This is a genomic window from Pseudomonas sp. BGI-2 (assembly GCF_004310295.1).
GTDB lineage: Bacteria > Pseudomonadota > Gammaproteobacteria > Pseudomonadales > Pseudomonadaceae > Aquipseudomonas.
Map to the genome: position 1 here is coordinate 1 of NZ_SISB01000020.1, position 56,196 is coordinate 56,196.

Genomic DNA, 56,196 nt, shown 5'->3' on the forward strand with positions numbered 1-56,196 from the left:
CTCTACAGACAAGGTCAGGAGCAAATCCTGCCTTCAGGAGCGATCGGCCTCCCCCAGAAACGCACTTGCTGTTGTATGAATCCTTAAGCGTAACCTCTCTCGTTGGAATCAGGGTCAACATACAAGGAGCGAGCGGGCGGCGATCCGACTTGCCCGCGAAGGCGATATGTCAGTTGACGTAAATGTTGAATGTTATATCGCTTTCGCGGGCAAGTCGGATCGCCGCCCGCTCGCTCCTACAGGGGTTTGTGTCGGGACATAAAAAATGCCGCTCATGTGAGCGGCATTTTCATTCAGCTGAGAAGCTTATTCCGAAGCAACGGCATTCTTCGCCAGGATCGCGTTCGCCAGTTCCATATCCGTCGCCTGCAGGCCCGGATTGTCGGCACGGACTTTCTGCATCGCAGCCTCCAGGTATGGACCGCGGATGCCGCCGTCACTGGCGACGAAGCTGCCGGCATCGTCCTGCGCGGCCACGATCAGCTTGTGATCCTTGAAGGTCAGGTAAGTCGAGCCGGTGGTCGCACCGGAAGAAATGACGTTACGCCAAAAGCTATCGGCCATCGCCGAACCAACAGGAAGGGACAACAAGGCGATGGTAGCGACAGCAAGTTTGAGACGCATAATGGGTGACTCCACTGGTTAACTACGGGCTTTGATCGCCGTTTCCCCAATCCAGTTCCGTGATGGCCGCGCCTACTTTTGTTCGCTCTGCGGCGTCACTCGCAATACCTCCTCAATGGTCGTCAAACCGGCCGCCACTTTCTGCGCCCCCGACAGCCGCAAACTGCGCATGCCTTCCTTGAACGCCTGACGCCGCACCGCCAGCAAATCGGTGTCGGGATTGATGAGCGCTTTGACACCGTCAGTCAGCTGCATGATTTCGTACACCCCGGCGCGGCCGCGATAGCCGGTGTCGCGGCATTCCAGACAGCCGATAGCGCGCTGGGCGTTGGTTGGTAGAGGCGCTTGCCAGGGTTTGGTCAGGGTTTGCCAGTCTTCTTCACCCAATGTCAGCGGTGCCTTGCAGTGCGGGCACAACGTGCGCACCAGTCGTTGAGCCATGACGCCTAGCACCGTGGCTTTGATCAGGTAATGCGGCACGCCGAGTTCGAGCAGGCGGCTGATGGCGCTGGGCGCATCGTTGGTGTGCAAGGTCGAAAGTACCAAGTGGCCAGTGAGCGCGGCCTGGATCGCCATTTCCGCGGTTTCGAGGTCGCGGATCTCGCCGATCATGATGATGTCCGGATCCTGTCGCATCAGCGCGCGGACACCGGCGGCGAAGGTCAGGTCGATGTTGTGCTGGACCTGCATCTGGTTGAACGCCGGCTCGACCATTTCTATCGGGTCCTCGATGGTGCAGAGGTTGATCTCAGGTGTCGCCAGTTTCTTGAGCGTGGTGTAAAGCGTGGTGGTTTTCCCCGAACCCGTGGGCCCGGTCACCAGAATGATGCCATTGGGCTGGCTCGTCATGTCCTGCCAGCGGCGCAGGTCTTCGGCGGAGAAACCCAACTGATCGAAATCCTTGAGCAACACCTCCGGGTCGAAAATCCGCATGACCATTTTTTCGCCGAAGGCCGTCGGCAATGTCGACAGCCGCAGCTCGACTTCGCCGCCGTCAGGGGTCTTGGTTTTCACCCGACCGTCCTGGGGTTTGCGCTTTTCCGCAACGTTCATCCGCCCGAGGCTTTTCAGGCGGCTGACGATCGCCATGGTCACCTGCGGCGGGAATTGATAGACGTTGTGCAGCACGCCGTCGATGCGAAAACGCACCGTGCCTTGCTCGCGCCGGGGTTCGATGTGGATATCACTGGCGCGCTGCTGGAAGGCGTACTGGAACAGCCAGTCGACGATGTTGACGATGTGCGCGTCGTTGGCGTCCGGTTCCTGATCGCTGGCGCCGAGGTTGAGCAGCTGTTCGAAGTTGCCCAGGGTATTGGTTTGCTGATCGGCATTGGTCGCACCGCTGACCGATTTGGCCAACCGGAAAAACTCGACGCTGAAGCGCTGGATGTCCACCGGGTTGGCCACGACGCGTTTGATGGGTAGCTTCAACACGTGGGTCAGGTCAGCTTCCCAACCGTTGACGTATGGCTGGGCGCTGGCCACGGTCACTGCGTCGCGGTCGACGGACACCGCCAGAATCTTGTGGCGTTGGGCGAAGGCGTAGGACATCAGCGGCGTAATAGCCGCAACGTTGATTTTCAGTGGATCGATACGCAGGTAAGGCTGACCGGCCTGTTGCGACAGCCACAGGGTCAGGCTTTCCAGATCGAGATGTTTACCGGGACGGCTGAGGTCGTCCAGGTGTTGGCTGGCGATGAATTCCAGTGGATGCATCTGGCCATTGGCGGCATGCCGGCGACGGGCATTGAGCGCGTGTTCGGCCGAGTCCTGGCTGATAAAGCCCTGGGCGACCAGTTCACGCAGCAAATCATTGAGATCCAGCCAGCGGTCCTGAATGGCAAGTTGAACGGACATGCGGGCTCCTCATGAACAACAGTTCGCAAAGGATAGTCGCGGACCCGCCGACCGTTGGGCCACTACCCGACGAAGCCGTGTCGAGGTTTGTCAGCCTGCCGCCTGAGCCGGTGCATCCCGCATGGAATCAGCCGCTTGCAGCTCGACCGAACACACGCTGATCAGGTTACGTAATTTTTCCGCAATCACTTCGGCTCGATGCCAGCTCAGTCCGTCCATGACGATGTCGATCGACATCAAATCGTCCATCCGCTGCGCATTGACCCATTGCGGCGTCAGAAACTGTAAAGCGAAAAAGTTGAGCGCCCGGCACAGCAGGTCTGGCTCGGCTTCGGCCAGCAGTTGGTAATGAACGCGGCAGTGAGCGTTGCCGGCGTTCCAGACATCGGCGCGGATGGGTGAGGTGTTCACAGCTTCCAGGTGCGGCATCGTCGGTCTCCAAATCAATGGAGGAATTTTTACATTCGGCACGGGGCATTTCTTATCTATGATTGGGCTTATTGCCTGGTTTTCGAATGGTTTGATTCGGCTGGCTATCAATCACGGGATTATTTATGCAAAACGAGCTGGATGGCTACGACCGCAAGATTCTGGCGTTGCTGCAAGAGGACGCTTCGCTCTCCAGTGCGCAGATCGCCGAACAGGTGGGGCTTTCGCAGTCGCCGTGCTGGCGGCGTATTCAGCGGATGAAGGAGGAGGGGATCATTCGCGGTCAGGTGACGTTGCTTGACCGGAAGAAGATCGGGCTTAACACGCAGATCTTCGCCGAGATCAAACTCAACGCGCACGGGCGCTCGAACTTCACCGAGTTCACCGAGGCGATTCGCGGCTTTCCCGAAGTGCTGGAGTGTTATGTGTTGATGGGGTCGGTGGATTTCTTGCTGCGGATTGTCACGGCGGACATCGAGGCGTATGAGCGGTTTTTCTTTGAGAAGCTGTCGATGGTGCCGGGGATTCAGGAAGTGAATTCGATTGTGGCGTTGTCGGAAATCAAGTCGACGACGAGTTTGCCGGTCTGAGATTTTGTGGTGAATGTTTGGGCCTCTTCGCGGGCAAGCCTCGCTCCTACAGGGGGTTGCGTAAATCCTGTAGGAGCGAGGCTTGCCCGCGAAGTCGATCTTACATACGCAGCAGCATTTTCCAGGCACGATTCTGATAAACCGCAATCGCCTGCTGCTTGCGCGCATCCAGCGATTCATCGGTGATCGGCTCGTTAGCCAGTTGCGCCAGTTGCTTCAACTCACCGTACAGGCGATCCATTTCCGGGATGTCCAGCACGCCACGGGCATGGTGCAGCCAGGCCTGAATGCGCTCGATGCGCGGCAGTTGCTCGGCCAGATCTTCCGGCTGTTGCTGATAACGCTGCAATTGCAGGGACGTCGCTTCTTCACCCAGCAAACGCGGCAACCAGCTACCCAATTGCGCAGCGCCCTGGCGATTGCCACGCACGTTACGATCAGCCGCCCAGGTGCGAGCCAGCAACCAACGCGAAGTGTTCAGCGAGAAAACGCCCCAACGCGGGTCTTCCAGTTCTTCGAGGAACTGCTCCGGCGCGGCTTTGCGCACGTCTTCGTCGTCGATACCGGCTTGCACCAGTGGACGCCAGTCTTCAAGCAAGGCATCCAGTGCCACGCGCAGATCGTGGGTCGACTGACGCGGCGCGGCTTGACCCAGGCTACTGAGCAATGCGCGCAATTCCGCCAGGTTCTCGACCCAGTCCAGCAACAACCGCCAGTGGCCGTTGAAACGATACTGCTCAGCCAGGCGCTGGCTGCTGCTCAGCAAATGCCAGCTCAGCGCTGCGAACGCATCATCCAGCGGCGTTTCGGCAGTGATTTGCGGCGCCGGCAGGCTCAACGAATAGCTGTTGGCGTCGTACAAACGATAACCACGCTCGGCCTTGCTGATGTCACACGGCATCAGGGCCAGGGTCGCGGCCAGTTCGGCGGCCAGTTCCAGCAGGGCAGCCGGCTCGCCTTCGCGCAGTTCCAGTTCCAGCTCGCAGATTTCTTCTTTCTGCTTGCCGACCACCACGTGGCCCAGGTCCAGCGCAGCCTCGATGACCACCTTGGTCTTGCCGCGGCCCCAAGCGATTTCGGCGCGTTCGCGAACAAAATCGGTAGTGAAGATCGGTTTCAGGGTTTTCTTGTCCAGCTCGGCCAATTCTTCTGGCCAGCATTCGCCGTCGAGTTTTTTCACGTCGAGCTTGGCTTTGGGCACGTTCCAGTCGTATTCGTTACGCTCGGACAGACCGGCGACGCTCTGGCCACGGGTCTTGAGGGTTTGAATCACTTCCTCGCCATCCTTGCGCAGGCGCAGGGCAACCTTGGCGCGGGCCAGGTCGCGCTCAGGCGTGTCGAAGTACTGGTTCATCAACTCACGGCGTTCCCAGCCACTTTTGTTGCGTTTTTTCAGGAGCGGGTGCTCGCGCAGAGCAGCGAGGGTTTCGCGGCTGACGCGGAGTTTGATTTCGGTTTCTTTCTGCATGGCCGGAAAATCCAGGATCGGGAGCGCAGCCGGGGGAATGTGTGGCTGCCAAGGTCGTGCAGTGTACAGGACTCATCAGTCCTACGTGCCGCGGCGGTTTATTCCTGTCACTGGATGGCTCTATGATGGTCTTCAATTCGCGAGTTGGGAGTCAGCGATGCCTTTGCCGTCCATGAAAGATCAGTTCGCTGCGCTGATTGCCGCGCCGTCGGTCAGTTGTACCCAGCCCAGCCTTGATCAATCCAATCGTCCGGTCATTGACTTGTTGGCGACGTGGCTCGGTGACCTGGGTTTCGCCTGCGACATCCAGCAAGTCAGCCCCGGCAAGTTCAACTTGCTGGCCAGTTTCGGTTCCGGCCCCGGTGGCCTGGTGCTGGCCGGTCATAGCGATACGGTGCCGTTCGATGGCGCGTTGTGGCAGACCGACCCGCTGAAGCTGACTGAAGTCGATGGCCGCTGGGTGGGCTTGGGCAGTTGCGACATGAAGGGTTTTTTCGCCCTGGCCATCGAAGCCGTCATTCCTCTGCTCGACCAACCGTTCAAACAACCGCTGCTGATCCTCGCTACCTGTGATGAAGAAAGCTCGATGTCCGGCGCTCGCGCCTTGGCCGAAGCCGGACGTCCGCTGGGGCGCGCGGCGGTGATTGGCGAGCCGACCGGGTTAAAGCCGATCCGCATGCACAAAGGCATCATGATGGAGCGCATCGACATACTCGGTCAGAGCGGCCACTCCTCGGACCCGCGCCTTGGCCACAGTGCCCTCGAAGCCATGCACGATGCCATCGGCGAACTGCGCGGTTTGCGCCTGCAGTGGCAGCGCGAGTTTCGCAATCCGCAGTTCGGCGTACCGACGCCGACCCTGAATTTCGGCTGCATCCATGGTGGCGATAACCCCAACCGCATTTGCGGCCAGTGTTCGCTGGAGTTTGATCTGCGCCCGTTGCCAGGCATGGACCCCAATGTTCTGCGCGCGCAGATTCTGCAGAAGCTCAAACCCATTGCCGAGTGGCATCAGGTGAAGATCGATTACGCGCCGCTGTTCCCCGAAGTGCCGCCGTTTGAGCAAGCCGAGGACGCCGAATTGGTCCGGGTCGCGGAAAAGCTCACTGGTCATCGCGCCGAAGCAGTGGCGTTCGGCACCGAAGCGCCTTATCTTCAGCGTCTTGGCTGTGAAACACTGGTGCTGGGTCCGGGCGATATCGCCTGTGCGCACCAACCGGGGGAATACCTCGAAATGTCACGTTTGCAGCCTACGGTGCATCTATTACGACAACTGATTGAGCATTACTGCCTGACGCCGGCCAAAATGCCAATGTCAGAAAGTTGAGCACAGTCCATGTGGGAGCGGGCTTGCTCGCGAATGCGTTGTATCAGTCACCATCAGCGTCGACTGTCACACCGCCTTCGCGAGCAAGCCCGCTCCCACAGGTTCAGTGGCGTAGCTGAGTAAACCGTATAAATTGCCAGTGTCCCAACCCGTATTCATGAGGAGAGCGCGCGTGTCGCCAAGCCTGTTCCGACGATAACCATCAGCCCGCTGTGCGTTTTCAGTTTCGCCCATTTTTTGGCTGCTATTTATTACAGGCCCAGGTTCATGCCCGAATACGTTAATTGGCTTCGCCACGCTTCGCCTTACATCAACGCCCACCGTGATTGCACCTTTGTCGTCATGCTGCCCGGCGACGGCGTGGAGCATCCGAACTTCGGCAATATCGTCCACGACCTGGTGCTGTTGCACAGCCTCGGTGTGCGACTGGTGCTGGTTCACGGTTCGCGTCCGCAAATCGAGACTCGTCTCGCCGCGCGCGGCCTGACGCCGCATTACCACCACGGGATGCGCATTACCGATGCCGCGACCCTTGAGTGTGTGATCGATGCGGTCGGCCAGTTGCGCATCGCCATCGAAGCGCGGCTGTCCATGGACATGGCCTCATCGCCGATGCAGGGCTCGCGTCTGCGGGTCGCCGGCGGCAATTTGGTAACGGCGCGGCCGATCGGCGTGCTGGAAGGCGTCGACTATCACCACACCGGCGAAGTGCGCCGGGTCGACCGCAAGGGCATCAACCGTCTGCTGGATGAGCGCTCCATCGTGCTGCTGTCGCCGTTGGGCTACTCGCCGACCGGTGAGATCTTCAACCTTGCCTGCGAAGACGTCGCCACGCGCGCGGCCATCGACCTGGGTGCAGACAAGCTTCTTCTGTTTGGCGCTGACCTTGGCTTGATCGATGAAAACGGTCGGCTGGTTCGTGAGTTGCGCCCGCAACAAGTACCGGCGCATTTGCAACGCTTGGGCAGCAACTATCAGGCGGAACTGCTGGATGCGGCGGCCGAAGCTTGCCGCGGCGGTGTTGCACGCAGCCATATCGTCAGCTACGCCGAAGACGGCGCGCTGTTGACCGAACTGTTCACACGGGACGGTGGCGGTACGCTGGTGGCCCAGGAGCAATTCGAGATTGTGCGCGAAGCGGCCATTGAAGATGTCGGTGGTTTGCTGGATTTGATCAGCCCGCTGGAAGAGCAGGGCATTCTGGTGCGGCGTTCCCGTGAGGTGCTGGAGCGTGAGATCGAACAGTTCAGTGTGGTCGAACGCGAAGGCATGATCATCGCCTGTGCGGCGCTGTATCAGATTGCTGATTCGGATGCTGGGGAGTTGGCGTGTCTGGCGGTGAACCCGGACTACCGCCATGGCGGTCGTGGTGATGAGCTGCTGGAGCGCATCGAAACCCGCGCCCGGGCCCAGGGCTTGAAAACCTTGTTCGTGCTGACGACCCGGACCGCTCACTGGTTCCGTGAGCGTGGGTTTGTGCCGAGCAGCGTTGAGCGCCTGCCGTCGGCGCGGGCGTCGCTGTACAACTATCAGCGTAATTCGAAGATCTTCGAAAAAACCCTCTGAACACACGGACCCTGTAGGAGCGAGGCTTGCCCGCGAAGAGGCCATCACATCCAACACTGATGGTGGCTGTGACGACGCCTTCGCGGGCAAGCCTCGCTCCTACAAAGAATGGCGGTGTTATTCAGTGACGAATTTCGCGCTGACATACGCCGAATAATCCGGCAGCACTGTCTCCACCTTCCCTTGCTCCTTCAAGAACTTCGCCGTCTCGCCAATCGCCTTGGCCGTGCCGCCGTCCAGCAGCGCGGTGGTCTGTTGGGCTTTGGCATCCGGGAACGCTGAGCCGGTCAGCAGTTCGGGCACATCAGCCGCATTGGCACCGGTCAATTTGGCGATTTTCTGTACCGGCACCGAGTCAGCGGTCCAGCTGTCTTTATGCGCGGCATAGTCGGCGAACGAGTCCAGGGTGACCTTGGCGAATTTGGCCACAACGTCCGGATGCTTCTCGGCGTAATCCTTACGTGCAACCCATACCTCGAACGTCGGCGCGCCCCACTGACCCACCTGTGCCGCGTCGGTCAAGGTCTTGCCTGTCTTGCGAACTTCCCCAAGTGCCGGCGACCAGACAAACGCGCCATCGATGTCGCCACGCTTCCAGGCGGCAGCAATTTCCGCCGGTTGCAGGTTCACCACTTTGACTTTCGAGGCGTCCAGGCCCCAGTGCTTCAGCGCGCCGAGCAGACTGTAATGGGAGGTTGAAACGAACGGAGTGGCGATCGTCTTGCCGATCAGATCTTCCGGTTTGTCGATGCCGCTGCCGTTACGCACCACCAGCGCTTCGGCGGCGTTGATCTGTGCGGAAACGATGAACGCAACAATCGGCAGATTGCGCGAAGCGGCCGCTGCGAGCGGGCTTGAACCAAGGTTGCCGATCTGCACGTCGCCGGACGCAATGGCGGTCACCACTTCCGGGCCGCTGTTGAAACGACGCCAGTCGATTTTCTCGCCGATGGTCTTTTCGTAAACACCGTCGGCCTGGGGGACTTTGCTCGGATCGATCCCGGTTTGATAACCGACGGTGAGGTTCGCCGCGTGAGCGGAAACAGAAAGTACAAGCGATACACAAACTGTAACAAATGGTCTGGATAGTGCGCGTTTGGTCGTCATGGCATCGCCTTTGGGTAGGGGATTGTTTCCGATTTGCGTCAACGCTAATCGATCTAAAAAAAGGCTAAAAAATACCTTTTAGGAATTAGCTTGTGAGGCGACCGCTCTGGCGCGGGACGATGAGCGTATTCCTGAAAGGTTTGGAAAAAGAACTGACCCATTCTTTTTGGGTTTATGACGAACTCATGACCCCGCAAGGACCAAAAAACCGGGGATTAGACCATGGTCGTAGACACACATAGTTACGATTGACTTGTGAGTCACGGTCTGGCGCTAATCGCGCATCTTAGGATCTGGGGCATTGACTCCGGGCCAGGAATACAAGAATTAGAATCGAGAGGAGTGAAGCAATGAACAAGTCGACCTTGGCCTTGGCCGTGGCTGTAGGGGTTTTGGCGCAGCAGGCAGGCGCCGCCGGTTTCATCGAAGACAGCAAGGCTTCCGTAAGCTCGCGCACCTATTATTTCGACGCCGATGTCCGTGAAGGCGCCAAGACGCCAGCTAACCGGCAGCGAGAGACTGCTGAGGGTCTGAAGTTCGATTACCGGTCGGGCTTCACTCAAGGTGTCGTAGGTTTCGGTTTCGACGCCCAGGCAATGGTCGGTATCCATCTGGACGGTGGCAAGGGCCATCACCCGGACAATAACTCCTTCAACCCTAGCGATTCCGATGGTTCGGCAGAGAGTTCATGGAGCCGTGTGGCGGGCAACGTCAAGGCACGATTCTCGAAGACAGAGGCCCACTACGGTGGCGCTCTGCAACCAAACATGCCGATCCTGATTGCGAACGACAGCCGCGTGCTGCCACAGACCTTTGAAGGTGGCACCATCACCTCGAAGGAAATCGACAACTTCACCTTTAACGTAGGTCAGTTGGAGCACGCGACAGGTCGGGCATCCTCCAACAGCACTGGCCTGGCCGTGGCGGGTGGCACAGAGGACAGTAACCAGTTCCGCTACGCCGGTGCAGACTGGGCGGTCACCAAAGAGCTGACGCTGCAGTACTACTACGCGAACCTGGAAAACTACTACAAGCAGAACTTCCTCGGCCTGGTGCACGTCTACCCGATCGCTCCCAACCAGTCGTTCAAGACCGATCTTCGTTACTTTGACAGCAGCTCCGACGGCAAGAACGGCGACGCCGGCTACCAGTTCAACAACAACAGCGGCTACGCCAAGGAAAGGGGCGTGGTCGATAACAAGACCTGGAGCGCCACATTCACCTATACCCTGGGTGGCAGCGCGTTTCTGCTCGGGCATCAGCGTGTCAGCGATGACGGCGGCTTCGTTTTCCTGAACCAGGGCAACGTGGTTGACGGTAGAGGGCGAAACGAAGGTGCTGGCGGCGCCAGCTTCTACTCGTTCACCGACGCCACGGTCGGCAGCTTTATCCGTGCCGGTGAAAATACCTCGTATGGCCAGTATTCCTATGACTTCGCTTCGTTGGGTGTGCCAGGCTTGAAAGCTTCGGCTGCTTACTTGTATGGCCAGGACATCAAGGCCACCAACGGTGTGGGTAAGGACCTGAACGAGCGGGAAACCGACCTGCGTGTGGATTACGTGATTCAAGCGGGTCCGCTTAAAGGGTTTGGCACGACGCTGCGTCACGGTATGTATCGCGGCAACACCAGCACCCTTGATCAGGATCAGACCCGTCTGATCTTCAACTACACCTACAGCTTCATGTAACAAATGTCGTCAGAAAAAGCCTTGCCGGTCGGCAAGGCTTTTTTTTGTTTCTGTATATTCCAAAAACAACACTAATGCGTATTTATTATTCTTTTTGGTTTTTTTTTGCGAGCGCCTAAAGTAGGCCCCGTCCGGTATTCATCAAAAGACCCGGCGCTAAGCAAAATAATCACCGTTAGAAGAACAGGTTCAGGAATCGGATTTGTAGCCGATACCTCGGATCTGCGCTGCGCAGGCATATTCCGAAACGCTATGAAAAAGAATGACAAAATTCTTTTTGGCTTTATGAAGATGTATCCTGCGCGGCCAAAGCGACCGGGCTAGAGAGTTCGGCAAAAATTGCGCGTCTTAGGATCCAGGGCATTCGACCCAGGACCAGGAACACAAGTATTAGAAACGATAGGAGCGAAACAAATGAACAAGTCCACCTTGGCCCTGGCTGTGGCCGTAGGGGTTTTGGCGCAGCAGGCAAGCGCCGCCGGTTTCATCGAAGACAGCAAGGCCACTCTGGGTCTGCGTAACTTCTACATCAACACCGATAACCGTGATGGTCCGGGCGCGAACAAGAACGAAGAATGGGGCCAAGGCTTCGATCTGCGCTTCATCTCCGGTTACACCCAAGGCACTGTCGGTTTCGGTATCGATGCGATCGGCCTGCTGGGCGTGCGTCTGGATTCGGGCGGCGGTACCAACGGTGCCAGCAATAACTCGTACGGCGGCACTGTTTTCCCAAGCAAATCCAACGGCGAAGCAGTTGATAACTTCTCCAGCCTGGGCCTGACTGCAAAAGCCAAGATCTCCCAGACCGAGCTGAAACTGGGCACGTTGCAGCCAAAAAACCCGGTTATCGTGACCAACGACGGTCGTCTGCTACCACAAACCTGGCAGGGTGGTCAGATCACTTCCGGCGAGATCAAGGACCTGACTCTGGTCGGCGGTCAGATCGAAGCCGTGAAAGGGCGAAACTCCAGCAACAATGAACAGCTGAGCATCGGCGGTGCCAACGCTCGTACCGCCAGCGGTCGCGACAGCAACAAGTTCATCTATGCCGGTGGTGACTACAAAATCACTAAAGACCTGACCGCGCAGTATTACTACGGCAACCTGGAAGACTTCTACAAGCAACACTTCCTGGGTCTGGTGCACAACTGGGCAATCGGCCCGGGCGTGTTGAAGTCTGACTTGCGCTACTTCAACAGCTCTGATGACGGCGCTAACGGGCACGACCCGCTGTACTACAGCTCCGGCAACTACAGCAGCACCTCCAATGGTAAAGGCAAGGTCGACAACAACCTGTACAGCGGCCTGTTCCTGTACTCCGTTGCCGGTCACACCTTTGGTGGTGGTTATCAGGTCAGCAACGGTAGCAGCGACTTCCCTTGGCTGAACCAGGGCGATGGCTCGTCGAACTACACCATCACCGACATGCAAATCCAGAAGTTCGGCCGTGCCGGCGAACGTACCTGGCAAGCTCGCTACTCGTTCGACTTCGCCAAAGTCGGCGTGCCTGGCTTGACCGCCGGTATGGTTTATCTGCGTGGCGACGATATCGACACCAACCGCACCGCTACCGCTGCAGCCGGTAATAACAGCACCGAGTGGGAACGCGACCTGACTGTCGGTTACGTCGTACCAGAAGGCCCGCTGAAAAACGTTGGCTTCATGTGGAAGAACGCTACCTGGCGCACCAACATCCCGGGTGTTCGCTCCCAGGACGAAAACCGCCTGATCCTCAGCTACTCGATCCCGCTGTTGTAATAGCGCTCGCGTAACCGAAGAAAAAAAGCCCCGCCCGGCATCTCGCCGGGCGGGGCTTTTGCGTTTTCAAGGCGAGGTCACCCCCGTAATCCCGCCTTGAAAGTTTCCCTCTTTGCAGCAACTCAAGGCCTTCTCGAACCTTGTGGGCGATGTTGTTCGGGATGCGCCCGCAGGTCCAGTGAACAGATTTTTAATATTCACTTATGATCTAAACAAATCGATATTTATTCTTTTTAATTCATAAGGAACGCAGGCACAGTTGACCTCAACAAGCACTCACCAGGAGCAGCACCATGAGCCTCAGACTGGGCGATATCGCCCCCGACTTCGAACAGGATTCCAGCGCCGGCACCCTCCGTTTCCACGAATGGCTGGGCGATAGCTGGGGCGTGCTGTTTTCCCATCCGGCGGACTTCACCCCGGTGTGCACCACCGAGTTGGGCTTCACCGCCAGGCTCAAGGATGAATTTGCCAATCGCGGTGTGAAAGCCATTGCCCTGTCCGTGGACCCGGTGGACTCGCACCACAAGTGGATCGAAGACATCAATGAAACCCAGAACGCAGTCGTCAACTTCCCGATCCTGGCGGATGCCGATCGCAAAGTTTCGGACCTCTACGACCTGATTCACCCGAACGCCAATGACACCCTGACCGTGCGCTCGCTGTTTGTGATCGACCCGAACAAAAAGGTTCGGTTGACCATCACCTACCCGGCGAGTACCGGGCGCAATTTCCACGAAATCCTGCGGGTGATTGACTCGTTGCAACTCACCGACAACTATAAGGTGGCCACGCCGGCCAACTGGCAGGACGGTGATGAAGTGGTGATCGTGCCGTCGCTCAAGGACGAAGACGAAATCAAGAAACGCTTTCCCAAGGGCTATCGCGCGGTGAAGCCGTACCTGCGTCTGACGCCGCAGCCGAATCGTTAATTGGTAATACACCCCTGTAGGAGCGAGGCTTGCCCGCGAAGAGGCCATAACTTCCGACATTGATGGTGGCTTTAACGACGCCTTCGCGGGCAAGCCTCGCTCCTACAGGACAGCAATTTACATTCTATAAAGCAGGGGATTTCGGGCCGTTTCTACGGCCCATTTTTTTGCCTGGTCAAAGCCGTTTTGCATAGATCTACAACGCATAACCAAATGAATAAATATGATTTATGGATATAACAATCACCTGTTAAGGTCACTTCCATCACAGCGAGATCGCAAACCGCGAATCGCCAACACCGTTCAAGGAATCGCCTGAATGCTGGTCGTCTCACTCGGTGGCAGTCCCAGCCAGCGCTCCCGTTCCGGGGTGCTGCTGGAGCGCTCCCAACGTTGGTTGCAAGCGCAGGGTGTGGAAGTGGTGAGTTACCAGGTACGGGACTTCCCGGCCGAAGACTTGCTGCACGCACGCTTCGACAGCCCGAAGGTGATCGACCTGCTGCAACAGATTGAAAACGCCGACGGCCTGCTGATCGCCACCCCGGTTTACAAGGCGTCGTTTTCCGGCGCGCTGAAAACCGTGCTGGACCTGCTGCCCGAGCGCGCGTTGGACCACAAGGTGGTTTTGCCCATGGCCACCGGCGGCAGCATCGCCCACATGCTGGCGGTGGATTACGCGCTCAAGCCCGTGCTGTCGGCGTTGAAAGCCCAGGAAATGCTCCATGGGATTTTCGCGGTGGACAGTCAGATCGCTTACGGCGAAGGCAGCATCCAGGCGCAGTTGGCGCCGGAGCTGGAACAACGATTGAACGAGTCGCTGGAGTTGTTTTTCAGCGCCATGGCGCGACGGCCCAAGCCGCTCGATCCGAACCTGTTGAATGAACGTTTGTTGAGTGCTCGCTGGAGCATTTGAGGTTCACCCGAATTTGCTTCACTCCACCTTACTCAGCCGCCAACGGCCAAGCAGGTGCAGCCAAAACCCAACTGCAAAAAGGAGAGCGCCATGCGCACTGTCATTTTGCGTCGTGGTCTGGTCGCTCTGTTTGCAGCGGCTTTAACCTTCGGCGCCATTACTCAAGCTCAAGCGCTTTCTACCCAGGAAGGCGTTCTACGAATCGGTTATCAAAAGTACGGCACCCTGGTGCTGCTCAAAGCTAAAGGCACCCTCGAAAAACGCCTCGCCGCCCAAGGCGTGGACGTGCAATGGACTGAATTCCCCGGCGGCCCGCAACTGCTCGAAGGCCTGAACGTTGGCTCCATCGACTTCGGCGTCACCGGCGAAACCCCGCCAGTATTCGCTCAAGCGGCCGGCGCCGATCTGCTCTACGTCGCCTACGAACCGCCAGCGCCACACAGCGAAGCGATCCTGGTGCCGAAGGACTCGCCGATTAAATCGGTGCAGGACCTCAAGGGCAAGAAAGTCGTGCTCAACAAAGGCTCCAACGTCCACTACTTGCTGGTCCGCGCGCTGGAAGACGCCGGCCTCAAATACACCGACATCCAGACCGTTTTTCTGCCGCCAGCCGATGCCCGCGCCGCATTCGAGCGTCGCAGCGTCGATGCCTGGGTTATCTGGGACCCGTATCAGGCCGCCGCCGAACAGCAGCTGCAAGCGCGCACCCTGCGCGATGGCCAGGGCATCGTCGACAACCATCAGTTCTACCTCGCCACCAAGCCTTACGCACAGAAAAATCCTGAGGTGATCAAGACCCTCGTGGAAGAAGTGCGCGCCGTCGGTGAATGGTCCAAGGCCAACCCGGAAGACGTGACCAAACAGGTGTCGCCACTGCTCGGCCTGCCAGCGGACATCACTTTGACCTCGGTGAAACGCCAAGGCTACGGCGCGCTGTTCCTCACGCCTGAAGCGGTCGCCGCCCAACAGAAAATCGCCGACAGCTTCTACCAGCTCAAGCTGATCCCGAAACAGTTGAGCATCAAAGACGTGATCTGGACGCCACCGGCAGCCGTTGCCAAAGCGCAGTAATTCGATTCCCCAAGGAGACCACTCCATGAGCCTCAATATTTTCTGGTTCCTGCCTACCCACGGCGACGGCCATTACCTTGGCACTGCCGAAGGCGCTCGCGCCGTCGACCACGGTTACCTGCAACAAATCGCCCAAGCGGCGGATCGTCTGGGCTTCGGCGGGGTTTTGATTCCTACCGGCCGCTCGTGCGAAGACTCGTGGCTGGTGGCGGCTTCGCTGATCCCGGTGACCCAACGGTTGAAATTCCTTGTCGCGCTGCGCCCCGGGATCATTTCCCCGACGGTGGCCGCGCGTCAGGCGGCGACACTGGATCGCTTGTCCGGCGGCCGTGCGCTGTTCAACCTGGTGACCGGCGGTGATCCGGAAGAATTGGCCGGCGACGGTTTGTTCCTGACTCACGAAGAACGCTATCAGGCCTCGGTGGAGTTCACTCGCATCTGGCGCCGCGTGCTGGAAGGCGAAACCGTTGATTACGACGGTCAGCACATCAGCGTGAAGGGTGCCAAGTTGCTCTATCCGCCGATCCAGCAACCGCGTCCGCCGCTGTACTTCGGCGGCTCGTCGGAAGCGGCGCAAGACCTCGCGGCCGAGCAGGTGGAAATGGTCCTGACCTGGGGCGAACCACCAGCCGCCGTTGCCGAAAAGATTGAACAAGTGCGCGCCAAAGCCGCGAAGCTGGGTCGCACCGTGCGTTTCGGCATTCGCTTGCATGTGATCGTCCGCGAAACCAACGCCGAAGCCTGGCAAGCGGCGGATCGGCTGATCTCCCATCTCGACGATGAAACCATCTCCCGCGCCCAGGCTTCTCTGGCGCGATTCGATTCGGTCGGCCAGCAACGCATGGCCGCGTTGCATGGCGGCAGCCGTGACAACCTGGAAGTCAGCCCCAACCTGTGGGCCGGTGTCGGCCTGGTGCGTGGCGGTGCCGGTACGGCGCTGGTGGGCGATGGTCCAACTGTGGCTGCCCGCGTGAAGGAATACGCCGACCTGGGCATCGACACCTTCATTTTCTCCGGTTATCCGCACCTGGAAGAGTCTTACCGGGTCGCCGAGTTGCTGTTCCCGCACCTCGACATCGAACGTCCGGAGCTGCCCCAAGGCGCCAACTACGTCAGCCCGTTCGGTGAGATGGTCGCCAACGACATTCTTCCCAAAGCCGCGTCGCAGAGCTGAGGCGCGCCATGAAGAAAATTATCCACAGCCTCGCACCCTGGGCGTTGCCGGTACTGCTGCTGGCGGTGTGGCAGTTGTCGGTGTCGGCGGGCTGGTTGTCGACACGGATTCTGCCGGCGCCGATCGCCGTCATCGAGGCCGGCGTGAGCCTGGTGCGCAGCGGCGAAATCTGGACGCACCTGGCGATCAGCGGCTGGCGTGCTGCGCTGGGTTTCACCATCGGCGGCAGCATCGGTCTGGTTCTGGGCTTCATCACCGGCCTGTCGAAATGGGGCGAACGCCTGCTCGACAGTTCGGTGCAAATGATCCGCAACGTACCGCATCTGGCGCTGATTCCACTGGTGATCCTGTGGTTCGGCATCGATGAGTCGGCGAAGATTTTCCTGGTGGCGTTGGGCACGTTGTTCCCGATCTACCTGAACACCTATCACGGCATCCGCAACGTCGATCCGGCGTTGGTGGAAATGTCGCGCAGTTATGGCTTGTCCGGCTTCAGCCTGTTTCGTCAGGTGATTCTGCCGGGTGCGTTGCCTTCGATTCTGGTTGGCGTGCGCTTCGCATTGGGCTTCATGTGGCTGACGCTGATCGTGGCGGAAACCATTTCCGCGAGCTCCGGCATCGGTTATCTGGCGATGAATGCCCGGGAGTTTTTGCAGACTGACGTGGTGGTGCTGGCGATTCTTTTGTACGCGGTGCTTGGCAAACTCGCCGACCTCGCGGCCCGCGGACTTGAGCGTGTGTGGCTGCGCTGGCATCCGGCGTATCAGGTTGCCAAAGGAGGTGCCGCATGACCGCTCAACAACCTCCACGCCTGCTGCGCGGGATTCCGCTGGTGGTGCGCAAGCTGCAAAAGACTTTCGGTTCGCGGCAAGTGTTGCGCGAAATCGACCTGCACATTCCGGCCGGACAGTTTGTCGCCGTGGTCGGTCGCAGTGGTTGCGGCAAAAGTACCTTGCTGCGGTTGCTCGCCGGTCTCGACAAACCCACGGGTGGTGAATTATTCGCAGGCTCCGCGCCGCTGAGCGATGCCCGGGAAGACACCCGGTTGATGTTCCAGGAAGCCCGTTTGCTGCCGTGGAAAAAAGTCATCGACAACGTCGGTCTCGGGCTCAAGGGCAACTGGCGGCCGCAAGCGCTGGAAGCGTTGGAGTCGGTCGGCCTGGCGGATCGCGCCAATGAATGGCCTGCGGCGCTGTCCGGTGGCCAGAAGCAACGCGTAGCCCTGGCCCGCGCGCTGATTCATCAACCGCGCTTGCTGTTGCTCGACGAACCCCTGGGGGCGCTGGATGCCCTGACCCGAATTGAAATGCAGCAACTGATCGAACGGCTCTGGCAGAAGCACGGCTTCACCGTGTTGCTGGTCACCCACGACGTCAGTGAAGCGGTGGCGATTGCCGATCGGGTGATCCTGATCGAAGAGGGTGAAGTAGGCCTCGACCTGCACGTTGAGTTGCTACGCCCTCGGGTCCGCGGCTCCCATCGGCTGGCGGCGCTGGAAACCGAAGTCCTCAATCGAGTGCTGTCACTGCCCGGCGAACCGCCGGCACCGGAACCTGTTTCACCCTTGCCTACGCAATTGCGTTGGGCTCAATAACGCACCTTATCCAATGACAGGAATCAACATCATGACTATCAAAGCCATCAACGTTCGTAACCAGTTCAAGGGCTCGATCAAGGAAATCGTATTGGGCGACGTGCTCTCGGAAATCGACGTGCAGACAGCCTCCGGCATCGTTACTTCGGTCATCACCACGCGTTCAGTGAAAGAGCTCGAACTGGTGGTCGGCAGCGAAGTGATCGCGTTTGTGAAATCCACCGAGGTGTCGATCGCCAAGTTGTGAGGGCGTGCGCTGCACTCAACCCCGGAGAGCGTGAGCCCTGATCGTTCCCACGCTCTGCGTGGGAATGCCTCTAGGGACGCTCCGCGTCCAGTGACGCGGAGCGTCACGGGCTGCATCCCCACGCGGAGCGTGGGAACGATCAGATGCCGGCGCGCTTCGGCAAATACGGCGGTAAATACAGACCCAGATACGCATCAAACACCCGCATCCCTTCTTCAGCCATACGCGGCGTGATCTGCCCATGCTGCTGCACCGAACGCGCATACACCCGATCACCCAGCTCCATCGCCAGCGCAAACACATCGACATCGGTCGGCAATTTCGGCAACTCGAAGTGATGATCGAACAGCTTGTGCATCAAGTCGCCCAATTCGATGTCGTGCTGACGGTCGGCCTGGGTGACTTCGGTCAGGCCGTGCTGAGCGAGGATCAGTTGCCGGGCGGCAGCGTCTTCGTCGTAGATGTCGAGCATGCGTTGTTCAACCAGTCGCGACAGGTCGCGCCAGCCGCTGAGGGCGTTGTGATCGATGGGCGCTTGCAGGCAGGCGCGGAATGCGGCGTGGACGTCCGCCGTCAGGGCTTCGAGCAGGGCCGGAACGCTGGCGAAGAAGTGGTAGACGGAGGAGGGCGGGATCTCTGCGCGTTCGGCGACGCTGTAGATCGACAGACTGGCCACGCCCTCGGCGGCCAGCAGCGTGCGGGCGGCATCGAGTATCGAATCGATCCGGGCCTGGCTGCGGGCGCGGGGTTTGCGTGGGGTGGCGAGTCGGGTCATTGAAGTCTCCTGCGGGGCAGCGGGCATTGTACGAGCAGGGGTCGTGTGTTGTCTTCCCGGACGCTTTCGCGGGCAAGCCTCGCTCCTACGGGTCTGTGGCATGCTCATTTTTGCGAACGACTCCGACCTGTAGGAGCGAGGCTTGCCCGCGAACCGCAGCAGGCGGCCATAAAAAAACGCCGTTGGCTTTATCAGCCAACGGCGTTCCTTTTACTGCAACCACTTACACGGTATGCAGGTACCAGTTGTACTCAAGGTCAGAGATGGAGTGTTCGAACTCCTCCAGCTCACTCTCTTTGCACGCGACAAAGATATCGATGTATTTCGGATCGATGTACTTGGCCATGACTTCGCTGTCGTCCAGCTCGCGCAATGCATCGCGCAAGTTGTTCGGCAGGCTTTGCTCGTTCTGCTCGTAGGAGTTGCCTTCCACGGGCGCGCCCGGTTCGATCTTGTTGGTCAGGCCGTGGTGCACGCCTGCCAGAACCGAAGCCATCAACAGATACGGGTTGGCGTCGGCACCGGCCACACGGTGTTCGATGCGCACGGCATCGGAGGAACCGGTCGGTACGCGGATCGCCACGGTGCGGTTGTCCAGGCCCCAGCACGGCGAGTTAGGTACGTAGAACTGTGCGCCGAAACGACGGTAGGAGTTGACGTTCGGGCAGAGGAAAGCCATCTGCGCCGGTAGGGTCTCGAGCACACCGCCGATCGCGTGACGCAGTGCGGCGTTCTGCTCGGGATCCTCGCTGGCAAAAATATTTTTGCCTTCTTTATCAAGAATCGAAATGTGTACGTGCAGACCGTTGCCCGCCTGGCCCGGGTAAGGCTTGGCCATGAAGGTGGTGTCCATCTCATGGTCGTAGGCGATGTTCTTGATCAGACGCTTGAGCAGGACCGCGTAGTCGCAGGCCTTGATCGGGTCGGCCACGTGGTGCAGGTTCACTTCGAACTGCGCCGGGGCACTTTCCTTGACGATCGCGTCGGCAGGGATGCCTTGCTCTTTCGCACCTTCCAGAATGTCCTGGAGGCAGTCGACGTATTCGTCGAGGTCGTCGATCAGGTAGACCTGGGTCGAATGCGGGCGTTTGCCGGACACTGGCGAGCGTGGCGGTTGTGGACGACCGTTCACGTTCTCCTGGTCGATCAGGTAGAACTCCAGTTCGAACGCGGCGCAGATGGTCAGGCCCATGTCGTCGAACTTGCGCACCACATTAGCCAGCACTTCTCGCGGGTCGGCAAAGAACGGCTGGCCTTCAAGTTCGTGCATGGTCATTAACAGTTGCGCGGTAGGGCGCTTCTGCCAGGGTTCATTGCACAGGGTGTCAGGGATTGGATAGCAGATTCGGTCAGCATCGCCGATGTCCAGGCCCAGGCCGGTGCTTTCCACCGTCGAGCCATTGATATCCAGAGCAAATAGAGAGGCCGGCAGGTTGATGCCTTTCTCGTAAACCTTGTGGAGGCTGGTGCGTTCAATGCGCTTGCCGCGCACCACACCATTCATATCCGCAATCAGAAGGTCAACGTACAGAACCTCAGGATGTTCCTTAAGGAACGCGTTCGCTTCGTTAAGCTGAACGGCACGCGGGGGTACCGACATGATGCAACACCTTTGTTGTTAAAAATATCAATCATTGATCTCTTCGGGTTTCAGTCAACCCGAACGGCCTGCCGAAGTCAAGCGAGGCCTTTTTTGCCCTAAAAAAGCGCCCGTAGGGCTTTTTTGAGGCAGTTTGGGGCGTTTTTATGCCTTTAAGCGCTTTGGCGCCCGCGAGCTTGAGCGGGCCGTGTTGTATTTTTTACGGGGGTGTTGTGTAAAAAAATGAACAAGGCTAAGCTCGATTCAAACCCATAACAGCAATAATACCGGGGTGCTTCATGTCTCGCCTGCCGTTAATCGGCGTCGCCATCTGCTCAAGGCAGATCGGTCTGCATGCTTATCACATCAGTGGCGATCGTTGCGTTCACGCCAAGGCAAGCGTTGCCAAAGGCGTGCCGTCGACTCTTCCTTCCTCGGCGAACCTGCTGCCCCCGTCCGATATTCTGGACGGTCTACACGACATTCTCTTTACTGGCCCTCCTTCCAATATAGAACCGTTTCACGCTGACAGCCCGACCAACGCGTCGGGTTATGCTCGTGATTCTGCACGCGCAACTACGCTCTCGCTGACCCACGCCATTACCCGAGTGGGTAGTTGTGCTTGGCCATTGCAGTGGCAATCTGTATCACACGACGCCGATGCGTCAAACAACGCCTGACTTATAAGAGTCAGGAAACTCAGCCTAAGAGGCATTTATGAGTCACAACCTCGACCAGCTCACCGATTGGTTGAAAGACCACAAGATCACAGAAGTCGAATGCATGATCGCCGACTTGACCGGGATCACCCGGGGCAAGATTTCGCCGACCAACAAGTTCATTGCCGAAAAAGGCATGCGCCTGCCCGAGAGCGTTCTGTTGCAGACCGTGACCGGCGACTATGTCGAAGACGACATCTATTACGAACTGCTCGACCCGGCCGACATCGACATGATCTGCCGCCCCGACCAGAACGCGGTTTACCTGGTGCCCTGGTCCATTGAGCCGACCGCCCAGGTGATCCACGACACCTACGACAAGCAAGGCAACCCGATCGAGCTGTCGCCGCGCAACGTGCTTAAAAAGGTCCTGAAACTCTATGCCGACAAGGGCTGGCAGCCGATCGTGGCGCCGGAAATGGAGTTTTACCTGACCAAGCGCAGTGACGACCCGGACTACCCGCTGCAACCGCCGATCGGCCGTTCCGGGCGCCCGGAAACCGGTCGTCAGTCGTTCTCCATTGAAGCGGCGAACGAATTCGATCCGCTGTTCGAGGACGTCTACGACTGGTGCGAATTGCAGGAACTGGACCTCGACACGTTGATCCACGAGGACGGCACGGCGCAGATGGAAATCAACTTCCGTCACGGCGATGCCCTGTCCCTGGCCGACCAGATCCTGATCTTCAAACGCACCATGCGCGAAGCCGCGCTCAAGCACGACGTGGCGGCCACTTTCATGGCCAAGCCCATGACCGGCGAGCCGGGCAGCGCGATGCACTTGCACCAGAGCATCATCGACATCGAGACTGGCAAGAACGTCTTCTCCAATGAAGACGGGACCATGAGCCAACTGTTCCTGTACCACATCGGTGGCTTGCAGAAGCTGATCCCCGAGCTGTTGCCGCTGTTCGCGCCGAACGTCAACTCGTTCCGCCGCTTCCTGCCGGACACCTCGGCGCCGGTGAACGTGGAGTGGGGCGAAGAGAACCGCACCGTGGGCCTGCGGGTTCCGGATGCCGGGCCGCAAAACCGTCGGGTGGAAAACCGCCTGCCCGGCGCTGACGCCAACCCGTACCTGGCGATCGCCGCGAGCCTGCTCTGCGGTTACATCGGCATGGTCGAAGGCTTGAACCCGAGTGCGCCAGTAGTGGGTCGAGGCTATGAACGCCGCAACCTGCGCCTGCCGCTGACCATTGAAGACGCGCTGGAGCGTATGGAAAACAGCGCGACCGTCGAGAAGTACCTGGGCAAGAAATTCATTACTGGCTACGTCGCGGTCAAGCGGGCCGAGCATGAAAACTTCAAGCGCGTGATCAGTTCGTGGGAGCGGGAATTCCTGCTCTTCGCCGTCTGATGCGCCGGGCGCGACTGCACTTGGTCGCGCCCTTCACCGAAACCTTAGGAGAATTCGCATGACCAGCAACAACCCGCAAACCCGTGAATGGCAAACCCTGAGCAACGATCACCACCTGGCCCCTTTCAGCGACTTCAAGCAGCTGAAAGAGAAAGGCCCGCGAATCATCACCAACGCCAAGGGCGTTTACCTCTGGGACAGCGAAGGCAACAAGATCCTCGACGGCATGGCCGGCCTGTGGTGCGTAGCGATCGGCTACGGTCGCGATGAACTGGCCGATGCCGCCAGCAAACAGATGCGCGAACTGCCTTACTACAACCTGTTCTTCCAGACCGCTCACCCGCCGGTGCTGGAACTGGCCAAGGCCATCGCCGACATCGCGCCAGAGGGCATGAACCACGTGTTCTTCACCGGTTCCGGTTCCGAAGGCAACGACACCATGCTGCGTATGGTCCGCCACTATTGGGCGATCAAGGGTCAGCCGAAGAAGAAAGTCATCATCAGCCGCAAGAACGGCTATCACGGTTCCACCGTGGCCGGCGCGAGTCTGGGTGGCATGACGTACATGCACGAACAAGGCGACTTGCCGATCCCGGGCATCGTCCACATCGCGCAGCCGTACTGGTTTGCTGAAGGCGGCGACATGACGCCGGAAGAGTTCGGTATCTGGGCGGCCAATCAGCTGGAAGAGAAGATTCTGGAAGTCGGCGTGGACAATGTCGGTGCCTTTATCGCCGAGCCGATCCAGGGCGCCGGCGGCGTGATTATTCCGCCAGACACCTACTGGCCGCGCATCAAGGAAATCCTCGCCAAGTACGACATCCTGTTCGTGGCTGACGAAGTGATCTGTGGTTTCGGCCGTACCGGTGAGTGGTTCGGTAGCGATTTCTTCGACCTCAGACCCGACATGATGACCATCGCCAAAGGCCTGACGTCCGGCTACATCCCTATGGGTGGCCTGATCGTGCGTGACGAAGTGGTGGCGGTGCTCAACGAAGGCGGCGACTTCAACCACGGTTTCACCTACTCCGGGCACCCGGTAGCGGCTGCGGTAGCGCTGGAAAACATCCGCATTCTGCGCGAAGAAAAAATTATCGAGCACGTTCATGCCGAAACGGCACCCTATTTGCAAAAGCGTCTACGGGAACTGAACGATCACCCGTTGGTGGGGGAAGTGCGCGGGGTCGGTCTGTTGGGGGCCATCGAACTGGTTCAGGACAAGGCCACTCGCAAGCGTTACGAAGGCAAAGGCGTCGGCATGATCTGCCGCACGTTCTGCTTCGACAACGGCCTGATCATGCGTGCCGTGGGGGACACCATGATCATTGCTCCGCCACTGGTGATTACCAAGGCTGAAATCGATGAGCTGGTGACCAAGGCACGCAAGTGCCTGGACCTGACCCTGAGTGCGTTGCAGGGCTAAGTGCTAGGCTCTGGGCGAGAGTCATTAAACTTTCGCTCAGAGCAGATCTAAAGGGTGGCCTTTCCTTGAAAGACCGCCTCGGATCTTGCCAGACTAGCTGCGGTTCCAGTTGTCCGGGTTCGGCCGCTGAACAAAGTGGTTCAAAAAAGAAAAATTTGGAGCATTACGAATGAAGGCATTAGGAAAAAAGCTTGCTGGCAAGACACTCCTCGCCATGTCCCTGATGGGCATGATGGCGGGTGCGGTTCAGGCGGACGACAAGGTGTTGCACGTCTATAACTGGTCCGACTACATCGCTCCGGACACCATCAAGAAGTTCGAAACCGAGTCCGGCATCAAAGTCGTTTACGACGTCTTCGACAGTAACGAAACCCTGGAAGCCAAGTTGCTGGCAGGCAAGTCCGGCTACGACATCGTCGTACCGTCGAACAACTTCCTGGCCAAGCAGATCAAGGCTGGCGTTTACCAGAAGCTGGACAAGTCCAAGCTGCCTAACTGGAAAAACCTGAACCCTGATTTGCTTAAAGCGGTATCGGTGAGCGACCCGGGCAACGAACACGCTTTCCCGTACATGTGGGGTTCGATCGGTATTGGCTTCAACGCCGAGAAGGTCAAGGCTGCACTGGGTGCCGATGCGCCAACCAACTCCTGGGACCTGCTGTTCAAACCTGAAAACGCCGCCAAGTTGAAGTCGTGCGGTATCAGTTTCCTCGATTCGCCAACCGAGATGATTCCGGTGGCGCTGCACTACCTGGGCTATCCAACCGACAGCCAGGACAAAAAACAACTGGCCGAAGCCGAAGCGCTGTTCCTGAAGATTCGTCCTTCGGTGGGCTACTTCCACTCGTCCAAGTACATCTCCGACCTGGCCAACGGCAACATCTGCGTCGCCGTGGGTTACTCGGGTGATATCTACCAGGCCAAGTCCCGTGCGGCTGAAGCCGGTGACAAGGTGAAAGTCAGCTACAACATTCCGAAAGAAGGTGCAGGCAGCTTCTATGACATGGTCGCCATCCCTAAAGATGCCGAAAACGTCGAAGGCGCCTACAAGTTCATGACCTTCCTGCAGAAGCCGGAAATCATGGCTGAAATCACCAACGCCGTGCGCTTCCCGAACGGTAACGCGGCCGCCACCCCATTGGTCGAAAAAGAAATCACCGCCGACCCAGGCATCTACCCGCCAGCGGACGTGTTGGCCAAGCTGTACGCGATCGCCGACTTGCCGGCCGCGACCCAGCGGATCCTGACGCGCAGCTGGACCAAGATCAAATCGGGTAAGTAAGAAGTAGACCCCGTAGGAGCGAGCCTGCTCGCGATAAAAGCTGCAACACCGAGGGGTGTCAGACACCCCTCGTTATCGTTGGCGACCATCGCGAGCAGGCTCGCTCCTACAGGGATATCTGCATAAAAGTTTTGCTGGAACGGTTTTTCGAAGGTAAGTTGCGCGCCGGTTTAGTTGCCGGGCAGCCATGGCTGTCATGTAACGCGGGGCAACTTGGGCCCAACTAATTTTAGAGGACCTCCACGTGCCTATTTTTTCTTTGTTGCGCAATGCACTACTGGTCGGCGCGGGGCTGACGTTTGCTGTCAGTGTCCAGGCTGCCGGTACCGTGCATATTTATAACTGGTCAGACTATATCGGTCCGACCACCCTGGCGGACTTCCAGAAAGAGACCGGCATCAAACCGGTGTATGACGTCTTCGACTCCAACGAAACCCTGGAAGGCAAGTTGCTGGCCGGTCGTACCGGTTACGACGTGGTGGTGCCGTCCAACCACTTCCTCGGCAAGCAGATCAAGGCGGGCGCGTTCCAGAAGCTCGACAAGTCGAAACTGCCGGACTATGCCAACCTCGATCCGGTGCTGCTCAAGCGTCTTGAGCAAAACGATCCGGGTAACCAGTACGCCGTGCCGTACCTGTGGGGCACCAACGGCATCGGTTACAACGTCGACAAGATCAAGGCTGTGCTGGGCGTCGACAAGATCGATTCCTGGGCTGTGGTATTCGAACCGGAGAACATCAAGAAGCTGCACAGCTGTGGTGTGGCGTTCCTTGATTCTGCCGATGAAATGATGCCCGCCGTCCTCAACTACATGGGCCTCAACGCCAACAGCACCAACCCCGAAGATTACAAAAAGGCCGAAGCCAAGTTGCTGGCGGTGCGGCCTTACGTGACGTACTTCCATTCTTCCAAGTACATCGCCGACCTCGCCAACGGCGACATCTGCATCGCCATCGGTTTCTCCGGCGACATGTTCCAGGCCAAGGCCCGCGCGGAAGAAGCCGGCAAAGGCATGAACATCGCCTACTCGATTCCGAAAGAGGGCGGCGCGCTCTGGTTCGACATGCTGGCAATCCCCAAGGATGCGGCCAACGTCAAGGAAGCCCACGCCTTCATCAACTATCTGTTGAAACCCGAGGTGATCGCACAAGTCAGTGACTCTGTTGGCTATGCGAACCCCAACCCTGGCTCGGACAAGTTGATGGAACAGTCCATCCGCACCGACGAGTCGGTTTATCCGCCGCAAGCAGTTCTCGACAAGACTTATGTGTCGGTCGAGTTACCACCAAACATTCAACGTTTGATGACCCGCAGCTGGACCAAGGTCAAGACGGGTAAATAGCGACAAGGCTCAAACTATCCAAAGTTCGCTCACCTTGAGCGAACTGCACTCTTTTTTTTGGGAGTTTCGTAAATGGCAGTTGCCTCCGGCGCCTATAAGAAAGCCCTCGAGGGCGACCAGACACCTAAACAGGTGCTGGTCAAAATCGACCGGGTCACGAAGAAGTTCGACGAGACGATTGCCGTGGACGATGTGTCCCTGGAAATCAAGAAAGGCGAGATTTTCGCCCTGCTCGGCGGTTCGGGATCGGGCAAGTCCACGTTGCTGCGCATGCTCGCAGGCTTCGAACGGCCCACGGAGGGGCGCATTTTCCTCGATGGCGTAGACATCACTGATATGCCGCCGTACGAGCGGCCGATCAACATGATGTTCCAGTCCTACGCCTTGTTCCCGCACATGACCGTGGCGCAGAACATCGCCTTCGGCCTCAAGCAGGACAAAATCCCTGCCGCTGAAGTCGATGCCCGTGTCGCGGACATGCTCAAGCTGGTTCAGATGACGCAGTTCGCCAAGCGCAAGCCGCATCAGTTGTCCGGTGGCCAGCGTCAGCGTGTGGCGCTGGCGCGTTCCTTGGCCAAACGGCCGAAGCTGTTACTGCTCGACGAACCGATGGGTGCGCTGGACAAGAAGCTGCGCTCGCAAATGCAGCTGGAGCTGGTCGAGATCATCGAGCGCGTCGGCGTAACCTGCGTCATGGTGACCCACGACCAGGAAGAGGCCATGACCATGGCCGAGCGCATCGCGATCATGCACCTGGGCTGGATCGCCCAGATCGGCAGCCCGATCGACATCTACGAAACCCCGACCAGCCGCCTGGTCTGCGAGTTCATCGGCAACGTCAACATCTTCGACGGTGAAGTGATCGACGACGCCGAAGGCCACGCGACCATCACCTGCAAGGACCTGGACCGCCAGATCTACGTCGGCCACGGTATCAGCACCTCGGTGCAGGACAAATCCGTGACCTACGCGATCCGTCCGGAAAAACTGCTGGTGACGCCGATCCAGCCAACGTGCGAATACAACTGGTCCAGCGGCAAGGTGCACGACATCGCCTACCTCGGTGGTCACTCGGTGTTCTACGTCGAACTGCCGAGCGGCAAGATCGTCCAGTCCTTCGTGGCCAACGCCGAACGTCGTGGCCAGCGCCCAACCTGGGGTGACCAGGTTTACGTGTACTGGGAAGACGACAGCGGCGTGGTGCTTCGCTCATGAACATGCGCAAGTTCAAACGCCGCCTCAATCGAATAATTCCCGGTGGCCGCCAACTGGTCATCGGGGTTCCGTTCATCTGGCTGTTCCTGTTCTTCATGTTGCCGTTCTTCATCGTTCTGAAGATCAGCTTCGCCGAAGCCGATGTGGCCATTCCGCCGTACACCGAGATCTATACCTTCGCCGAACAGAAATTGCAGTTGCTGCTTAACCTCGGCAACTACGCGATGCTGGCCGGTGACGAGTTGTACATCGCCGCCTACCTCGGCTCGTTGAAGATGGCGTTGATCAGCACCGTCCTCTGTCTGCTGATCGGCTACCCGATGGCCTACGCGATTGCCAGTGCCCGTAAAGAGATGCAAACAGTGCTGGTGCTGCTGATCATGATGCCGACCTGGACCGCGATCCTGATCCGCGTCTACGCGTGGATGGGCATCCTCAGCAACAACGGCCTGCTCAACGGTTTCCTGATGACCATGGGCTGGATTGACGAGCCGCTGCAGATTCTCAACACCAACCTCGCCGTGTACATCGGCGTGGTGTATTCGTACCTGCCGTTCATGATCCTGCCGCTCTACGCCAACCTGGTGAAGCACGACAACAGTCTGCTGGAAGCTGCATCCGACCTGGGTTCGAGCACCTTCAACAGCTTCTGGAAGATCACTATTCCGCTGTCCAAGAACGGCATCGTCGCCGGCTGTATGCTGGTATTCATCCCGGTCGTGGGCGAGTTCGTGATCCCGGAACTGCTCGGCGGTCCGGAAACCCTGATGATCGGTAAAGTGCTCTGGCAAGAATTCTTCAACAACCGCGACTGGCCGGTGGCATCTGCCCTGGCGGTGGTGATGCTGTTGATCCTGATTGTGCCAATCATCCTGTTCAACCGTAGTCAGGCCAAAGAAATGGAGGGCAAGGAATGAAGCGCTTCCGTTTCTCAAGTTTCATGCTGGTAGCGGGTTTGCTGTTCATCTACGCGCCGATGCTGATCCTGGTGATCTACTCGTTCAACGCCTCCAAACTGGTGACGGTGTGGGGTGGCTGGTCGATCAAGTGGTACGTCGGCTTGATGGACAACACCCAACTGATGGGGTCGGTGGTGCGCTCGCTGGAAATCGCCTGCTACACGGCGGTGGCGGCGGTGGCACTGGGTACGTTGGCGGCGTTCGTCCTGACCCGTATCACCCACTTCAAGGGGCGCACGCTGTTCGGTGGCCTGGTCACCGCGCCGCTGGTGATGCCCGAAGTGATCACCGGTCTGTCGCTGTTGCTGCTGTTCGTGGCGATGGCGCAGATGATCGGTTGGCCACAGGAACGCGGCATCGTCACCATCTGGATCGCCCACACCACGTTCTGTGCGGCGTATGTGGCGGTGGTGGTGTCGGCGCGGTTGCGTGAGCTGGATCTGTCCATCGAAGAGGCGGCCATGGACCTGGGTGCGCGGCCGTGGAAGGTGTTCTTCCTGATCACCATCCCGATGATCGCGCCCTCCCTGGGGGCCGGCGGCATGATGTCCTTCGCTTTGTCGCTGGATGACCTGGTGTTGGCCAGCTTCGTCTCGGGGCCGGGTTCCACGACCCTGCCGATGGAAGTGTTCTCGGCGGTGCGTCTGGGGGTGAAACCCGAGATCAACGCCGTGGCCAGCCTGATTCTGCTGGCGGTATCGCTGATGACCTTCCTGGTCTGGTTCTTTAGCCGCCGTGCCGAAGAAGCGCGCAAGCGTGCGATCCAGCAAGCGATCGAAGAAAGCGCTGCCGACTCCTGGAAGCAACCGGACGTGCGTCGCGCGCAGGCGCCGGAAGCGGCTTAAAGCGTTGGCCACAATTACGTGGCCAACCCCGCTCCCACAGTCGTTTTAGGAAACCCAAGGCGATTTGCGGATGATCTCGACAAAGTTCATCGGCTTGAAGCCCGGCTCGCTGTCCACCAGTACATCCGCGTTCACCGTGCCGAACGTGGTGTCGGGTTTGTGTTTGAAGCCGTTGGCGAACGCACACAGGATGCATTCCTTGAACCCCTCGCCCCGTGGATGCGCATGCACTACCGCTTCACGCTGCACCGTGGAAAACGCGGCGTAGTCGATGCCCAGCACATCCATTTCCACACCAGCGGTGACCAGCGCAACGTTAGGCCGCAAGTGTTGCGGCACGCCCGGCGTGGTGTGCAGGGCAATCGACAGCCACACCTGTTCGATATCGCCATCCGACAAACCGTAAGGCTGGAGGAACGCCTTGGCGGCGTTGGCGCTGTCGACTTCGAAGCGCTCGTTGTCCGTGCGATGACCTTCCACCAGGCCCAGGTCATGGAACATGGCGCCGACGTAGAGCATTTCCGGGTCGTAGGCCAACTGCTTGCGCTCACCGCTCAGGGCGCCGAACAGAAACACCCGGCGCGAGTGGTGGTAGAGCAGGTCGGACTCGGCATCGCGAATGTATTCAGTGGTGGCCCTGGCCAACGCGCTGTCGGGGATTTTGATACCGGCAATGTTGCTGCTCATGGTGCTTTCCTCGTGGGGAACGCCGTGGCGGCGCTGATGGAGCAAGTCTGTTCCCGCCTCCCCAACCGGACAATCGATCCATGGCTGCGATCCCGGCCAATGAACAGGCATATCGCGCCAACCTCGCTTGTTGCGCCCGGATTGGCTAAGTTTGCTCTCTGTGAATGGTCTTTTGTGGCGAGGGGATTTATCCCCGTTGGGCTGCGCAGCGGCCCCAAAAAGTCTGGGAGCGCTGCGCGCTCCAACGAGGATAAATCCCCTCGCCACAGGTGATCCGTAGAGGCAATCGAACCATGAGTAAAACCGTTGCCATCGTGGTGTTCGCAGGCGTCCAGTCGCTGGACGTCACCGGTCCCATGGATGTGTTTTCCGAAGCCAACCGGTTCCTCGCACCGCACGACCATTACCGGTTGGAGGTCATCGGCGTCGAACGCGGGGCGATGCCGTGCTCCAACGGTTTGTCACTCAGTGCCCATCGGCATTTCAGCGAAGCGCTGGAGGCTTATGACTTGCTGCTGGTGGCCGGCGGGCCGCAGTTGCCGTTCCTGGATTTTGGCGCGGCATTCGATGCCTGGTTGCGTGATGCCAGCGCGTTGGCGCAACGGTTTGGCTCGATCTGCAACGGCGCGTTCATGCTGGCGCGAGCCGGATTGCTCGAAGGACGGACAGTCACCACCCACTGGGGCGATGCAGCGGCGTTGGCCACCTTGTGCCCGTCGACTCAGGTTGAGGCCGATCGCCTCTACGTTCAGGACGGCGAGCTCTTCACCTCGGCCGGGGTCACGGCGGGGATCGATTTGTCGCTGTACTTGCTGGCGCAGGACCACGGGCCGGAGGTGGCCTTGAGCGTGGCCAAGCGGCTAGTGGTGTTCACCCAGCGCTCGGGCGGGCAATCGCAGTTTAGCCCGTTCCTCACGCCCCACGCCGAACCGACGTCGGCGGTGGCACTGGTGCAGCTCTACGTCCTGGCCAACCTCACAGGCGACTTGACCATTGCCGATCTGGCGAACGCGGCCAACATGAGTGCGCGCAACTTTTCCCGGGTGTTCACCAAGGAGGCGAAAATCACCCCGGCGGAATTCGTCGAGCGGGCGAGGGTGGATGCGGCGCGGGTGCTGCTGGAAAGCACACATTCACCGCTCAAGACGGTGGCGTATCAGTGCGGCTTTCGCGATGCCCAGCATATGCGCACGGTGTTCAATCGCAGGCTGGGGGTGACGCCGCAGCAGTTCAGGCTGAATTTTGCGGCGATGGTTTGAGCAGGAATTTGTGTTGTCCTTAAGGGCCTCTTCGCGGGCAAGCCTCGCTCCTACAGGGGTATGCGGTCATCTGTAGGAGCGAGGCTTGCCCGCGAAGACGTCGGCCCGGTCAACCAAAATCTACGGCGCAGCCCGCGCCGGCAAGAACTTCAACGTACTGCGCGTATTGGCCGTGACTTCTTCGTCATTGAAATGCGCCTCGTAGTAAATCCCTTCGACATACGCCTCAGCCTGATCGTCGTAGTGGCTGTCGAATGGCACGCCGCTCTGGCCGACCGGGTTGATGGTCAGGCTGTGGGCCGGGTCGGCGAAGTCGATCAGCCGCCGGGTCGACGGACCATATGTCACGGGCCACGGTGCCGGGCCGATTTTGGCCGAGAGGTTGTTCGGTACTTCATGGGTGCCAGGCGCCGCGAACGGGCCGACGTTGAAGATCCGGTTCAGCGGCTTCTGCATCCCCAGCGGATGGCCGTGAGTCAGGGTGTGCGCCTTGCCCCACTGCCATAGCGCGAAGTCAGCGCCAAGGGTGGTCTTGAGATGGGCGATGCTCGCTTGCCAGGCCACCTTGACCGTGTCGGCGCGGGTCTCCTTGCCGAGGGTGTTGCGGTTGTCCCACCACGGCGAGTCGGCGGTCGCGGCGAGGCGTGGTAGCGCAGCGTCGATCACACGGGTCGAGAGCAAAGTTTCGAAAAAATCATTGCCCAGCTCATCGTGCATCGTCGCGTCAGCCAGGTTGAACAGGAGCTGGTTGAACAGCGTGGCGATGGTGGAATCCAGCGGGTAATCGCCTTTCCATTGCGCCAGTTGCTCCACCAGTTTGAGTTCGGCAGGATCGCTGACCACTTCACGCAGGACCGGCAACAACGGTGCCAGTAAGCGCGGGCCGTAGGCGGTGGTGGTGCCCAGTTGCAGCTTCTGGTTCGCCTCGTTGTCCCACTTCACGCTCTTGTCGCTGAGCTGGCGATTGAGTTGCTGACCCCGGTCGGCGAGGTTGTAGTAACCGGGTATCTCCATGCCGGTCGGCGACACCGGTTGGAAGTTGGCCGAGACGATGTAGCCACGCGCCGGGTTTTCTTCCTGCGGGTTGGCGCTGAACGGGTAGAAACCTTCCTTGTCCGCCTGATGGGTGCTGCCGTCGAGGATGAAGCCGGGTTGCACTCCGGCGGCGCGTTTGGACAGCAGCGCCGAGGCCCACCAGCCGATGTCACCCTTGGCGTTGGCGTAAACGATGTTCAAGCCCGGTGCCTGAACCTTGGCCGCTGCGGCGCGAGCCTTGGCCAGGGTGTCGGCGCGGTTGAGCTGGTAGAAACCCTCGAGGATCGGGTTCGGCGTTTCAAGGAACGCCCACCACATGGCCACCGGCGTCTTGCCGGCGGCGGTGCCGAGTGCATCGTTGATGATCGGGCCGTGGGGCGACTGGCGCAGTGTCAGCGTGACCGGCGCCTGGCCCTTCACCGCGATCTGTTGCTCGGTGTTGACCATGTCGACCCATTTGCCGCGATACCAGACCTGGTTCGGGTTGTCCGGGTTGACCTTCTCGGCGATCAGGTCGAGGTCGTCGTTCTGGAACATCGTCAGGCTCCAGCCGAAGTCCAGGTTGTGGCCGAGAAAGGCAAACGGCACCAGTGCCTGATGATGGCCGTACAGGTCGAAGCCCGGCGCCGACAGTTGTGCCTCGTACCAGACCGACGGCACCGAGAAGCGGATGTGCGGGTCACCGGCCAGCAGCGGTCTGGCGCTTTTGCTGCGGTTGCCGGAAATCACCCAGGCGTTGCTGCCTTCGAATTGCGGCAGGCCGTTGTTGGCCAGCGCCTGTTCGCTCAGGCGGGCGAGCGCGTTCAGGTCTTTCCAGTCACTGGCGGCGAGGGCGGGGCCGGGTGTTAAACGCGATTTGGCCAACACGCCTTTGGGCTGCCAGTCGAGCTCGAAAATGTTCAGGTACTCGGCGCCCAATTGGTCGCGCACAAACGTCAGTAAAGGTTCGGTGCGAAACGCTGCGGCGAAACTGTAAGCCATGTACCCGGCGACGCTGATGCTGTCTTCGGCGGTGAAAGGGCGCTTGTGGATGCCCAGCACGTCGAACTCCATGGGCGCCGCGTGAGTGTCCTGATATTGATTGATGCCATCCAGATAGGCTTCCAGCGCCTTCCACGCCGGTGACTGACGATCCAGCGCGGCCACGTAACTGTCGGCGCGTTCGCGGATGCGCAGGCTGCGGAACAGTTTGTCGGTGTCGAGCAGCTTCGGGCCGAGGATTTCTGCCAGCTCACCCCGGGCGAGGCGGCGCATGGCTTCCATCTGGAACAAGCGGTCCTGGGCCTGCACATAGCCGAGGGTGCGGTAGAGGTCGGTTTCGTTTTCTGCGCGGATGTGCGGCACGCCGCGCTCGTCGTAACGCACGGTCACCGAACCCTGAAGGTGCTGCAACTCCACCTGACCCTGGCGCGTCGGCTGCTTGATGTACACGTACCCGCCGACGCCGATGACGAGCGTGACGATCAGCAATACCAGTACGGTCAGGACGCGTTTCATGGTGACTCCTTGTTCTTCGGAATTGCCGCCCGTGCGGGCTGCAAACATTTAGCACAGACCTCCTGTGCCGGGCATCGCGGTCCTGGAAAAGTCAGGATTGCCTTACTTCACTTCCTCCGGCCAAGGGCAGTAGCAGCCGACCGCCAGCGTATGGGTGGCGCCCACTGCGCGACCTTCACTCAGTGCTTGCAGGATGGGCTCGATAAAGCTGTTGTTCGAATTGCAGGTCAGGCCTTCGCTGTACGGACCGAAATACGCCAGTTTGCCGCTGCGGTCCCAGATCGCCACCGCCGGGCTGGCAGGGATCTGTTCGGAACCCGGGAGCACGGTGATGGTTTTCAGGCTGCTCAGGGTGCTGGGCAACTGACCGTGGCTGCCGGGTTTTTGTACCGCGTAAAACTCCACGCCTTGCGGCACGTAGTGCTCAACCAGTTCGGTCAGGTGTTGTTGGTTGCCGACATTGCACGGGCAGGCCGGATCCCAGAAATGCACCAGGCGAATGGCGCCGGGGCCGGCCAGTTCGTCGGGCAGGCGCAGCGGATCGCCGGAAAATACCGCGGTGTGTGAACTGAAGGCGCGCAGGTAGCGCCCCTGAAACCAGTCATAGGCCGCCCACAAGACGCCGGCGCACACGAGGGCGAGCAGGCTGGCAAGCAGTGTGGTGCGGTAGGCCGGACGCATGGGTTTCAATCCTCGAAGGTCGGCTAGCTTGCCATGCTTGCCGCGACAGATGAATATCGCAGGCCCATAAAGTCTGTTTAGCGCTCTGGATTAGCCCATGTCTGCCATTTTCGACCCCGATCATTTGCGCGCCAGCCTGCGGCCACTGGCCGAGTGGCAGCCGCTTTCGGTGGAGGCGCTGGCCTATCAGCGGTTCTACGGTCTGGATTTTCCGGGGCGAACCCAGCGCAGCGGGTTGGGGCTTTTCGAGGTCGATGGCTATCAAGTGGTCAGCCAGGTCTGGTGGCCCGAGCAGGCGAAGGCGACGCTGTTTCTGTTCCACGGCTTCTACGATCACACCGGGCTTTACCGGCATGTGATCGCGTGGGCGCTGGATCAGGGCTTCGCGGTGATTGCCTGCGACTTGCCGGGGCATGGTCTGTCCAGCGGTGAACGGGCGAGCATCAAGGATTTCGCCGAGTATCAGCACACGCTGCAAGGGTTGTTTGCCGAGGCGCAGTCGCTGGACCTTCCGCAGCCGTGGCATCTGTGCGGGCAGAGTACCGGCGGGGCGATCGTGATCGATCACGTGCTCAACCAAGGCGCGAACAGTCCGGCGCAAGGTCAGGTGATTCTGTTGTCACCGCTGGTGCGGCCGCGCGCCTGGGGTTGGTCGCAGCTCAGTTATTACTTGCTCAAACCTTTCGTCAAAGCCATCGCCCGGCGCTTCAGCGAGAACTCCAACGACCCTGACTTCTTGCCGTTCCTGCAAGCCGATCCGTTGCAACCACTGCGACTGCCAACGGCGTGGGTGGGTGCGTTGGCGCGGTGGATCAAGCGCATCGAGGCAGCGCCGAACAGTCCACGGCGTCCGCTGATTGTGCAGGGGCAGGCGGACATGACGGTGGATTGGGAGCATAACCTTGAGGTGTTGAAGGCCAAGTTCGATCGGCCGCAGGTGCTGATGTTGCCTGAGGCGCGGCATCATTTGGCGAATGAGACGGTGGAGATGCGGCGGGAGTATTTCGGGTTTTTGACGAAGCGGATCAAGGGTCGAAATCTTTAGCGTTTGGCAGGGCCTCTTCGCGGGCAAGCCTCGCTCCTACAGGGTATGTGGTCATCTGTAGGCGCGAGGCTTGCCCGCGAAGGCAATCTCAAAGACGCCGAAGATTACTGGCTGAGGTTCGAGGTGCTTTGCCCCACCGCCAACCCCGCCCGAATCGCCGCCAACGCGGCCTGGTAATACGCCTTGCCCTCGGTGGACTCGGCAAACGTGGCGAACTCTTCCAGTTCTTCATCCGACAAGTCGCGATAGACATACAGCAGCGTGTTGTTCAGATCAGCCCCGATCTGGTCCATCAAGCGCTGGCGCTGGCCGTTCAACATGCCTTGCGCCTGACCACCACCGAGCAAACCGGGGATCATCGAACTCAGGCTGTCAGCCGCGACACCGGCAATCGCCAGGCTGACTTCCGCGCCGGCCTCGCGAGCGGGCAGGGCCTGGGCCAGGTGGCCGATGATCAACATGCGGCTGTCGCTGGCTTGAATCTTCGGTAGACCCTTGGCGTTTTTCGCCAGCTGATCGCGACGGGTCGCCAGCAGTTCGGCGGCGACGATTTTCTTGCCCAGGGGCGATTGAAAGAAGGTCAGTGCGGGTTTCGGGTCGCTGAGGCTTTTGCGCAATTGCGCTTCGGCGCGTTGGTCCACGGCCTGGGGGGCGAATCGTTGATTGCTGTTGTTCACCAGGGCCTGAAACACCGCCGGTGGCAGGCTGTTCTGGTAGCGCTGCTGAGCGGCTGAGAGGGCGTCGTTAAAATGCGCGCGCTGATCTGGCCAACCGGCGACCTTGTACAACTGGTCGTGGCCGTCTGCCCAAGCGGGCAAAACACAGAGCATCAGCAGTGAAAAAAGCAAACGGCGCATAGGGACTCCTGTCAGCAGGCGACTATTCTCCGTGCGGCTTCCGTACTTGTCGAGAATTCGTATCAGTAATCCGACAAATCCTCCGCTGCACGGCTCTGTCGGATTTGCAGGCACAGGAATACTATGCGCGCCATGCAAATATCCTCTGATCACCCGCTGCTGTTACGTATCGTCGACGACCTGGCCGAGCGCGGCTGGTCGCAGCAGAATATTTTCCTGCCTCTGGGTCTGACCCGGGAACTGGCGGCTGAGTGCCGTAAACGTGCAGCCGAGGGCGAACTGGCCCCGGCGGCCGTGGGGCGTGGGCCGACGTCGGAGATTCGCGAGGGGATTCGCGGCGACCACATCCAGTGGATCGAACCCGGCCAGGCGCTGGCGTGCGACAGGTACCTGGGCTTGATGGACAGCCTGCGCCAGGCGATGAATCGCGGGTTGTATCTGGGCCTGGAAGATTTCGAAAGCCATTTCGCGCTGTACCCGCCCGGTGCGTTTTACCTTAAGCATGTTGATCGTTTTCGTGATGATGACCGGCGCATGGTCTCGGCGGTGATCTACCTCAATGACGCCTGGCTGCCCGAGCACGGTGGCCAGTTGCGCATGTACCTGGATGAAGGCGTCGAACACGATGTGGTGCCCACCGGCGGATGCCTGGTGGTATTTCTGTCGGGTGAGGTGCCCCACGAAGTCCTGCCCGCGACCCGGGATCGCCTGTCGTTGACGGGCTGGTTCCGGCGTCGTGGTAACGAGCCGTTCTGATCATGCAGAAAATTCTGGTAAGCCGCTGCCTGCTGGGCCACCGCGTGCGTTACGACGGCGGGGCGAGCGGGCCGTTCGATCAGCTTCAACAGTGGATCGACGAAGGTCGGGTGGTGCCGTTGTGCCCGGAAGTGGCCGGTGGTTTGCCGACGCCCAGGGCCGCGGCGGAAATACCAGGCGGGCAGGGTGGTGATGTACTGGACGGGCACGCCTCCGTAATCACCACGGAGGGCGAGGACGTCAGCGCCGAGTTTCTCTCGGGGGCTTACCAGGCGCTGGAGTTGGTGCGACAGCACGGTATCCGGATTGCGGTGCTCAAGGCCAACAGCCCGTCGTGCGGGAATGTGCTGACGTACGACGGGAGCTTCAGCGGCGTGAAGGTCAGTGGCGAAGGGGTGGCCGCGGCGTTGCTCAAGCGCAATGGCGTGCAGGTCTTCAGTGAGCTGGAGCTGCCGCAAGCGGCGATAGCCTTGGCAACTCTGACCTAACACCCTACACAAAACCAATGTGGGAGCGGGCTTGCTCGCGAATGCGGTGTGTCAGTTAATAGAGATGTCGACTGATACACCGCATTCGCGAGCAAGCCCGCTCCCACAGGGGGTTATTCGTCAGTTTGGAGTCAGGGTTTTGGCGCCACACTGGTGTCCGCCTTAAACCACTTCTGCTCCAGCGCCTCCAGTCGCCCATCCTCCTTTATCCGCTTCAGCGCACTCTCCAGGCTGGCGTGAAATGCCGGGTTGCCCTTCTGAAACGGAATCGCCAGATCCACAGCCGGGGCGTCTTTCGGCTTTTCTTCCGTCAGCGACTGCACCAGCAGGATTGAACGCGGTTCTTCTTTCTGCGCGATCAATTGCGCATTGGTGTGAATGTAAGGCTCGGTGAAGTCGAAACGATCCTTGAGTTCCGGGGTCACTGCTATGTGGTTGATGGCGATGTCGTATTTGCCGGTTTCAACACCGGGCAACAGATCGGTGGAATCAGTGACAACAAAGTCGGCGCGCACATCCAGTTCGTTGGCCAGCATTTGCCCCAACTCGACTTCGAAGCCAGTGAGTTTGCCGTCGTCCTTGAAATTGAAGGGCGGTGTATTAGCCTCGATAGCAATGCGCAGTTCGCCACGATCGAAGACATCGTCAATCAGTTCGGCATGAGCCAAAGGGCTCAAAAGGGGTAGCAGGCAGATCAGGCCAGGCAAAAAGCGCATGGTCACTCCTTTGAATTCATTATGGCGATGCTCTGATTCAGGCTCGCTTTGCTATGGTTGTCGAGGTCCTTCGACAACGAATGGCCGTGAAGTTGTCTCGGCCACGCGGATTTTACGGAAAAACTGGAGAAGAGAATGAAAACGTTTATGTCACGAGCTGCATTGGCTGGCCTATTGATGGGCGTTTCGGTGCTGGCCAGTGCTGCAACGCCGGCCCCCAAAGGCGCCGAAGTGTCCATCGTTTCTCCTGAAGATGGTGCGACTGTCCCGCAAACTTTCAAAATCAAATTCGCTGTGGAGAACGTTGCGTTGGCGCCAGCGGGCGATGCCACCAAGAATACCGGCCACCACCATTTGCTGGTCGATGCCAAGGATGTAGTTGCAGCAGGGGCAGTCATCCCCGCAGATGCCAATCACGTTCATTTTGGTAAGGCACAGACAGAAACCGAGCTGACGCTGACACCAGGCAAGCACACCTTGCAGTTGGAGTTGGGCGACATGAACCATATGGCCTTCGATCCACCAATCGTCTCCGAGAAGATCACCGTCAACGTTAAGTAACCTGCTCGGAATAAAGAACCGCGCCCATGAAAAAGGAGACCCCAAGGTCTCCTTTTTTTGTCACTCAAGTCGCTATCAGAACAACACGCGGCAACGAATGGTGCCGTTGATGTGCTGCAGCTTCTCTTGGGCAATTTCCGAGTAATCGGCGTCGACGTCGATGACCACGTAGCCGACTTTCTCGTTGGTCTGCAGGAACTGACCGGAAATGTTGATGCCGTTTTCGGCGAAGACCTTGTTGATCTCGCTCATCACACCCGGAATGTTCTCGTGGATGTGCAGCAGGCGGTGCTTGCCAGGGTGAGCCGGCAGGGCCACTTCCGGGAAGTTCACGGACGATACCGAGGTACCGTTGTCGCTGTACTTGACCAGTTTCTCTGCCACTTCCAGACCGATGTTGGCCTGCGCTTCAGCGGTGGAACCACCGATGTGCGGGGTCAGGATCACGTTGTCCAGGCCACGCAGCGGGCTTTCGAACTCTTCGTCGTTGGAGCGAGGCTCCACCGGGAACACGTCGATGGCCGCGCCGATCAGGTGTTTGTCCTTGATCGCGTCCGCCAGAGCTTGCAGTTCAACTACAGTGCCGCGAGCAGCGTTGATCAGAATGCCGCCCTTCTTGATAGCGCGGATTTCTTTCTCGCCGATCATCCACTGGGTCGCAGCGGTTTCCGGAACGTGCAGGGTGACGATGTCGGACATGCCCAGCAGCTCGGTCAGGCTGGCAACTTGCGTTGCGTTGCCCAATGGCAGCTTGGTCACGGTGTCGTAGAAGTACACCTGCATGCCCAGGCCTTCGGCCAGGACCGACAGTTGAGTGCCGATCGAGCCGTAACCGACGATACCCAGCTTCTTGCCGCGGATCTCGAAGGAGTTGGCCGCGCTCTTGATCCAGCCGCCACGGTGGCAGGAAGCGTTTTTCTCAGGAATGCCGCGCAGCAACAGGATCGCTTCGGCCAGCACCAGCTCGGCAACGGAGCGAGTGTTGGAGTACGGTGCGTTGAACACCGCGATGCCGCGTTCGCGAGCCGCGTTGAGGTCGACCTGGTTGGTGCCGATGCAGAAACAGCCGACAGCGACCAGTTTCTTCGCCTGATCGAAGATCTCTTCGGTCAGTTGAGTGCGCGAGCGAATGCCGATGAAGTGCGCATCAGCGATCTTTTCCTTCAGCTGGGCTTCCGGCAGAGAACCTGTGAGGTACTCGATGCTGGTGTAGCCCGCCGACTTGAGAACGTCGACAGCCGATTGGTGGACGCCTTCGAGAAGAAGGAACTTGATCTTGCTCTTATCGAGAGAAGTCTTGCTCATCTGCGTAAACCTGTATCCCGGAGAAAAATGGCAGGAAATAGCCAGCAGACGCTGACCCGGACGACAAGAGTGCCGTCGCCGCAGAACAGCCGTTGGGCACTATGCTGCGGGGTCGGTATGCTAGCATACGCACCCCGCTAAACACTCATTCCTGCGACGTGAAGCGTTCTCAGGATGACCATGAATTGTTCGAGAGTTCTGTCGATGACCAATCCTGCCCTGATTGATGAGCTGAAGACCCTGGTTGAGCCTGGCAAGGTGCTGACCGACGCCGACTCCCTGAATGCTTACGGCAAGGATTGGACCAAGCATTTCGCCCCGGCCCCGACGGCCATCGTGTTTCCCAAGACCACTGAACAGGTCCAGGCCATTGTGCGTTGGGCCAACGAACACAAGGTGGCGCTGGTCCCGTCCGGCGGTCGCACCGGTCTTTCCGCCGCTGCGGTGGCGGCCAATGGCGAAGTGGTTGTGTCGTTCGACTACATGAACCAGATTCTCGACGTGAACATGACTGACCGCACGGCTGTGTGCCAACCGGGCGTGGTGACCGAGCATTTGCAGAACGTCGCCGAAGAAAAAGGCCTGTACTACCCGGTGGACTTCGCTTCGGCAGGTTCGAGCCAGATTGGCGGCAATATCGGCACCAATGCCGGCGGGATCAAGGTGATTCGCTACGGCATGACCCGCAACTGGGTGGCGGGCATGAAAGTCGTCACCGGCAAGGGCGATCTGCTTGAGCTGAACCGCGATTTGATCAAGAACGCCACCGGCTACGACCTGCGTCAGCTGTTCATTGGCGCAGAAGGCACCCTCGGATTTGTGGTCGAAGCGACCATGCGCCTGGACCGTGCGCCGAAAAACCTTACCGCGATGGTCCTCGGCACCGCCGATTTCGACTCGATCATGCCGGTGCTGCACGCGTTCCAGAGCAAACTCGACCTGACCGCCTTCGAATTCTTCTCCGACAAAGCCCTGGCCAAGGTCATGGCCCGCGGCGACGTGCCAGCGGCGTTTGAAACCGATTGCCCGTTCTACGCGCTGCTGGAATTCGAAGCGACTACTGAAGAAGTGGCCAACCACGCTCTGGAAACCTTCGAACACTGCGTCGAGCAAGGCTGGGTGCTGGACGGCGTGATGAGCCAGAGCGAAACCCAGCTGCAGAACCTCTGGAAGCTGCGTGAATACATCTCCGAAACCATCTCCCACTGGACGCCGTACAAGAACGACATCTCGGTCACTGTGTCGAAAGTCCCGGCGTTCCTGAAGGAAATCGACGCGATCGTCGGCGAACACTACCCGGACTTCGAAATCGTCTGGTTCGGTCACATCGGCGACGGCAACCTGCACTTGAACATCCTCAAGCCGGAAAACCTGAGCAAGGACGAGTTCTTCGCCAAGTGCGCGACCGTCAACAAGTGGGTGTTCGAAACCGTCGAGAAGTACAACGGCTCGATTTCCGCAGAACACGGCGTGGGCATGACCAAGCGTGATTACTTGACCTACAGCCGCTCGCCGGTTGAGATCGAGTACATGAAAGCCGTCAAAGCGGTGTTCGACCCGAACGGCATCATGAACCCGGGCAAAATCTTCGCTGTTTGATTTTCGAATTTAAGCGCTACGAAACAGGAGTCGGTAATGAGCTATCAGCACCAGTACGTCGACGGTACGCGTATTCACTTCCCGCTGGGGAAGGTGGTATGCATCGGCCGCAACTACGCCGAACACGCCAAGGAACTGGACAACCCGGTGCCTACAGAGCCGCTGTTGTTCATCAAGCCGGGCAGTTGCGTGGTGCCGCTGGAAAGTAGTTTCAGCATTCCGACCGAGCGCGGTTCAGTGCATTACGAAGCGGAAATCGCGGTTTTGATCGGCAAGCCTTTGTCGACCAAACCGAGCCGTGAAGAAGTGCTGGATGCCATCTCCGGCTTCGCTCCGGCCCTGGACCTGACCCTGCGTGACAAACAGGCCGAGCTGAAATCCAAGGGCCTGCCGTGGGAAATCGCCAAGTCCTTCGACGGTGCGGCGGTGATTGCGCCATTCGTGTCCGGCAGCACCTTTGCCGACCTGACCGACATCGGCATCCGCCTGACCATCAATGGCGAAGTGCGCCAGGATGGCAACAGCAGCGCCATGCTCAACCCGATCGTGCCAATGATCCAGCACATGGCCGGCTGCTTCTCGCTGCAGGCCGGTGACGTGATCCTGACCGGCACGCCGGTGGGCGTCGGCCCGCTGAATGTCGGTGATGAACTGGTGATCGAACTGCCAGGCGCGAGCAGCTTCACCAGCAGCGTTCGCTAACCGAAACACGCAAAACCCTGTGGGAGCGGGCTTGCTCGCGAAAGCGGTGTGTCAGTCGACATATGAGTTGCCTGACACACCGCATTCGCGAGCAAGCCCGCTCCCACAGTGGTAAATGGCGACCTTGAGTTCTGCGCCTATACAGGGCAATCCCGCCATTTCCCGTTTTTTTCACATCTTGTCTGGATAATTCCGCGGATTCTGGCGTCTGAGCCGGTCCCAATTGTGCTATTACCCGTAGCCTGAATGTCTGGAACGCATCCTGAATGGCCACCCGACCGCTGCCCACTGTCAAAACTGCCCGCCGCTCGCGCTTTGTCATGCGTTGGTATTCCTGGCTTTTGCTGGTGGCCGCCGCCGCGTATGGCCTCGCGTTTGCGATGCACTGGGATGACCGTGGTGTGCTCTGGGTGCTGGAGCGTTTCGAAAGCCCGGCCGAGCGTCAGGAAAGTATCTGGCTGCCGGATTACCGCGCGGTGATCGACGCCAAACTGCTACCGGGCATGGAGAAGGACGAAGCGTCGGACCTGGCCTACGACCCGCAAACCAAAACCCTGTTTTCGGTCATGGGCAAAAACCCGTTTCTCGTTGAGCTGACCTTGCAGGGTGACGTCTTGCGCAAGATGCCGCTGGTGGGCTGGAGCAACCCGGAAGGCCTGACCGTGATGGGCAACGGTCTGCTGGCTATTGTCGATGAGCGTGAGCACATGCTCTCCATCGTCAAGGTCGATGCCGAGACTCGCGAACTGAACCGCGATAACTTCCCTAAATACGACCTCGGCCCTTCGAAAGATCAGAACAAGGCCTTCGAAGCCATCGTCTATGACCCGCGCAACCAACAACTCCTGCTGGGTGAGGAGCGCCCGCCGGCGCTGTTCAGCTGGAAAAGCGACGGCAGCCAGATCCTCAAGGGCGACAAGCAGAAACTCGCCAATGACGAACTGGACATCCGCAATCTGTCGGGGCTGGCCATCGACCCGCGCACTGGCCACACCCTCGCGTTGTCCGCCGATTCCCACTTGTTGCTGGAACTGGACGAGAAGGGCGAGCAGGTCAGTTTCATGACGTTGCTGGGTGGTTTCAATGGCCTGAAGAAGACCATCCCGCGTGCCGAAGGCGTGACCATGGACGACGCGGGCAACCTGTACATGGTGAGTGAACCGAACCTGTTCTACCGTTTCGAAAAGCAGAAATAGACGCCCCGAATCCAGCGGTTGTGGTCAAAGGCAACTGGCCATTAAGCTTGAATTCATACAGGCGTGATATTTTCATCCGCCTGTTTCTGTTTCCGAGCTCGCCTGAATGCGCCGACTTGCCCGTCCCAAACCCTTCATTCTTATCCTGACAGTGATTGCACTGATCGCGCTGGTTGCGGTCGGCCAATACATGCGTCTGTTCGAGCGCGCCTGGTTCAACCTGCACACCCTCTGGCAACCGCTAAGCAGCGAGTCCATCGGCCTGGATCAATACCGGGTGGAGATCGAGGCCCGGGTCATCGACGGGCTGAACGACGATGTTTCCGCGCTGACCTTCGATCCGGTGCGCAAAAGCCTGTTCACCGTCACCAACAAAAACTCTGAGCTGATCGAGCTGTCTCTGGACGGCCAGATTATTCGACGCATTGCGCTGGTCGGGTTTGGCGATCCGGAAGCCGTAGAATTCATCAGCGCCGACACGTACGTGATCACTGACGAGCGCGAGCAACGGCTGATCAAGATCCATCTGGAGAAGGACACAACGTTCCTCGACGCAGCGGATGCCGAGCAGATGACCCTTGGCGTGCACATGAGCAGCAATAAGGGCTTCGAAGGTCTGGCTTACGACTCGGTGGGCAAGCGCCTGTTTGTCGCCAAGGAGCGCGACCCGATGCTGATCTACGAAGTGCAGGGCTTCCCGCATTACAACCCGGAGAAGTCCTACGCGGTACACGTGGTCAACAACCCCAAGCGCGATGCCGGAATGTTCGTGCGAGACTTGTCGAGCCTGCAATACGACGAGCGCAGCGGCCATTTGCTGGCGCTGTCCGACGAGTCGCGGTTGATTCTGGAGCTGGATGTGGACGGGCGACCGCTGAGCACCATGTCATTGAGTAAAGGGCGTCAAGGGTTGCAAAAGACCGTGCCGCAAGCGGAAGGCATCGCCATGGATGACGACGGTACGATGTACCTGGTGAGCGAGCCGAACCTGTTCTACGTCTTCAAAAAACCACCGCAACCCTGACCAACACCCCAAAACCAATTGTAGGAGCGAAGCTTGCTCGCGAAGAGGCCCTGACAGTCGACATGATACGTTGAATGTCAGGGCCTCTTCGCGAGCAAGCTTCGCTCCTACGGGTGCGACGAACCATCAGGCCTTGAGGGTTTTCACGCCTTCGCTGGTGCCCAGCAGCAGCAAATCCGCCGGACGCGCCGCAAACAAGCCATTGGTGACCACGCCGACAATCGCGTTGATCTGCGTCTCCAGCTCCACCGGGTTGGTGATCTGCATGTTGAACACGTCGAGGATGATGTTGCCGTTGTCGGTCAGCACGCCTTCACGGTAGACCGGGTCGCCGCCGAGCTTTACCAACGCGCGAGCCACGTGACTGCGGGCCATCGGGATCACTTCGACCGGCAGCGGGAACGCGCCAAGTACCGGCACCAGTTTGCTGCCATCGGCGATGCAGATGAAGGTCTTGGCCACGGCCGCCACAATCTTCTCGCGGGTCAGGGCTGCGCCGCCGCCCTTGATCAGGTTCAGGTGCTCGTCGCTTTCATCGGCGCCGTCGACGTAGAACTCCAGGTCGCTGACGGTGTTCAGCTCATACACCGGAATGCCGTGGCCCTTGAGGCGGGCGGCGGTGGCTTCGGAACTGGCGACCGCGCCATCGAACGCGCCTTTGTGCTTGGCCAGGGCGTCGATGAAGCAGTTGGCGGTGGAGCCGGTGCCGACCCCGACGATGCTCTTGTCGTCGAGTTTCGGGAGGATGAAGTCGACGGCGGCCTGAGCCACTGCTTGTTTGAGTTGATCCTGGGTCATGCGGGCTCCGAGGTGCCGAAGGAGGGAACGAAAGGCCGGCATTATAGGCTTCGGGGCGGGGAAGGTCATTGCCCGATTGGCAGGCTGTGACCGTTACTTGTAGGAGCGAGCGGTGCGGCGATCCGACTTGCCCGCGAAGAGGCCGTTACATCCAACATAAATGTCGGCAGTTAGATCGCTTTCGCGGGCAAGCCTCGCTCCTACAGGTCCTGATGCCTTTTAGCGAGGCTAAAACCACCTGTTTAGTGTGGTCGTCTGCCCGAAAGCCGGGTTAGACTCCTTGACCCTGCCCAACCCGCTCAGTGATGCTTTCCGATGCTCGAACAGTACGTCAAAAAGATCCTCACCTCGCGCGTTTATGACGTTGCCGTAGAAACCCCATTGCAGACTGCCCGCCAGCTCTCCGAGCGGCTGGGCAACTCTATTTGGCTCAAGCGCGAAGACTTGCAGCCGGTGTTCTCGTTCAAGATTCGCGGCGCCTACAACAAACTGACCCAGCTGAGCGATGAAGAACGCGCTCGCGGCGTGGTCACCGCATCGGCGGGCAACCACGCGCAGGGCCTGGCCCTGGCGGCGAAAGTATTGGGTGTCAAAGCCACCATCGTGATGCCCAAGACCACCCCGGAAATCAAAGTCGAAGGTGTGCGTTCGCGCGGCGGCAAAGTGGTGCTGCACGGCGATTCGTTCCCGGAAGCCCTGGCCTACTCGCTGAAACTGGTCGACGAAAAAGGCTACGTCTACATTCACCCCTACGACGATCCCCACACCATTGCCGGGCAGGGCACGGTGGCCATGGAGATCCTGCGCCAGCACCCTGGGCGTCTGGATGCGATCTTCGTCCCGGTGGGCGGCGGCGGGCTGATCGCCGGGATCGCGGCGTACGTGAAATACCTGCGCCCGGAGATCAAAATCATCGGCGTCGAGCCGGACGATTCCAACTGCCTGCAAGCGGCCATGGCGGCCGGCGAGCGCGTGGTGCTGCCGACCGTGGGCCTTTTCGCCGACGGCGTGGCGGTGGCGCAGATCGGTCAGCACACTTTCGAGATCTGCAAAGACTACGTCGATGACGTCATCACCGTCAGCACTGACGAAATCTGCGCGGCGATCAAGGACATCTACGACGATACCCGCTCGATCACTGAGCCTGCCGGCGCCCTGGGCGTGGCCGGGATCAAGAAATACGTCGAACAGAATGGCGTCACCGGGCACACCTTTGTGGCCATCGACTCCGGCGCCAACGTCAACTTCGATCGCCTGCGCCATGTCGCCGAGCGCGCCGAACTGGGCGAAGGTCGCGAGGCCATCATCGCTGTGACCATCCCCGAGAAACCGGGCAGCTTCAAGGCCTTCTGCGAAGCCATCGGCAAGCGCCAGATCACCGAATTCAACTACCGGTACAACACCGGCAGCGAAGCGCACATTTTCGTGGGCGTGCAGACGCATCCGGAAACCGACCCGCGCAGTGCGCTGATTGCCAGCCTCGGCGAGCAGGGCTTCCCGGTGCTGGACCTGACCGACAACGAACTGGCCAAGTTGCACATTCGCCACATGGTGGGCGGTCGTGCGGCCCACGTGGTCGATGAAGTGATTCTGCGCTTTGAATTTCCGGAGCGTCCGGGCGCGCTGTTCAACTTCCTCAACAAGCTCGGCGGTCGCTGGAATATCTCGATGTTCCACTACCGCAACCACGGCGCGGCGGATGGTCGCGTGGTCGCGGGGCTGCAAGTGCCCCATGACGAACGTCATCTGGTGCCGGCTGCGCTGGAAGAAATTGGATACCCGTACTGGGACGAAAGCGATAACCCGGCCTATCAGCTGTTTCTTGGCTGAGCGGCTACGCTGTTGGGCACGCTATAAGGAAATCGAACAATGGAAACGTTAACCGCCCTGAAAGTGGCTCACATCGTGGCAACCGTGCTGCTGTTGATCAGCGCGTTGGGTCTGGCGATCTGGGTCTGGCGTACGCGTCGTAACGGTGATGCGACGGCTCACACGCGCACGTTGCAACGGCCACGAGTGTTTATCTGGCTGGTGATGGGGCTGGCGCTGCTGAGCATGCCGTTCACTGGCTGGTGGATGGTGCATCTGGTGGGCTGGCCGTTGGGGCAGACCTGGTTGCTGGCGTCGAGTGTGCTTTACACCGTGGCGGCGCTGGGATGGTTCTGGTTGTTGGTGCGGCTTAACAAGCTGCGCACTGCACCGGGAGGCAGCGGCAAGTTCACCTTTGCCCTCGCACTGTTCAGCTTCGTCTGTTTTATCGCCATTGCCGGGTTGATGGGCGCCAAGCCGGTTTAAGGCTACAGACCGAGTCGATCCCTTCGCGGGCAAGCCTCGCTCCTACAGGATTTGTGTTGGTCGCCGGAATTGGACACGACGCGTAATCTGTAGGAGCGAGGCTTGCCCGCGAAGGCGATTTCAATCGCGCAACGACATCACCGGCCAGCCACGCTTCTCGGCTTCAGCGCGCAAATTCGGATCAGGGTCGACCGCCACAGCGTGAGTCACCTGCTCAAGCAGTGGCAAATCATTCATCGAGTCGCTGTAGAAGTAACTGTCTTCCAGCGAATGCCCGGTCTCTTCCAGCCAACGATTCAACCGCGTGACCTTGCCTTCACGGAAGCAAGGAACATCGGTGCTGCGCCCGGTATAACGGCCATCGACCATCTCGCATTCAGTGGCGATCAAGGTTTCAACGCCCAAACGCTCGGCAATCGGCCCGGTCACAAAACGGTTGGTGGCCGTGATGATCACCAGTTTGTCACCAGCCTCGCGGTGCTTGGCCAACAATTCAATAGCCTTGGGCAGCACAATCGGCTCGATGCAATCGCGCATGTAATCCAGGTGCCATTGATCCAGCGTGGCCATCTCGGTGCGGCCGAGGACTTCCAGGCAGAAGTTCAGGTAGGCATCGTTATCGAGCTTGCCGGCCAGGTAGTCCTGATAGAACTCGTCGTTGCGTGCCTTGTAGGCGACAGCGTCGAGGAAGCCGCGTTCGCACAGGTAATCGCCCCAGGCGTGGTCACTGTCGCCGCCCAAAAGCGTGTTGTCCAAGTCGAATAAAGCCAGCCGCATTGCAGTTACTCGCTGAAAAGTCTGTAGAAAGGCGTCCAGAATACGGACTTTTCACAAGAGTGCACATAAGGTAGGTCGGCTCGTTGCTGCCTTCACAACCTTTGTGGAACAATGCGGCGACATGCGTTTGCGAGGTTGTTGCCGTGATCGACCCCGATGGTTTCCGCCCCAATGTCGGGATCATTCTCACGAATGATGCCGGACAGGTGCTATGGGCTCGCCGTATCAATCAAGATGCCTGGCAGTTTCCACAGGGCGGGATCAACCCCCAGGAGACGCCGGAAGACGCCTTGTATCGCGAGTTGAACGAAGAAGTGGGTCTTGAGCGCGAAGATGTTGAAATTCTCGCCTGCACCCGGGGCTGGTTGCGCTATCGTTTGCCGCAACGTCTGGTCAGGACGCACAGCCAACCGCTGTGCATCGGCCAGAAACAGAAATGGTTTCTCCTGCGCCTGATCTCCAACGAGCAGCGGGTGCGGATGGATTTGACCGGTAAACCGGAGTTCGATGGCTGGCGCTGGGTCAGTTATTGGTATCCGTTGGGCCAGGTGGTGACATTCAAGCGCGAGGTGTATCGACGCGCTCTCAAAGAGCTTGCCCCGCGCCTTTTAACGCGCGACTGACGACGGAGTTCGACCCCGAGCCATGCTCAATACGCTGCGCAAGATCGTCCAGGAAGTTAACTCCGCCAAGGATCTCAAGGCGGCGTTGGGGATTATTGTGTTGCGCGTCAAAGAGGCCATGGGCAGCCAGGTCTGCTCGGTCTACCTGCTTGACCCTGAGACCAACCGCTTCGTGTTGATGGCTACCGAGGGCTTGAACAAGCGCTCGATCGGCAAAGTCAGCATGGCACCCAACGAAGGCCTGGTCGGCCTGGTCGGCACGCGTGAAGAACCCCTGAACCTCGAAAACGCCGCGGATCACCCGCGCTACCGTTACTTCGCCGAGACCGGTGAAGAGCGCTACGCCTCTTTCCTCGGGGCGCCGATTATTCACCACCGTCGCGTCGTCGGCGTGTTGGTTATTCAGCAAAAAGAACGCCGCCAGTTCGATGAAGGTGAAGAAGCCTTCCTCGTGACCATGAGCGCACAGCTCGCCGGTGTAATCGCCCACGCCGAAGCCACCGGTTCGATCCGTGGCCTTGGCCGTCAGGGCAAAGGCATTCAGGAAGCCAAGTTCGTCGGCGTACCGGGTTCGCCAGGTGCGGCGGTGGGTACGGCGGTGGTCATGCTGCCGCCGGCCGATCTGGACGTGGTGCCCGACAAGACCATCACCGACATCGAAGCAGAGCTCGGCCTGTTCAAGACCGCCATCGAAGGCGTGCGCGCCGACATGCGCGCCTTGTCCGCCAAATTGGCCTCGCAGCTGCGCCCCGAAGAGCGGGCCTTGTTCGACGTCTACCTGATGATGCTCGCCGACGAGGCGCTGGGCAGCGAAGTGACCACGGTGATCAAGACCGGTCAGTGGGCCCAGGGCGCGTTGCGCCAGGTGGTCACTGAGCACGTCAACCGGTTCGAGTTGATGGACGACGCCTACCTGCGTGAGCGCGCCTCGGACGTCAAGGACCTTGGCCGCCGTTTGCTCGCCTACTTGCAGGAAGAGCGCCAGCAGAATCTGGTCTACCCGGAAAAAACCATTCTGGTCAGCGAAGAGCTGACGCCGGCGATGCTCGGCGAGGTCCCGGAAGGCACGCTGGTCGGCCTGGTCTCGGTTCTCGGCTCGGGTAACTCCCACGTCGCGATCCTCGCTCGGGCGATGGGCATCCCGACGGTGATGGGCCTGGTCGACCTGCCCTATGCCAAAGTCGACGGCATCGAATTGATCGTCGATGGCAATCGCGGTGAGGTCTACACCAACCCCAGCGACGTGCTGCGCAAGCAGTTTGCCGAGGTGGTGGAAGAAGAGAAACAACTGGCGCTCGGTCTTGATACCCTGCGCGACCTGCCGTGCGTGACCCTCGATGGTCACCGCATGCCGCTGTGGGTCAACACCGGCCTGCTGGCGGACGTTGCGCGAGCGCAGAAGCGTGGCGCCGAAGGCGTCGGTCTGTACCGCACCGAAGTGCCGTTCATGATCAACCAAAGGTTTCCGAGCGAAAAGGAGCAGTTGGCGATCTACCGCGAGCAACTCGCCGCGTTCCATCCGCAACCGGTGACCATGCGCAGCCTGGACATCGGCGGCGACAAGTCGCTGTCGTACTTCCCGATCAAGGAAGACAACCCGTTCCTCGGCTGGCGCGGCATTCGCGTCACCCTCGACCACCCGGAAATCTTCCTGGTGCAGACCCGCGCCATGCTCAAGGCCAGCGAAGGCCTGAACAACCTGCGGATTCTGCTGCCGATGATCTCCGGCACTCACGAACTCGAAGAAGCCCTGCACCTGATTCACCGGGCCTGGGGCGAAGTCCGCGACGAAGGCACCGACGTGCCGATGCCGCCGATTGGCGTGATGATCGAAATTCCGGCGGCTGTTTATCAGACCAAGGAACTGGCGCGGCAAGTGGATTTCCTGTCGGTCGGCTCCAACGACCTGACCCAGTACCTGCTGGCGGTGGACCGAAACAACCCGCGTGTAGCCGACCTTTACGACTACCTGCACCCGGCAGTGCTGCAAGCGTTGCAGAACGTGGTGCGTGATGCCCACGCCGAAGGCAAGCCTGTGAGTATCTGCGGCGAAATGGCTGGTGATCCGGCGGCGGCAGTGTTGTTGATGGCGATGGGCTTCGACAGCCTGTCGATGAACGCCACCAACCTGCCGAAAGTGAAGTGGATGCTGCGTCAGATCAACCTGAGCAAGGCCAGGGAATTGCTGGCCGAACTGATGACCATCGACAACCCGCAAGTTATCCACAGCTCACTGCAACTGGCGCTGAAGAACCTTGGGTTGGCGAAGATGGTCAATCCGGCTGCGGTCAAAGCCCTCTAAAAGGCTGATGGCACCTTCGCGGGCAAGTCGGATCGCCGCACCGCTCGCTCCTACAGGATTTACGCGATCTCTGTAGGAGCGAGCGTGCGGCGATCCGACTTGCCCGCGAAGGCGTCCTCGAATACGCCGCAAATCTAAACCCTGACCTCCACTTCCCCCAAATGCCCGCCGTACGGCCCAAAACTCCGCTCAACCATCACCCGCGTCCCATCCGCCTGAACAATCAACGCCGTACTCGCCCGCGTCCCGTACGTGGGGCTGGCAATAAACACACTCGACAACAACGTCTCGGTCGCCAACCCCACCCCGGTATCCGGCAGCTCGGCAAACGGCGCTGTCTGCGGGTCGTTCAGCAAAGCCAAAAACGCCTGCGGCTGCGGATCCTCCAACACTTCCTCTAACGCCGCCCGCGCCTTGAGCAGTTTCGGCCACGGGGTGTCCAGCCCTGCGTTCGACAACCCGTAAACCCCGGGTGGCAGCATCACCGCCTCAGACGCCCGCGAATTGAAGTGCCACAGTTCGTTGGCATTACCTATCAGCAGGTTAAACCCGGCATATTCCAGCGATCGTCGGACAACGTCGCTTAAGTAATCATCAATTGGCATGTTGCCCAAGAGAAAACCCGCCACCAGCTCACCTCGCGATTTTCGTGACGGCGGCTGATGCGGATCACGGATATTGGTCAGCGCAGCGAAGCGCCCATTGGCCCCGATACCGAGCCAAGTGCCGCGGGCTTCCAGGTCGCGACCGGCATAGACCTGAGGCGCTTCGGGCCATTGCGCCAAGGGCAGGCTGGGCCGGGCATAGAATTCGTCGCGGTTTGCCGCGACGATCAGCGGCTGGGCGTGGCCCGGTCGCCAGGAGAAAACAATCAGGCACATAAGGTGGTCCTTGTGTGTTTTTTGCTCACTCTACGCAGACATCATGCTTCTATCCATCGCCATCCAGTGGAGCCTTGCACCCCGCATCCGTTACTATGCCGGTGCTTTTTTTGAGCAGCGTATAAGGAAGGCCATGGAATTTCTGCTCTATCTGGCGCTGGGCGCCTGCGCAGGCGTGCTGGCCGGGCTGTTCGGGGTTGGCGGCGGGATCATCATCGTCCCGGTGCTGGTGTTCAGTTTCACCTTGCAGGGCTTCGACGCCTCGATCCTGACCCACTTGGCGGTCGGCACGTCCCTGGCGACGATCATCTTTACGTCAGTCAATGCGATTCGCGAACATCACCGTCGCGGCGCGGTGCGTTGGCCAATTTTCGTCTGGATGACGGTAGGTATTCTGATGGGCGCCGGTTTCGGTGCGCTGACGGCCGAAGCCATCTCCGGCCCGAACCTGCAGAAAATCATCGGTGTGTTTGCATTGATCATCGCCGTGCAACTGGCGCTGGACGTCAAACCCAAGGCCAGCCGAACGGTGCCCGGCAAACTCGGTCTCACCGTGGCCGGCAGTGTGATTGGCTGGGCCTCGGCGATTTTCGGCATTGGCGGCGGCTCGTTGACCGTGCCGTTCCTGACCTGGCGCAGCGTGCCGATGCAGCAAGCCGTGGCGACGTCATCGGCCTGCGGTCTGCCGATCGCTCTGGCCAGTGCATTAAGTTTCATGATTCTGGGCTGGCACGATCCCTTGCTGCCGGCCCATAGTCTCGGTTTTATTTATTTGCCGGCGCTGCTGGGGATTGCCCTGACCAGCATGTTTTTCGCCCGCATCGGCGCTCGATTGGCTCACAGGCTGTCGCCGAAGTTGCTGAAAAGGCTGTTTGCCGCTTTGCTGTTCTGCGTAGGCCTGAGCTTCCTGCTCTAGCTCGCAATGCTGGCTTAATCCTGAGGTGGCAGCGTCGCCCGGGAATTCTGGTTTCAACTTAAAAAGGAGTCGCAATGCTGCCTTACCCGCAGATCGACCCGGTGGCTCTGGCCATCGGTCCGCTGAAAATCCACTGGTACGGTCTGATGTACCTGATCGGCATCGGCGGCGCCTGGCTGTTGGCATCGCGCCGACTCAACCGCTTCGACCCGACCTGGACCAAGGAGAAACTCTCCGACATGGTCTTCTGGATGTCGATGGGCGTTATCGTCGGCGGACGCCTGGGCTACGTGCTGTTCTACGATCTGAATGCTTATCTGGCCAACCCGACGCTGATTTTCGAGGTCTGGAAGGGCGGCATGTCGTTCCACGGCGGCTTTATCGGCGTGATGCTGGCAGCGTTGTGGTTCGGTAAAAAGAACGGCAAGTCGTTCTTCCAGCTGATGGACTTCGTCGCACCGATGGTGCCGATCGGCCTGGGTGCCGGGCGCATCGGCAACTTCATCAACGCCGAGTTGTGGGGCAAGGCGACCGACGTGCCGTGGGCGATGATTTTCCCGACCGATCCGGCGCAATTGGCGCGCCACCCGTCGCAGCTGTATCAGTTCGCGCTCGAAGGCGTGGCGCTGTTCGCCATTCTCTGGCTGTTCTCGCGCAAGCCGCGACCGACCATGGCGGTGTCCGGGATGTTCGCGCTGTTCTACGGCATCTTCCGTTTTATTGTGGAATTCGTTCGTGTACCGGACGCGCAACTGGGCTATCTGGCCTGGAACTGGCTGACCATGGGCCAGGTACTTTGCATACCGATGATCGTCGGCGGGCTGTTCCTGATCTGGCTGGCGTATCACCGCGCCCCGGCAACTCCGGCGGCCGCTGTATAAATTCGAACCCCGGGGTGACGACCCCGGGTTCAAGGACACAGGTAACTCATGAAGCAATATCTCGAACTGGTCGCCCACGTCATCAAGAACGGCACCAAACAGGCCAACCGCACCGGCGTGAACACCATCAGCTTTCCGGGCGCGATGCTGCGTTATGACCTGAAAGAAGGTTTTCCGGCGATCACCACGCGCAAGATGGCCTTCAAATCAGCCATCGGCGAGATGTGTGGTTTTTTGCGTGGCGTGAACAACGCCGCGGAGTTCCGCGCGCTGGGCTGCAAGGTCTGGGACCAGAACGCCAACGAAAACGCGCAGTGGCTGGCCAACCCGTTCCGTCAGGGTGAAGACGACCTCGGTGAGATCTACGGCGTGCAATGGCGCAAATGGCCGGCGTACAAGCAGATTCCGGTCAGCAATAAAGCCGCCATCGAACAGACCCTGAGCCAGGGTTATCGTCAGATCGCCGAAGGCGAAGAAGATGGTCGGGCTTACGTCGTTCTGTACAAGGCGATCGACCAGATCCGCCAGTGCGTCGATACCATCATCAAGGACCCGGGCAGCCGCCGCATCCTGTTCCACGGCTGGAACGTCGCCCAGCTCGATGAAATGGCCCTGCCGCCGTGCCATCTGCTGTACCAGTTCCACCCGAATGTAGAGACCAAGGAAATCTCCCTGACCCTCTACATCCGCTCCAACGACCTGGGCCTGGGCACACCGTTCAACCTCACCGAAGGCGCTGCGCTGCTGAGCCTGATCGGGCGCCTGACCGGCTACACGCCGCGTTGGTTCACCTATTTCATCGGCGACGCCCACGTCTACGAAAACCATTTGGACATGCTGAACGAACAGCTCAAACGCGAGCCGTTCCCGATGCCGAAACTGGTGATCAGCGACCGCGTGCCAGAGTTTGCCAAGACCGGTGAGTATCAGCCGGAGTGGCTGGAGTTGATCGAGCCGAGTGATTTCTCGCTGGAAGGTTACGAACACCACGCCCCAATGACCGCGCCGATGGCGGTTTAAGCCATAACACCAACCAAATGTGGGAGCGGGCTTGCTCGCGAAGAGGGAGTGTCAGTCGACAGAGATGTTGTCTGACACACCGCATTCGCGAGCAAGCCCGCTCCCACATTTGGTTATGAGGTGTTCCTAGTGGCCGTGACTGCGGCCGACATGAGAATGCTCCACCTCCGTCGCCACAACCCCGCCACTCACTTCCAGTCGCTGCAAAATCCCGCATTGATCAATATCCGGTCCTTCGCTGCAGCGTTGGCGCAGGTCGAGCAGTTGCGTCTGCAACGCCAGCAACCCGTCAATCCGCGCCTTCACGTGATAAATGTGCTCGTCGATCAACGCATTCACGCTTTCACACTGATCCTGCGGACTGTCGCGCAAGGCCAGCAGGCTGCGAATCTCCTCCAAGGTCATGTCGAGGGTGCGGCAATTGCGGATGAAGGTCAGGCGCTCGGCGTGGGCC

The 56,196-nt window shown here is 59.5% G+C and carries 52 protein-coding genes and 1 pseudogene (1 of these 53 only partly in view); 36 read left to right on the forward strand and 17 right to left on the reverse strand.

What is annotated here, in order from left to right:
• Positions 1-306: 306 nt before the first annotated feature.
• The 3 genes from EYC95_RS14875 to EYC95_RS14885 all read right to left on the reverse strand — a co-directional run bounded on the left by EYC95_RS14875 (position 307) and on the right by EYC95_RS14885 (position 2,910).
• Positions 307-627 carry a DUF2388 domain-containing protein gene (locus EYC95_RS14875; protein ID WP_169857239.1) on the reverse strand — a complete coding sequence of 107 codons (321 nt, stop codon included), beginning with the start codon at positions 625-627 and terminating at the stop codon, positions 307-309.
• A 69-nt stretch (positions 628-696) separates the two neighbouring features.
• On the reverse strand, positions 697-2,481 hold the full coding sequence (locus tag EYC95_RS14880) for a GspE/PulE family protein (protein ID WP_131061028.1): 1,785 nt from the start codon (positions 2,479-2,481) through the stop codon (positions 697-699).
• 90 nt (positions 2,482-2,571) lie between these two features.
• Entirely contained in the window at positions 2,572-2,910 is a 339-nt protein-coding gene (locus tag EYC95_RS14885) for a hypothetical protein (RefSeq protein WP_131061029.1), read from the reverse strand.
• A gap of 125 nt (positions 2,911-3,035) precedes the next feature.
• Between EYC95_RS14885 and EYC95_RS14890 the strand changes: the two genes are divergently transcribed.
• The gene (locus EYC95_RS14890; protein ID WP_131061030.1) at positions 3,036-3,500 is read left to right on the forward strand and encodes an Lrp/AsnC family transcriptional regulator; all 465 of its coding nucleotides are present in this window, start codon (positions 3,036-3,038) and stop codon (positions 3,498-3,500) included.
• A 100-nt stretch (positions 3,501-3,600) separates the two neighbouring features.
• Here EYC95_RS14890 and EYC95_RS14895 read toward each other — a convergent pair whose 3' ends face one another.
• Positions 3,601-4,968, reverse strand: a complete 1,368-nt coding sequence (locus tag EYC95_RS14895; protein ID WP_131061031.1) for an inorganic triphosphatase — start codon at positions 4,966-4,968, stop codon at positions 3,601-3,603.
• Between the two features lie 157 nt (positions 4,969-5,125).
• On the opposite strand from EYC95_RS14895, the gene argE reads away from it, so the two are divergent.
• Both argE and argA read left to right on the forward strand, forming a co-directional pair.
• On the forward strand, positions 5,126-6,295 hold the full coding sequence (argE, locus tag EYC95_RS14900; RefSeq protein WP_131061032.1) for an acetylornithine deacetylase: 1,170 nt from the start codon (positions 5,126-5,128) through the stop codon (positions 6,293-6,295).
• A 267-nt stretch (positions 6,296-6,562) separates the two neighbouring features.
• The gene (gene argA / locus EYC95_RS14905; protein ID WP_131061033.1) at positions 6,563-7,861 is read left to right on the forward strand and encodes an amino-acid N-acetyltransferase; all 1,299 of its coding nucleotides are present in this window, start codon (positions 6,563-6,565) and stop codon (positions 7,859-7,861) included.
• Positions 7,862-7,978: 117 nt separating this feature from the next.
• Here argA and tauA read toward each other — a convergent pair whose 3' ends face one another.
• Positions 7,979-8,968, reverse strand: coding sequence for a taurine ABC transporter substrate-binding protein (gene tauA / locus EYC95_RS14910; protein WP_131061034.1), 990 nt, complete (start codon positions 8,966-8,968; stop codon positions 7,979-7,981).
• A gap of 350 nt (positions 8,969-9,318) precedes the next feature.
• Here tauA and EYC95_RS14915 point away from each other — a divergent pair, with 350 nt between their 5' ends.
• From EYC95_RS14915 to EYC95_RS14955, 9 genes are all read left to right on the forward strand, one after another.
• The gene (locus EYC95_RS14915) at positions 9,319-10,656 is read left to right on the forward strand and encodes an OprD family outer membrane porin (RefSeq protein WP_131061035.1); all 1,338 of its coding nucleotides are present in this window, start codon (positions 9,319-9,321) and stop codon (positions 10,654-10,656) included.
• Between the two features lie 414 nt (positions 10,657-11,070).
• A complete protein-coding gene (locus tag EYC95_RS14920; protein ID WP_131061036.1) occupies positions 11,071-12,414 on the forward strand; it encodes an OprD family porin in 1,344 nt (447 codons plus the stop codon).
• Positions 12,415-12,707: 293 nt separating this feature from the next.
• Positions 12,708-13,346: a peroxiredoxin gene (locus tag EYC95_RS14925; RefSeq protein WP_131061037.1), complete on the forward strand. Its 639-nt coding sequence runs from the start codon at positions 12,708-12,710 to the stop codon at positions 13,344-13,346.
• A 319-nt stretch (positions 13,347-13,665) separates the two neighbouring features.
• The gene (ssuE, locus tag EYC95_RS14930) at positions 13,666-14,259 is read left to right on the forward strand and encodes an NADPH-dependent FMN reductase (RefSeq protein WP_131061038.1); all 594 of its coding nucleotides are present in this window, start codon (positions 13,666-13,668) and stop codon (positions 14,257-14,259) included.
• Positions 14,260-14,349: 90 nt separating this feature from the next.
• Positions 14,350-15,330 (forward strand): sulfonate ABC transporter substrate-binding protein, encoded by a 981-nt coding sequence (locus EYC95_RS14935; RefSeq protein WP_131061039.1) that lies wholly within the window; start codon positions 14,350-14,352, stop codon positions 15,328-15,330.
• Between the two features lie 25 nt (positions 15,331-15,355).
• Complete coding sequence (ssuD, locus tag EYC95_RS14940) at positions 15,356-16,504, forward strand: FMNH2-dependent alkanesulfonate monooxygenase (protein ID WP_131061040.1); 1,149 nt, start codon at positions 15,356-15,358, stop codon at positions 16,502-16,504.
• An 8-nt stretch (positions 16,505-16,512) separates the two neighbouring features.
• Positions 16,513-17,295, forward strand: a complete 783-nt coding sequence (gene ssuC, locus EYC95_RS14945) for an aliphatic sulfonate ABC transporter permease SsuC (protein ID WP_131061041.1) — start codon at positions 16,513-16,515, stop codon at positions 17,293-17,295.
• Positions 17,292-18,098 carry an aliphatic sulfonates ABC transporter ATP-binding protein gene (gene ssuB / locus EYC95_RS14950; protein ID WP_131061042.1) on the forward strand — a complete coding sequence of 269 codons (807 nt, stop codon included), beginning with the start codon at positions 17,292-17,294 and terminating at the stop codon, positions 18,096-18,098. Before ssuC ends, ssuB begins: the two co-directional genes overlap by 4 nt.
• 31 nt (positions 18,099-18,129) lie before the next feature.
• The gene (locus EYC95_RS14955) at positions 18,130-18,345 is read left to right on the forward strand and encodes a molybdopterin-binding protein (RefSeq protein ID WP_003229256.1); all 216 of its coding nucleotides are present in this window, start codon (positions 18,130-18,132) and stop codon (positions 18,343-18,345) included.
• 139 nt (positions 18,346-18,484) lie between these two features.
• Here EYC95_RS14955 and EYC95_RS14960 read toward each other — a convergent pair whose 3' ends face one another.
• Both EYC95_RS14960 and EYC95_RS14965 read right to left on the reverse strand, forming a co-directional pair.
• Entirely contained in the window at positions 18,485-19,120 is a 636-nt protein-coding gene (locus EYC95_RS14960; protein WP_131061043.1) for a TetR/AcrR family transcriptional regulator, read from the reverse strand.
• Positions 19,121-19,343: 223 nt separating this feature from the next.
• The gene (locus tag EYC95_RS14965) at positions 19,344-20,720 is read right to left on the reverse strand and encodes a glutamine synthetase family protein (RefSeq protein ID WP_131061044.1); all 1,377 of its coding nucleotides are present in this window, start codon (positions 20,718-20,720) and stop codon (positions 19,344-19,346) included.
• Between the two features lie 278 nt (positions 20,721-20,998).
• Between EYC95_RS14965 and EYC95_RS14970 the strand changes: the two are divergent.
• The 8 genes and pseudogenes from EYC95_RS14970 to EYC95_RS15005 all read left to right on the forward strand — a co-directional run.
• Positions 20,999-21,313, forward strand: a pseudogene (locus EYC95_RS14970) (gamma-glutamyl-gamma-aminobutyrate hydrolase family protein); the annotation flags it as partial.
• Between the two features lie 103 nt (positions 21,314-21,416).
• Positions 21,417-22,775, forward strand: coding sequence for a glutamine synthetase family protein (locus EYC95_RS14975; RefSeq protein ID WP_131061046.1), 1,359 nt, complete (start codon positions 21,417-21,419; stop codon positions 22,773-22,775).
• A 58-nt stretch (positions 22,776-22,833) separates the two neighbouring features.
• Positions 22,834-24,198 carry an aspartate aminotransferase family protein gene (locus EYC95_RS14980; RefSeq protein WP_131061047.1) on the forward strand — a complete coding sequence of 455 codons (1,365 nt, stop codon included), beginning with the start codon at positions 22,834-22,836 and terminating at the stop codon, positions 24,196-24,198.
• Between the two features lie 169 nt (positions 24,199-24,367).
• A complete protein-coding gene (locus tag EYC95_RS14985; RefSeq protein ID WP_131061048.1) occupies positions 24,368-25,480 on the forward strand; it encodes a polyamine ABC transporter substrate-binding protein in 1,113 nt (370 codons plus the stop codon).
• Between the two features lie 244 nt (positions 25,481-25,724).
• The gene (locus EYC95_RS14990; protein ID WP_131061049.1) at positions 25,725-26,822 is read left to right on the forward strand and encodes a polyamine ABC transporter substrate-binding protein; all 1,098 of its coding nucleotides are present in this window, start codon (positions 25,725-25,727) and stop codon (positions 26,820-26,822) included.
• A gap of 72 nt (positions 26,823-26,894) precedes the next feature.
• Positions 26,895-28,037 (forward strand): ABC transporter ATP-binding protein, encoded by a 1,143-nt coding sequence (locus EYC95_RS14995; RefSeq protein ID WP_131061050.1) that lies wholly within the window; start codon positions 26,895-26,897, stop codon positions 28,035-28,037.
• 35 nt (positions 28,038-28,072) lie between these two features.
• Positions 28,073-28,954, forward strand: coding sequence for an ABC transporter permease subunit (locus EYC95_RS15000; RefSeq protein ID WP_256656960.1), 882 nt, complete (start codon positions 28,073-28,075; stop codon positions 28,952-28,954).
• On the forward strand, positions 28,951-29,841 hold the full coding sequence (locus tag EYC95_RS15005; protein WP_131061052.1) for an ABC transporter permease subunit: 891 nt from the start codon (positions 28,951-28,953) through the stop codon (positions 29,839-29,841). Before EYC95_RS15000 ends, EYC95_RS15005 begins: the two co-directional genes overlap by 4 nt.
• A gap of 45 nt (positions 29,842-29,886) precedes the next feature.
• Here the strand turns inward: EYC95_RS15005 and EYC95_RS15010 are convergent, their stop codons facing one another.
• Entirely contained in the window at positions 29,887-30,528 is a 642-nt protein-coding gene (locus EYC95_RS15010; protein ID WP_131061053.1) for an HD domain-containing protein, read from the reverse strand.
• Positions 30,529-30,821: 293 nt separating this feature from the next.
• On the opposite strand from EYC95_RS15010, the gene EYC95_RS15015 reads away from it, so the two are divergent.
• Positions 30,822-31,787 carry a GlxA family transcriptional regulator gene (locus EYC95_RS15015; protein ID WP_131061054.1) on the forward strand — a complete coding sequence of 322 codons (966 nt, stop codon included), beginning with the start codon at positions 30,822-30,824 and terminating at the stop codon, positions 31,785-31,787.
• 120 nt (positions 31,788-31,907) lie between these two features.
• Here the strand turns inward: EYC95_RS15015 and EYC95_RS15020 are convergent, their stop codons facing one another.
• Complete coding sequence (locus EYC95_RS15020; RefSeq protein ID WP_131061055.1) at positions 31,908-34,319, reverse strand: penicillin acylase family protein; 2,412 nt, start codon at positions 34,317-34,319, stop codon at positions 31,908-31,910.
• A gap of 102 nt (positions 34,320-34,421) precedes the next feature.
• Positions 34,422-35,000 carry a DUF6436 domain-containing protein gene (locus tag EYC95_RS15025; RefSeq protein WP_131061056.1) on the reverse strand — a complete coding sequence of 193 codons (579 nt, stop codon included), beginning with the start codon at positions 34,998-35,000 and terminating at the stop codon, positions 34,422-34,424.
• Positions 35,001-35,097: 97 nt separating this feature from the next.
• Between EYC95_RS15025 and EYC95_RS15030 the strand changes: the two genes are divergently transcribed.
• Entirely contained in the window at positions 35,098-36,045 is a 948-nt protein-coding gene (locus EYC95_RS15030; RefSeq protein ID WP_131061057.1) for an alpha/beta hydrolase, read from the forward strand.
• A 104-nt stretch (positions 36,046-36,149) separates the two neighbouring features.
• Here EYC95_RS15030 and EYC95_RS15035 read toward each other — a convergent pair whose 3' ends face one another.
• A complete protein-coding gene (locus tag EYC95_RS15035; protein WP_131061058.1) occupies positions 36,150-36,902 on the reverse strand; it encodes a DUF2059 domain-containing protein in 753 nt (250 codons plus the stop codon).
• Between the two features lie 123 nt (positions 36,903-37,025).
• On the opposite strand from EYC95_RS15035, the gene EYC95_RS15040 reads away from it, so the two are divergent.
• Entirely contained in the window at positions 37,026-37,658 is a 633-nt protein-coding gene (locus EYC95_RS15040) for a 2OG-Fe(II) oxygenase (RefSeq protein ID WP_131061059.1), read from the forward strand.
• 2 nt (positions 37,659-37,660) lie between these two features.
• Positions 37,661-38,146: a DUF523 domain-containing protein gene (locus EYC95_RS15045; RefSeq protein ID WP_131061060.1), complete on the forward strand. Its 486-nt coding sequence runs from the start codon at positions 37,661-37,663 to the stop codon at positions 38,144-38,146.
• A gap of 131 nt (positions 38,147-38,277) precedes the next feature.
• Here the strand turns inward: EYC95_RS15045 and EYC95_RS15050 are convergent, their stop codons facing one another.
• Complete coding sequence (locus tag EYC95_RS15050) at positions 38,278-38,862, reverse strand: transporter substrate-binding domain-containing protein (RefSeq protein WP_131061061.1); 585 nt, start codon at positions 38,860-38,862, stop codon at positions 38,278-38,280.
• A 135-nt stretch (positions 38,863-38,997) separates the two neighbouring features.
• Between EYC95_RS15050 and EYC95_RS15055 the strand changes: the two genes are divergently transcribed.
• Positions 38,998-39,423 carry a DUF4399 domain-containing protein gene (locus EYC95_RS15055; RefSeq protein WP_131061062.1) on the forward strand — a complete coding sequence of 142 codons (426 nt, stop codon included), beginning with the start codon at positions 38,998-39,000 and terminating at the stop codon, positions 39,421-39,423.
• Positions 39,424-39,498: 75 nt separating this feature from the next.
• On the opposite strand, the gene serA is transcribed toward EYC95_RS15055, so the two are convergent.
• Positions 39,499-40,728: a phosphoglycerate dehydrogenase gene (serA, locus tag EYC95_RS15060; protein WP_131061063.1), complete on the reverse strand. Its 1,230-nt coding sequence runs from the start codon at positions 40,726-40,728 to the stop codon at positions 39,499-39,501.
• A gap of 204 nt (positions 40,729-40,932) precedes the next feature.
• Here serA and EYC95_RS15065 point away from each other — a divergent pair, with 204 nt between their 5' ends.
• From EYC95_RS15065 to EYC95_RS15085, 4 genes are all read left to right on the forward strand, one after another.
• Positions 40,933-42,327 (forward strand): FAD-binding oxidoreductase, encoded by a 1,395-nt coding sequence (locus EYC95_RS15065; RefSeq protein ID WP_131061064.1) that lies wholly within the window; start codon positions 40,933-40,935, stop codon positions 42,325-42,327.
• A gap of 36 nt (positions 42,328-42,363) precedes the next feature.
• Positions 42,364-43,029, forward strand: a complete 666-nt coding sequence (locus EYC95_RS15070; RefSeq protein ID WP_131061065.1) for a fumarylacetoacetate hydrolase family protein — start codon at positions 42,364-42,366, stop codon at positions 43,027-43,029.
• A 266-nt stretch (positions 43,030-43,295) separates the two neighbouring features.
• Entirely contained in the window at positions 43,296-44,225 is a 930-nt protein-coding gene (locus EYC95_RS15080) for an SdiA-regulated domain-containing protein (RefSeq protein WP_131061066.1), read from the forward strand.
• 106 nt (positions 44,226-44,331) lie between these two features.
• On the forward strand, positions 44,332-45,249 hold the full coding sequence (locus EYC95_RS15085) for an SdiA-regulated domain-containing protein (RefSeq protein ID WP_131061067.1): 918 nt from the start codon (positions 44,332-44,334) through the stop codon (positions 45,247-45,249).
• 126 nt (positions 45,250-45,375) lie between these two features.
• Here the strand turns inward: EYC95_RS15085 and rpiA are convergent, their stop codons facing one another.
• Positions 45,376-46,047, reverse strand: coding sequence for a ribose-5-phosphate isomerase RpiA (gene rpiA, locus EYC95_RS15090; RefSeq protein ID WP_131061068.1), 672 nt, complete (start codon positions 46,045-46,047; stop codon positions 45,376-45,378).
• Positions 46,048-46,362: 315 nt separating this feature from the next.
• Here rpiA and ilvA point away from each other — a divergent pair, with 315 nt between their 5' ends.
• Together ilvA and EYC95_RS15100 are read left to right on the forward strand one after the other, a co-directional pair.
• The gene (ilvA, locus tag EYC95_RS15095) at positions 46,363-47,877 is read left to right on the forward strand and encodes a threonine ammonia-lyase, biosynthetic (protein WP_131061069.1); all 1,515 of its coding nucleotides are present in this window, start codon (positions 46,363-46,365) and stop codon (positions 47,875-47,877) included.
• 39 nt (positions 47,878-47,916) lie between these two features.
• The gene (locus EYC95_RS15100; RefSeq protein WP_131061070.1) at positions 47,917-48,342 is read left to right on the forward strand and encodes a DUF2269 domain-containing protein; all 426 of its coding nucleotides are present in this window, start codon (positions 47,917-47,919) and stop codon (positions 48,340-48,342) included.
• A gap of 120 nt (positions 48,343-48,462) precedes the next feature.
• Here EYC95_RS15100 and EYC95_RS15105 read toward each other — a convergent pair whose 3' ends face one another.
• A complete protein-coding gene (locus EYC95_RS15105) occupies positions 48,463-49,119 on the reverse strand; it encodes an HAD family phosphatase (protein ID WP_131061071.1) in 657 nt (218 codons plus the stop codon).
• A gap of 143 nt (positions 49,120-49,262) precedes the next feature.
• Here EYC95_RS15105 and EYC95_RS15110 point away from each other — a divergent pair, with 143 nt between their 5' ends.
• Together EYC95_RS15110 and ptsP are read left to right on the forward strand one after the other, a co-directional pair.
• A complete protein-coding gene (locus EYC95_RS15110) occupies positions 49,263-49,742 on the forward strand; it encodes an RNA pyrophosphohydrolase (RefSeq protein WP_007945562.1) in 480 nt (159 codons plus the stop codon).
• Positions 49,743-49,764: 22 nt separating this feature from the next.
• Positions 49,765-52,044 carry a phosphoenolpyruvate--protein phosphotransferase gene (ptsP, locus tag EYC95_RS15115; RefSeq protein ID WP_131061072.1) on the forward strand — a complete coding sequence of 760 codons (2,280 nt, stop codon included), beginning with the start codon at positions 49,765-49,767 and terminating at the stop codon, positions 52,042-52,044.
• Between the two features lie 134 nt (positions 52,045-52,178).
• On the opposite strand, the gene EYC95_RS15120 is transcribed toward ptsP, so the two are convergent.
• Entirely contained in the window at positions 52,179-52,925 is a 747-nt protein-coding gene (locus EYC95_RS15120) for an NRDE family protein (protein ID WP_131061073.1), read from the reverse strand.
• A gap of 133 nt (positions 52,926-53,058) precedes the next feature.
• On the opposite strand from EYC95_RS15120, the gene EYC95_RS15125 reads away from it, so the two are divergent.
• From EYC95_RS15125 to EYC95_RS15135, 3 genes are all read left to right on the forward strand, one after another.
• Positions 53,059-53,841, forward strand: a complete 783-nt coding sequence (locus EYC95_RS15125; RefSeq protein ID WP_131061074.1) for a sulfite exporter TauE/SafE family protein — start codon at positions 53,059-53,061, stop codon at positions 53,839-53,841.
• A gap of 74 nt (positions 53,842-53,915) precedes the next feature.
• Positions 53,916-54,722, forward strand: a complete 807-nt coding sequence (gene lgt, locus EYC95_RS15130) for a prolipoprotein diacylglyceryl transferase (RefSeq protein ID WP_131061075.1) — start codon at positions 53,916-53,918, stop codon at positions 54,720-54,722.
• Positions 54,723-54,770: 48 nt separating this feature from the next.
• Positions 54,771-55,742, forward strand: coding sequence for a thymidylate synthase (locus EYC95_RS15135; protein WP_131061076.1), 972 nt, complete (start codon positions 54,771-54,773; stop codon positions 55,740-55,742).
• A gap of 126 nt (positions 55,743-55,868) precedes the next feature.
• Here the strand turns inward: EYC95_RS15135 and cadR are convergent, their stop codons facing one another.
• On the reverse strand, positions 55,869-56,196 hold the 3' portion of the coding sequence (gene cadR / locus EYC95_RS15140) for a Cd(II)/Pb(II)-responsive transcriptional regulator (RefSeq protein ID WP_131061077.1). Its footprint extends 122 nt past the window's final position; the window shows 328 of its 450 coding nt (coding positions 123-450); the start codon falls outside the window, past its right edge; the stop codon is at positions 55,869-55,871.

Coding starts and splice junctions, on each gene's coding strand:
- argE (WP_131061032.1), top strand. CDS start 5,126: ATGCCTTTGCCGTCCATGAAAGATCAGTTCGCTGCGCTGATTGCCGCG.
- EYC95_RS14925 (WP_131061037.1), top strand. CDS start 12,708: ATGAGCCTCAGACTGGGCGATATCGCCCCCGACTTCGAACAGGATTCC.
- EYC95_RS15045 (WP_131061060.1), top strand. CDS start 37,661: ATGCAGAAAATTCTGGTAAGCCGCTGCCTGCTGGGCCACCGCGTGCGT.
- EYC95_RS14915 (WP_131061035.1), top strand. CDS start 9,319: ATGAACAAGTCGACCTTGGCCTTGGCCGTGGCTGTAGGGGTTTTGGCG.
- EYC95_RS14985 (WP_131061048.1), top strand. CDS start 24,368: ATGAAGGCATTAGGAAAAAAGCTTGCTGGCAAGACACTCCTCGCCATG.
- EYC95_RS15025 (WP_131061056.1), bottom strand. CDS start 35,000: ATGCGTCCGGCCTACCGCACCACACTGCTTGCCAGCCTGCTCGCCCTC.
- EYC95_RS14890 (WP_131061030.1), top strand. CDS start 3,036: ATGCAAAACGAGCTGGATGGCTACGACCGCAAGATTCTGGCGTTGCTG.
- EYC95_RS15085 (WP_131061067.1), top strand. CDS start 44,332: ATGCGCCGACTTGCCCGTCCCAAACCCTTCATTCTTATCCTGACAGTG.
- EYC95_RS14895 (WP_131061031.1), bottom strand. CDS start 4,968: ATGCAGAAAGAAACCGAAATCAAACTCCGCGTCAGCCGCGAAACCCTC.
- lgt (WP_131061075.1), top strand. CDS start 53,916: ATGCTGCCTTACCCGCAGATCGACCCGGTGGCTCTGGCCATCGGTCCG.
- ssuD (WP_131061040.1), top strand. CDS start 15,356: ATGAGCCTCAATATTTTCTGGTTCCTGCCTACCCACGGCGACGGCCAT.
- EYC95_RS14885 (WP_131061029.1), bottom strand. CDS start 2,910: ATGCCGCACCTGGAAGCTGTGAACACCTCACCCATCCGCGCCGATGTC.
- EYC95_RS15125 (WP_131061074.1), top strand. CDS start 53,059: ATGGAATTTCTGCTCTATCTGGCGCTGGGCGCCTGCGCAGGCGTGCTG.
- EYC95_RS15080 (WP_131061066.1), top strand. CDS start 43,296: ATGGCCACCCGACCGCTGCCCACTGTCAAAACTGCCCGCCGCTCGCGC.
- ssuE (WP_131061038.1), top strand. CDS start 13,666: ATGCTGGTCGTCTCACTCGGTGGCAGTCCCAGCCAGCGCTCCCGTTCC.
- EYC95_RS15035 (WP_131061058.1), bottom strand. CDS start 36,902: ATGCGCCGTTTGCTTTTTTCACTGCTGATGCTCTGTGTTTTGCCCGCT.
- EYC95_RS15015 (WP_131061054.1), top strand. CDS start 30,822: ATGAGTAAAACCGTTGCCATCGTGGTGTTCGCAGGCGTCCAGTCGCTG.
- EYC95_RS15120 (WP_131061073.1), bottom strand. CDS start 52,925: ATGTGCCTGATTGTTTTCTCCTGGCGACCGGGCCACGCCCAGCCGCTG.
- EYC95_RS15010 (WP_131061053.1), bottom strand. CDS start 30,528: ATGAGCAGCAACATTGCCGGTATCAAAATCCCCGACAGCGCGTTGGCC.
- EYC95_RS15030 (WP_131061057.1), top strand. CDS start 35,098: ATGTCTGCCATTTTCGACCCCGATCATTTGCGCGCCAGCCTGCGGCCA.
- EYC95_RS15050 (WP_131061061.1), bottom strand. CDS start 38,862: ATGCGCTTTTTGCCTGGCCTGATCTGCCTGCTACCCCTTTTGAGCCCT.
- EYC95_RS14935 (WP_131061039.1), top strand. CDS start 14,350: ATGCGCACTGTCATTTTGCGTCGTGGTCTGGTCGCTCTGTTTGCAGCG.
- EYC95_RS15040 (WP_131061059.1), top strand. CDS start 37,026: ATGCGCGCCATGCAAATATCCTCTGATCACCCGCTGCTGTTACGTATC.
- EYC95_RS15105 (WP_131061071.1), bottom strand. CDS start 49,119: ATGCGGCTGGCTTTATTCGACTTGGACAACACGCTTTTGGGCGGCGAC.
- ptsP (WP_131061072.1), top strand. CDS start 49,765: ATGCTCAATACGCTGCGCAAGATCGTCCAGGAAGTTAACTCCGCCAAG.
- EYC95_RS15005 (WP_131061052.1), top strand. CDS start 28,951: ATGAAGCGCTTCCGTTTCTCAAGTTTCATGCTGGTAGCGGGTTTGCTG.
- EYC95_RS14965 (WP_131061044.1), bottom strand. CDS start 20,720: ATGTCGGTACCCCCGCGTGCCGTTCAGCTTAACGAAGCGAACGCGTTC.
- ssuC (WP_131061041.1), top strand. CDS start 16,513: ATGAAGAAAATTATCCACAGCCTCGCACCCTGGGCGTTGCCGGTACTG.
- EYC95_RS14975 (WP_131061046.1), top strand. CDS start 21,417: ATGAGTCACAACCTCGACCAGCTCACCGATTGGTTGAAAGACCACAAG.
- EYC95_RS14995 (WP_131061050.1), top strand. CDS start 26,895: ATGGCAGTTGCCTCCGGCGCCTATAAGAAAGCCCTCGAGGGCGACCAG.
- EYC95_RS15020 (WP_131061055.1), bottom strand. CDS start 34,319: ATGAAACGCGTCCTGACCGTACTGGTATTGCTGATCGTCACGCTCGTC.
- EYC95_RS14920 (WP_131061036.1), top strand. CDS start 11,071: ATGAACAAGTCCACCTTGGCCCTGGCTGTGGCCGTAGGGGTTTTGGCG.
- EYC95_RS15055 (WP_131061062.1), top strand. CDS start 38,998: ATGAAAACGTTTATGTCACGAGCTGCATTGGCTGGCCTATTGATGGGC.
- EYC95_RS14955 (WP_003229256.1), top strand. CDS start 18,130: ATGACTATCAAAGCCATCAACGTTCGTAACCAGTTCAAGGGCTCGATC.
- serA (WP_131061063.1), bottom strand. CDS start 40,728: ATGAGCAAGACTTCTCTCGATAAGAGCAAGATCAAGTTCCTTCTTCTC.
- EYC95_RS15070 (WP_131061065.1), top strand. CDS start 42,364: ATGAGCTATCAGCACCAGTACGTCGACGGTACGCGTATTCACTTCCCG.
- rpiA (WP_131061068.1), bottom strand. CDS start 46,047: ATGACCCAGGATCAACTCAAACAAGCAGTGGCTCAGGCCGCCGTCGAC.
- ssuB (WP_131061042.1), top strand. CDS start 17,292: ATGACCGCTCAACAACCTCCACGCCTGCTGCGCGGGATTCCGCTGGTG.
- EYC95_RS15100 (WP_131061070.1), top strand. CDS start 47,917: ATGGAAACGTTAACCGCCCTGAAAGTGGCTCACATCGTGGCAACCGTG.
- argA (WP_131061033.1), top strand. CDS start 6,563: ATGCCCGAATACGTTAATTGGCTTCGCCACGCTTCGCCTTACATCAAC.
- EYC95_RS14980 (WP_131061047.1), top strand. CDS start 22,834: ATGACCAGCAACAACCCGCAAACCCGTGAATGGCAAACCCTGAGCAAC.
- EYC95_RS14960 (WP_131061043.1), bottom strand. CDS start 19,120: ATGACCCGACTCGCCACCCCACGCAAACCCCGCGCCCGCAGCCAGGCC.
- EYC95_RS14880 (WP_131061028.1), bottom strand. CDS start 2,481: ATGTCCGTTCAACTTGCCATTCAGGACCGCTGGCTGGATCTCAATGAT.
- EYC95_RS15065 (WP_131061064.1), top strand. CDS start 40,933: ATGACCAATCCTGCCCTGATTGATGAGCTGAAGACCCTGGTTGAGCCT.
- tauA (WP_131061034.1), bottom strand. CDS start 8,968: ATGACGACCAAACGCGCACTATCCAGACCATTTGTTACAGTTTGTGTA.
- ilvA (WP_131061069.1), top strand. CDS start 46,363: ATGCTCGAACAGTACGTCAAAAAGATCCTCACCTCGCGCGTTTATGAC.
- EYC95_RS15135 (WP_131061076.1), top strand. CDS start 54,771: ATGAAGCAATATCTCGAACTGGTCGCCCACGTCATCAAGAACGGCACC.